We start from the raw sequence: 56,366 nt of genomic DNA on the forward strand, positions 1-56,366 counted from the left end.
AGAAGGGACGCCCTGGCGGAAAGCTTGCCGCCAGGGCGTCCCTCACCTCATCGAACGCGGGTTATCGCACTATCGCGTCAGCCCACACCGATCGGCTGACGGCCGGTGTGCCTGCCGCCGTTGCCCGGCCGGTCGGCACCGGCGTTGCCGTTGCCGTTGTTCGCCTGGATCTTCACCACGTTCGCCCGGTTGCCCGAGGCGTTGTGGTGATCGATCGCCAGCAGGCCCAGGACGGTGTCCTGCGCCGCGGTGTTGCGGTTGACCACCAGCGCCGTGCCCGGCTTCGCGACGTAGCCCAGCGCGGCGTCGCCGCCACCCTGGACCGTGTACGCGGGAGCCAAGGCATCGAACGAGAGCGGCGTGCCGACGTAGTCGATCGTCGACGAGTCCGCGCCCGGCGCCGCGTAGAACCCGGAGGTCCCGACCGTGTAGCTGATCTTGTGCGACGCGGCGTTCGGGTCGATGCCCAGCGCGGCGATGCTCACCGGCAGCACGACGACGTTGGTGTCGTACACGTTCGTGTCGACGTCGCCGAGCTGGCCGTTGACCGGCTGGATGTCCACCTGCGGGAAGCCCGGCTTCAGCGCCACCGTGACCGCGACCAGGACGTCGGTCGCCGTCACCTTGGTGACATAGGTCTCGAAGTCCGGCTGCCCGTCGCCCGTGGTGTCGATGTCCACGAACGGCGAGGTGTTGCTGCCCAGGTTGGCCAGATCGCTCCAGGTGGTGAGACCGAAGGCCAGCAACGCGTTCTCCGGCTCACCCTGCGCCTTGGCCAGCGGGGCCGTCGACGCCGCGCCGACGTAGCGCAGGTCGGCGCCCTTGGCGGTCTGGTTCAGCGTGCAGTCGGTGGTGACGTTGCCGTCGCACTCGGGCAGCTGCGGGGATTCCGCCTGCAGCTCGAGCACGCTGATCAGCGAGCGGTACCGCTGCGAACCGGTGCCCTGGTCCACGCCCTTGCCGGTCAGGTTCAGCACGGCCTGGTTCTGGCCGGCGCCGAAGTTGACGTTGCCCGGGGTGCTGATGGACGAGACGGGCTTCGGCGCGGAGTACACCGAGAGCCGCAGCGGAACGGTCGTGCCGCTCTTCGGGGTGAACGCGATCCGGCCGGAGGCGTCCGCCACGAACTGCCGGGCCAGGCCGACCTGCGTGGTCGCCATGGTCGGGTCGATGACCTTGCGGAGCGCCTTGGGGTCGGCGATCTTCAGGGTCACCTTCACCGTCGCGATACCGCGCGGGCTCAGCTTGACGGTCGGCTTGTCCACTGTGTACTCGACACCGGGAAGCGCGTTCACGGCTTCGTAGCCCACCGAGTACTCGACCGGCTTGATGCCCTTGTTGACCACCTTGACCGTCTTGGTCAGGGTGACCGGGCCGCCCGCTTCGACGACGCCGAAGTTGACCGTGACGGCGCCGGGGTTGTCGACGACGTAGGCCAGGACCTGGTTGTCCAGCGCGGCCTTCGCGTCGATCCGGCCGCTGCCGACGCGCTGCGGCGCGTAGGTGCGGCCCGAGGCGTCGTGGATGTCGTGCCCGGCGGTGTTGATGACCGAGGCCTTGACCTCCTCGACCGACCAGTCCGGGTGCGCCTGACGGATCAGGGCGGTGATACCCGAGGTGTGCGGAGCCGCCATCGAGGTACCGGAGATGACCAGGCGGCCCGTCCCGCTGCCCGCCAGCGCGGACGAGATCGAGTCACCGGGCGCCGAAACGTCCGGTTTGACGGCCGGTCCGCGCCCGCCGCGCGAGGTGAACGAGCTCGGGGTGTCCACAATGGACTGGTCGAAGGTCGGCACGGACACGCGGCCCTTGCCGGTCATGCGGACCTGCAGCGTGCCGGCGGCCAGCGCCGGGCGCAGCGAAGCGGTCGCGCTGCCGGTCAGCTGGAACGTCGGCGTGGCCGCGTTGCCCGCGATACCGGCCGAGAAGTGCTCCAGCGTGGACGAGAACAGCGCGCCCTTGGCACCGGCGGCCTGCGCGTTGTTCGAGCGGGCGCCCGAACCGCAGGCGCGGGTCGCGTCGTTGTCGTCCCATTCGAGCCAGACGATCTTGCCCGCGGCCTTGGCCTTGTCGGCTTCGGAGTACGGGTTGCAGCCCGCCGCGTTGGCCGCGGACAGGGCGACCACCGGCGCGGTGACGTCGAGCGTGTCGTAGGCCGCGTAGTTCTGGCTGAACTGGCCGGTCTTCGCGCCCTTGACCCCGGCGGGGGCCACGGCCTCGACGGCGTCGCGCAGGACGGACGCGTCACGGCTGCTGGCAACGGTCAGCGCCTCGGGCGTGTTGCCCGGCGCGCCGCCGACGTCGTTGAGGTCACCGCCGTTGCCCGCGGAGAACACCGGGACGACGTTGTTCGCGGCGATCTTGCGCACGAACAGCGAGTCCGGGTCGTCCGGGGTGGCGAAGTCGCCGCCCAGCGACAGGTTGACCACGTCGAGGTGGTCGGTGAAGTCGCCGTCGCCGTCCGGGTCGAGCGACCAGTCGAGCGCCTGCGAAGTGACGTTGGTCGAACCGTCGCAGCCGAAGACCTTGATCGCGTACAGCAGGGCCTTGGGCGCGGTGCCCGGGCCGATCTGCATCGCTTCGAGCTTCTTCTTGTTGAGCTTCTTGTAGTCGCCCGTGAACGTCTTGCCCGTTTCGTCCACGCCGAAACCGGCGACCGTGCCCGCGACGTGCGTGCCGTGGTGACCGCACGCGAGCGGGTTGGGGTCCGGCTTCGGGGTCTTGAGGGCCGGGTCGCTGCTGCCCGAGTCGTAGGCGTCGCCGACCAGGTCGATACCGCCGACGACCTTGTCGGTCGGGAAGGCCGGGGTGGCCTGGTCGCGGTTGATCGCCTTGTACGCCTCGACCGTGCCCGGACCGCCGAAGTCGGCGTGGGTGTAGTCGATGCCGTCGTCGATCACGCCGACACGGATGCCGTCGCCGTAGCGGCCGGTCTGCTGCCACGACGCGAGCGTGTTGGTGAGCTGGACCGCGCTGGAGTTCGTGCGGGTCTTCGGCACGACCTTCTTGACCGAGACGACGTCCGGCCGCTTGGCCAGCTCGCGGATCTTCGCCGCGTCGGCCGTGACGACCGCGCCGGCGACCGCGTTGGCGGTCTGGGTGACCAGCTGGGTGCCGGCGTCGGCGGCCTTCAGCTGGCCGACGACGGAGTTCACCGTCGCGGCGGCGTCGGCCTTGGCGTCCTTCGCGGCCTTCTTCGCCTTCTCCTTGCCCGCGCCCTTGTTCTGCTCGGCGTTGAAGGCGTCGACGGCGGGCTGCTTGGCCAGCTCGACGAAGGCGGTGATCTGCCCCTGGGCGGCCTTGAGCTTCGGCTCGACCTTGCCCTGGAACCCGTTACGGTCGATCTTCGCCGGCGTGATGCCGTCCGCGAGGGGGACATCCTGTGCGGCCGCGGTCGCCCCGGTCACGGACGTCGCGAGCAACGCGGCGAAGACCGCGGCCGACGAGCGGATGGCCCATCGGGGTACGCGGGATCTGTTCATGAGTTAATGCCCTCACTCGAGGCCTCGACTCGGAACCTGCCTGCCGCTCGAACACACCCCCGACGGTGAGCCCCGGCGCCGCGCCGTGCCCTTGACGGCGCGATGGTTCGGCCTCGCCGGAAGAACCTATCCGTGTACCAGCCCGACTTCAGTAGGCATTTTTCACCGTTATTGAATCTTGCTCTTCGCAACCCCGTGACTACCGGGGAGAAGTATTCCTGTAACGCCGGTAACGTGTTGCCATATAACGAAAGCCGCGTCCGTGGACGCGGCTTTCGTTATATGGCTTTCAGGTCAGCCGAAGTTGACGGCCCGGATCGTGTGCGCGCCCACGGTCGCGCCGATCGGCTCCAGCAGGTGCGAGTCCACCGAACGGTCCACACGCAACAGCATGACGGCGTCCGCGCCGTCGGTGGTCTGGCTGATCTGCGCGGCCTCGATGTTGATGCCCGCCTCGCCGAGCAGCGTGCCGACGCGGCCCATGATGCCGGGACGGTCCGGGTACTCCAGCAGCAGCACGTTGCCCTCGGCGCGGAGGTCGAAGTGGCGGCCGTTGACCTCGACCAGCTTCTCGACCTCGTCCTTGCCGGTGACCGAGCCGGACACCGAGAGCGTGGTGCCGTCGGCGTGCACCGCGCGGACGGTGACCAGGCTGCGGAACTTGGGGCTTTCGGTCTCGGTGACCAGATCGACCTGGACCCCCAGCTCCTCCGCCACCCGCGGCGCGTTCACGAAGGTGACCTGGTCCTCGACGACGCCGGAGAACACGCCGCGCTCGGCCGCGAGCGGCAGCACGCTGACGTCCTCGGTGGACAGCTCGCCCTTGACCACGACGGTGACCGAGGCCGGCGCCTTCGGGTTCAGCGCGGTCAGCACGGTGCCGAGCTTCTGGGTGAGCGAGAGGTACGGCCGGACGTGCTCGCCGACCGTGCCGCCACCGGCGACGTTCACCGCGTCCGGCACGAAGTCGCCGCGCAGCGCGAGCAGCACGGACTTCGCGACGTCGGTGCCCGCGCGGTCCTGCGCCTCGGCGGTCGACGCGCCCAGGTGCGGGGTGACGACGACGTTCGGCAGGCCGAACAGCGGGCTCTCGGTGGTGGGCTCGGTGACGAAGACGTCGATGCCGGCGCCGCCGACGTGGCCGGAGCTCACCGCGTCCGCCAGCGCCTGCTCGTCGATCAGGCCACCGCGGGCGGCGTTGACGATGATGACGCCCTGCTTGGTCTTCTTGAGCGCCTCGGCGCCGATCAGGCCCTTGGTCTCCGGGGTCTTCGGCAGGTGGATGGAGATCGCGTCGGCGCGCTCCAGCAGCTCGTCCAGCGTGACCAGCTCGATGCCGAGCTGCGCGGCGCGGGCGGCCGAGACGTAGGGGTCGTACGCGACGATCTTGGTGTCGAAGGCGGCGAGCCGCTGCGCGAACAGCTGGCCGATCTTGCCGAGGCCGACCACACCGACGGTCTTGCCCTGGATCTCGACGCCGGAGTAGGCGCTGCGCTTCCACGCGCCGCCCTGGAGGCTCTGGTCGGCGGCCGGGACCCGGCGGGCGACCGCGAGCAGCAGCGCGACGGCGTGCTCGGCGGCGGAGACGATGTTCGACGTCGGCGCGTTGACCACCAGCACACCGCGTTCGGTGGCGGCGGGGACCTCGACGTTGTCCAGCCCGACGCCGGCGCGGGCGACCACCTTGAGCGAGGTGGTGGCGGCGAGGACCTCGGCGTCGACCTTCGTCGCGGACCGCACGAGCAGCGCGTCCGCCGTCTTCACGGCTTCGAGCAGCGCGGGACGGTCGGTGCCGTCCACATGCTGGACCTCGACCTCGTCGGAGAAGACACTCACCACGGAAGGAGCGAGCTTCTCGGCGATGAGGACGACGGGCTTGTTCGGCTTGGTCACGATACGGCTCCCACTATCTGGTCTGTGCCTGCGACTCACTGTTTACGGTCACGCCGTTGTGCCCGGTTGCGCCGCAGTTTAGACCTGGTGACAGGGGATTGTTAACTCGCCCGTAATCCCGCGAAAACGAGATCGACGAGCCGTTCGAGCGCGTTTTCACCCGAAAGGTGTTCACTGGCCCAGGAAAGCGCGTGCAGCAGCACCAGCAGTTCGTCCACTGTGACGTTCGCCCGGAGCGCACCCGCGGCCTTCGCCCGTTCCACCAGATGGGATACACCGTCCCGCATGGCGTGACACGACGCGTACAGCGGCGAGGTCTCGTCGTCGAGGACGTCGACCATCAGCTCAGGCAGACCGCGGTAGCGCGCCGACTCCGTCCCCATCCCGGCGAGCCAGGTCCTCAGCGCGTCGAGCGGCTCCGGCGAGTCCAGGAGTTCGCGAGCCTTCGCGGCCTGGCCGTCGAATCTGTCGCGGAGCACCGTCTCGACCAAGGCCTCCCGCGTCGGGAAGTGCCGGTAGAGCGTACCGATGCCGACCCCGGCCCGGCGGGCGATCTCTTCCAGCGAGGCCTCGACCCCGTGCGCGGCGAAAGCGTGCCTCGCCTCTTCGAGGAGGCGCTCGTAGTTGCGCCGGGCGTCCGCGCGCAGCGGTTTCTTCTCCGTGTCCATCGCGCTCCAGAGCTTAGTCTCGACAAATCGGAGGCACCCTCCGTATAGTCGGGCAGGTAAACGGAGGCTGCCTCATGTTAGCTGGGGAGAACTGATGGACCTGATCGAAGAGACGCGCGACCGGTTGGGGCCGGTCGGCGTCTGGCTGCCGCTCGCGCCGCTGGCCTCACCGCCCGACGCGGAACTGCGCGCGATGCGACGGCTGGAGGAACTGGGGTATCGCACCGTGTGGGGCGGCGAGGGCCCGGGCGGCCGGGAGCTGTTCGCGCACAGTGCCATCGCGCTCGCTTCCACCGATCGTGTGGTGATCGGCACCGGGATCGCCAACATGTGGTCGCGACCGGCCTACACCACCCAGAGCGGCGGGCGGACGCTCGCGCACGCCTTTCCCGGCCGGTTCGTCCTCGGTGTCGGGATCGGCCACCCGAGCCAGGCAGCGAAGGCTGGTTCGGACTACCGGCCGCTTAAACAGACCAGGGAGTACCTCGCGGCGATGTCGGCCGCCGAGGCCGAATTCCCTTCACCCGTCCCGTTTCCGACGATCCTCGCGGCCGTCGGCCCGAAGATGCTCGAACTCGCGCGAGACCTGACGGACGGCGCGCACCCGTTCGCTCAGCCCTTCGAGCACACGCCGTACTCCCGCGAGATCCTCGGCGAGGACAAGCTGCTCGTTCCCACCCATTCGGTCCTGCTCGGCGACCGCGAGGAGGCTCGGGCGGACGTCGCGAAGAACATCGGCCTGATGAAGCGGTACGGCATCCCGCACTACTTCAACGGCTGGAAGCGGCTGGGCTACACCGACGCCGACATCGACGGCGTCAGCGACCGGCTCGTGGACGGGTTGACCGCGTGGGGCGACGAGGAGCGGATCGCCGGGCGGATCAAGGAACTCGTCGACGCCGGGGCGGACACCGTGCTCGTCAGCCCGGTGGGCGACGACCTCGACACGATGGTGACCCACCTGGAGCGGCTCGCGCCGTCACTGACGGAGGTGACCAGGTGAGTGTCGGGATCTGGACGTTCTCGTTCGACGGCAAGGAAATCGGCGAAGTCCGCGAGGCCGCCGCAGAAGTCGAAGAGCTGGGGTTCGACACGCTGTGGTTCGGGGAACACCTCGGGCGCGAGGCCTTCACGCAGGCGGGCCTGCTGCTGGCGGCGACGTCCCGGCTGAGGGTCGCCACCGGGATCGCGCGGTTCGACCAGCGGGAACCGGCCACCGCCGCGGCCGCCGGGCGGACACTCGCGGAGGCCTATCCGGACCGGTTCATCCTCGGGCTGGGCGGACACCGGCGGGGCACGAAACCGCTGGAAGCCATGCGCGGATACCTCGACGGCATGGACGGGGCCGAACTGTCCACACCGGACTCCCCGCATCGGCGGCTGCTGGCCGCGCTCGGGCCGAAGATGCTCTCCCTGGCGGCGGAACGCGCCGACGGGGCGCATCCGTACTTCGTCCCTGTCGAGCACACCGCACAGGCACGGGAGGTCATGGGACCCGAGGCCTTCCTCGCCGTCGAGCAGGCCGTCGTGCTGGGTTCGGACCGGGAGATCGCGCGGCGGCACGTGTCGGCGTATCTGGAACTGGCGGCCCATCATCAGGCGAATCTGCGGCGCTTCGGGTTCACCGAAGAGGATTACGGCTCCGAAAGCCTCGTGGACGCGCTGGTCGCCGTCGGGGAGGACGCGATCCAGGCGCGGGTGCGGGAGCATCTGGACGCGGGCGCGGACCATGTCTGCCTGCAGGTCCTGACCGGGGACGAGCGGATCCCGCTGGCCGAATGGCGGGTTTTGTCGGGGGTGGGCGGTAGCGTGCGGAAGCGTGACGTCACCGGCTGAACTCGCTTTCGAGCAGGCACGGGAATTGATCGACGCGCGGGACCTAGCCGGTCTCGCACGCCTGATCGGCGACCTGCCCACGCTCGTCCACGCCCACGGGAAGAACGGGAACGACCTGCTCGGCATGGCCACCGCCACCCGCGACGAGCGGCTGTGCCGGATCCTGCTCGATCACGGGGCAGATCCGGCGTCGGCCAACGTGCACGGCTGGACGGCGTTGCACCAGGCCGGCTACGTCGGCCTGCCGCTGCTGGTCACGATGCTGCTCGACGCGGGCGCCCCGGTCGACGTGCCCGCTCGCGGCGATGGCGGGACACCGCTGGTGGTCGCGTTGTTCTGGGGTCACCGCGAGGCCGCCGAGGTACTGGCCGCGCGGGACCTCGCCCCCGGCAACCTCCGGGTGGCGGCGGGACTCGGCCGGGCCGGCCTGCTCGACGAGTTGCTCGCACCGGACGGCACGCTCTCCCCCGCGGCGGGCGCGCACCGCGAATTCCACCGGCCGCACAGCGGTTTCCCGGAATGGCGGCCGAGCGACGATCCGGCCGAGATCGTCGACGAGGCGCTGTCTTGGGCCGCGCGGAACGACCGGTCTTCAGCCATACGGACCCTGGTGGCACGGGGCGCCCGGGTGGATGCCGACGTCTACCGGGGCACGGCCCTGACCTGGGCCGCCGCACAGGGGAAGGCTTCGGCGATCAGGACCTTGGCCGAACTGGGCGCTTCGGTGAACCGCCAGGGGAAGTTCGGTGGGCTTTCGCACGGTGAGGGCGTCACTGCGCTACACCTCGCCGTGCAGGGCGGGCACGTCGACGCGGTGCGCGCGTTGCTGGCGGCGGGGGCGGACCCCTCGCTGGAGGATTCTCTGTACTCGTCTTCGGCTTTGGGGTGGGCCGAGCACTTCGAGCAGGCGGAGATCTTAACAATGCTGCGGAGTGCCTGAGCTTTAACAGAAGCCTGCCCCATCTTCACTAAAGACAGACTCTCAAATTAACCAAATTACATTACGACTTCAATTACGCGAAATCCGGTCCATTAAAACACAAATTCACTCTTAAGTAAGCGATCTAATTCTCTTACGAAATCTCGGCAACAAATAGCACATTCCCTTACGCATCCATCTTTTACCGCCAATCGGTCACCGAAGACCTTAACTCCAACTAAATTCATCTTTTTTATTACCGCAGCTAAGTTGCCTCTCTGTCTCCTCGTAATCTTTCCAGCAGCATGCAAAGTCGCGTTTCGCACCTCTACATACCCTTCAATTTTTTGATAGACCCCTATCTTCAGAAAATCGATCTCAAGCCAGTTTACTGCAGCTTTTCTGATTGAATCCCAAGATCCGTCGATTGATTTCTTCTTATCCTTGTAAAGCGAATCAAGGATCGGATTGGCGACGTGCAAAACCCGAGAATCTATGCATTCCATAACCCTGTCGAAAGTAAATACCTCGACCGCACTCACGCATCGACTAATTTGCGTTAGCGACGCTAGCGTCAGATTCAAGGTTGCCCCGCCGACTGAGGCGCCTTGTAAACCTACACCTGCAAGTTGACCGCCAAAGCTTCTCTCCCACTCCGCAGCAACGAGCATGATCTCCCGAGTAGCCCGGTCCGCACTCTCACTCAAAAAGGGCATATCAGAGAATTCTCCTCCACCCATTCCACGATTTTCCGATCAAGAGCACTGGTCGGCCGAAGCGACCTGGGAGCCGCCGGTAAAATTCCGTTAAAAGCGGCCGCAAGATACGGGTGACCCAGCCGGGTCGCTCGCAAGCTCACATTGTTCCACAAGTCAACGCCCAAGTCACTATTCCGAGCCAACGCCCAAACTGCCTCTGATCGGTTTATCTCAAGAGAGTTTCTAGTCTCGCCTATTAGCCACTCATGAAAACTTTCAGGATAATTCCTCGGAATATTACCGCCCTCCGCCACCACATGTAGCAGCCAAAGATTTTGCCACTTTGTCAAAGGCAAACTCGCAGTCGCTTTCAGTATCACATCTTGCACTTTTCCAGGATACAATCCGGCCTGCGACAGCATGTAGCTCGCAACAGCGGGAGTTACCTGAGGCTCCCACCGAAGAACATCGTGACAAAAAGTCAATCCAGAGGAGTCATTCTCGCCCTGCAAAACATCGAAGGCAAGCTTCACTAATCTGATTATTTCAATCTCTTTACCTACGTCAACCTTATCAGCTTCCTTTCGCTCAAACTTCCAATATTCGAGTATTTTTATTGCCACATCCGAAGAAACGTCGGATGCGTCAGCAGTCAGGGCGCCGTCCTCGTAGCCAAGTAAAGTAAGGTCTTCTTCCACTTCGCCAGATATCTCCTGAAGGCGTTCAGCTGGCGCATTGACAATGCCCTCATATCGATCACGACCTACATAGAACGTCTTACGTTCATTTACAAATAAGCCGAGCGACCTTGCCTCTTCATCAAATATATCAAGCGCCACCACGCAATCGATCGCACTGGCGGCACCGATCCGAAAGTCGTCCGCATATCGCCAAACACTTAATCCACGAAGCAGTAGCCTTCGATGAAGCTCGCTTGCATAAACCTCCGCGACTCGAGTACTTGGCGGACTACCGTGGGGAATACCATTACGACCACCCGAAATACCTAGATAGAATCGCCTTAACCACTCAACTGCTTCCCAGCGTCCGGTGACTTGAACAAGTTCTTGCGCGATTCGATCGGTTGGTATCGAACTGTGGAAGTTAGCCAAGTCGGTCGAGACTATGAACCGCGATGCCGAATCCACGAGTGGCGCCTTGAGAAACTGGTCGTAATGATCGGCCGTTCTATTAACTGGTGTCAAATCAGCATCAAGATAACTAACTACCGCACGATATAGCACTCGTTCAACCAAGGGAAGTAGCGCAACTGGCCTTCTTCCATACCGCCACTTACTCGCCGATATCTCACTCATCTGAGACAAGTCGATTCCAGCCTGACCAATCTCCGAAACAAAGTCAGAAACAAAGTCAGGCTCATCGCTTGCAAAATCGTTCACCAACGGAGTTGGAACCAGGTCCGACTTCCAGATCGACTCGCTTAACACTGCCTCTTTGATATTTAAGTCTCGAAGAAGGCGGGAACCCAGCATAAGCATGAGAACATGCTACGGCCCAAGGCCGACAATATCTAGCGAATATCGGCAGATTTTGGACCGACACCGGTCGCGACAGGTTCAGCATCATGGCAGAACCAGGCGAGCAGCTGGCCGAACGCGCTTAGTAATAGATCGCGCACTCTTCGCAGCATCTCTAGTGCTCCTAGTTTCTAATGCAGGGCACGCCTTGAACGCCCTTATGCACCCTAACTCGACTCTTTCTCTAGCGAGATTCTGATCCACGCGGCGTTTGGCGTCTCGCAGCCCAGATCGCGAAGACCCACGGCGCGCAGGTGATCGACACGACAAGAGTGATCAAGCGCGAATTTCTCCCACAATCTCGACACTGATGAACTCACCGACTACCGACTGCGGACATCACAGCCGGGGTTCACCCGCCAAACTGGGCCCGCCTGCCACTCGTCCTGACCGCTCTCCTCGAGAACAGGCGACCCAGGCCTGTCAGCAACACTCTCCATCGCCTACCGGTGGACAAGTGGAGTCTGTAGTCCGTATCTTCAAAGACGGACTACAGACTCCGTTTCTTGTCTGACTGGGAGACCTTCATGACCACACCCCACGACGTCTTCGCCACGCTTTCCGAGCGCGTAACCGCCCGGAACTGGGAAGCACTCTTCGACCTCTACGCGGAAGACGCCGTCGTCGAAAACCCGCAGCGCCCGCCCGTCCCGGCCCGCTTCGAGGGCCGCGAGACGCTCCGCAAGAACTTCGGCGGAGGCTTCAACGTGCGCATGAGCAGGGCGGACGTCCTGATTCACGGGACGACCGACCCGGAGGTGATCATCGCCGAGTACCGCAACGTCGGCGAGGCGCTGGACTCCGGGAAGTCCTTCGACATCGCCAACATCCAGCTCCTCCGGGTGCGCGACGGGCTCATCGCCCACTCACGCGACTACCACGACTACCTGCGCCTCACCGCGGCGCGCGATGGCTTGGAGGACCTGAAGAAGAGTTACGACACCGCGGAGCGCGAGCTCACGCCGGTTCCGCCGCGCCCCGCGTTGACGGCCGATCCGAAGAGCCCGCGCGGCGTCTTCGAGCGGCTCGTCCATGGCGTCGCGGACGGCGATTGGGCCGGGCTGCCGGAGCTCTACGCCGAGGAAACCCATGTCACGCACCCGTTCCTGCCCGGAGCAGACACCTTGAAGACCCGGGAGGACCTGCGTGAGCACTTCAAGTTCGGCGAGCGGGGCAAGGTCCGGTTCCAGGTCCGGGACCTGGTGATCCACGAGACCCTCGACCCCGAGGTCGTGATCGGCGAGTTCAACTACCAGGGCACGGCCGGGGACAGCCCGGAGTTCCGGCTCTCCAACATCTTCGTGCTGCGCGTACGCGACGGGCTGATCGTCGAATCCCGCGACTACGCCGACCATCTCGCCATCGCGGCCGCCACCGGACGACTCGACGAACTGGTCGCCCGGGTCCAGGACGGCGTCTAACCGGGCAGGTCGAATTCGCCGTCCTGCACGCCTTTCACGAAGGCGTCCCATTCCGACGGCGTGAACACGAGGACGTCGCCGTCCGGGAGCGACGCCTGGCGCATCGCGGTGTAGGTGACGCCGTCGGTGTGCGGCACCATCGCGTACTCGACGCAGTCTTCGAGGTTCGCGCCGTCCGGTTCCGCCCGGATCCACTTCGCGTCGCTCAGGTCCAGTTCATGCCGGATGTGGGCCTTGTCGTCCACCGGCTGCTCACTCATGGTGCCCACGCTATCGCTTTCCGGCGCGCAAGCTGAAGGGGACTTTGCCCTCATCAGACGCAGCGAAGGGGCCCTTCACCGCATCGGATGCGGTGAAGGGCCCCTTCAGCCCAAAATCAGGCGGTCTCGGTGATCGGCCGGTCCACCCACGACATCAGGTCGCGCAGCTTCTTGCCGGTCGCCTCGATCGGGTGCTCGTCACCCTTCTTCTCGAGCTCGTTGAACTTCGGCCGCCCGGCCTCGTCCTCGGCGACCCATTCGCGGGCGAAGGTGCCGTCCTGGATCTCGCCGAGGATCTTCTTCATCTCTTCCTTGACCGCCGGCGAGATGACGCGCGGGCCGCGGGTCAGGTCGCCGTACTCGGCGGTGTCGGAGATCGAGTAGCGCTGACGCGCGATGCCGCCCTCGTACATGAGGTCGACGATCAGCTTCAGCTCGTGCAGCACCTCGAAGTAGGCGATCTCCGGGGCGTAACCGGCCTCGGTGAGCACCTCGAAACCGGTCTGCACCAGCGCGGAGGCGCCACCGCAGAGGACGGCCTGCTCGCCGAAGAGGTCGGTCTCGGTCTCCTCGGTGAAGGTCGTCTTGATGACACCGGCGCGGGCGCCACCGATGGCGGCCGCGTAGGAGAGCGCAAGCGCCTGCGCGTTGCCGGAGGCGTCCTGCTCGACCGCGATGAGCGCCGGGACGCCCTTGCCGTCGACGAACTGGCGGCGGACCAGGTGGCCAGGGCCCTTCGGGGCGACCATGGCGACGTCGACGTTCGACGGCGGCTTGATCAGGTCGTAGCGGATGTTGAAGCCGTGACCGAAGAACAGGGCGTCGCCGTCCTTGAGGTTCGGCGCGATGTCCTGCTCGTAGATGAAGCGCTGCTTCGTGTCCGGCGCGAGGATCATGATCAGGTCGGCTTCGGCGCTGGCCTCGGCAGGCGTGAGCACGCGGAGACCCTGTTCCTCGGCCTTGGCCCGCGACTTCGAGCCCTCGGGCAGCCCGATGCGGACATCGACGCCGGAGTCGCGCAGGCTCAGCGAGTGCGCGTGACCCTGGCTGCCGTAGCCGATCACGGCGACCTTGCGACCCTGGATGATCGAAAGGTCCGCGTCGTCGTCGTAAAAGATTTCCACTGCCATGAGGGGTACTACTTCCTTTCCTGACTTACGAACAAAGATTCTTAGCGGGCGGAGGTGGCGGTGATGGACCGCGATCCCCGGCCGACCGCGACCATTCCGGACTGGACCAGTTCGCGGATGCCATAGGGCTCCAGCATCCGGAGCAGGGCACCGATCTTGTCCGAGGTGCCGGTGGCTTCGACGGTGAGCGCCTCCGGCGACACGTCCACCACTTTCGCGCGGAAGAGCTGCACCGTCTCCAGGACCTGGCTGCGCACGGTGTTGTCGGCCCGGACCTTGACGAGCAGCAGTTCGCGCTGCACGGCTGTGGACTTTTCCAGTTCCACGATCTTGATGACGTTGACCAGCTTGTTGAGCTGTTTGGTCACCTGTTCGAGCGGTAGCTCTTCGACGGCGACCACGATCGTCATCCGGGACACCTCGGGATTCTCCGTGGGCCCGACGGCGAGGGATTCGATGTTGAAACCACGCCGGGAGAACAGTCCGGAAACCCGCGCGAGGACACCGGGCTTGTTCTCGACCAGAACGCTCAGGGTGTGCACGCTCATCGGGCGTCTCCTTCTGCCGCGGCGTTGATCTCGGCCTCGGCGGCGACCTCGTCGTCGTCGAAGAGCGGACGGATCCCGCGCACGGCCATGATTTCGTCGTTACCGGTGCCCGCGGCCACCATGGGCCACACCTGGGCATCCTTCCCCACCACGAAATCGATCACGACGGGGCGGTCGTTGATCTCCATGGCGCGCCGGATGGTGGCGTCGACGTCTTCCTTGGTCTCACAGCGGAGCCCGGCGCAGCCGAGCGCCTCCGCGAGGAGGGTGAAGTCGGGGATGCGGTGCTTGTGGGTACCGAGATCGGTGTTGGAGTACCGCTCCGAGTAGAAGAGGTTCTGCCATTGGCGGACCATGCCCAGGTTGCCGTTGTTGATGACGGCGACCTTGATCGGCGCGCCTTCGATGGCGCAGGTGGCCAGTTCCTGGTTCGTCATCTGGAAACAGCCGTCGCCGTCGATGGCCCAGACCTGCTTGTCCGGCACGCCGAACTTGGCGCCCATCGCGGCGGGGACGGCGAAGCCCATCGTGCCGAGGCCGCCGGAGTTGATCCAGGTGCGCGGGTTCTCGTACTTCACGAACTGCGCGGCCCACATCTGGTGCTGGCCGACGCCCGCGGTGTAGACCGCGTCCGGGCCGACGAGCGAACCGATGCGCTCGATCACGTACTGCGGGGACAGCGTCCCGTCCTCGGGCCACTCGTACCCGGCCGGGTAGTCGTCGCGCCAGGCGCTCGCCTGCGTCCACCAGTCCTTCAGGTCCGGCTTCGCGGACTTGTCGGTCTCGGCGCGGACGGCCTCGATGAGCTCGGTGATGATCTCCGCGCAGTCGCCGACGATCGGCACGTCCGCCTTGCGGTTCTTGGAGATCTCGGCCGGGTCGATGTCGGCGTGGACGATCGCGGCGTCCGGCGCGAACGAGGACAGCTGCCCGGTGACGCGGTCGTCGAAACGGGCGCCGAGGGCGATCAGCAGATCCGACCGCTGCATCGCGGCGACCGCGGCGACCGAACCGTGCATCCCCGGCATGCCGAGGTGCTGCGGGTGCGAGTCGGGGAACGCGCCGCGGGCCATCAGCGTGGTGACGACCGGGATCCCGGTCAGCTCGGCCAGTTCCATCAGCTGGCGCGAGGCGTCGGCCTTGACCACGCCACCGCCGACGTAGAGGACCGGGCGCCGCGACTTGCTGATCAGCCGCGCGGCTTCGCGGACCTGTTTGCCGTGCGGTCGCAGCGTGGGCCGGTACCCCGGCAGCCGCAGTTCCGTCGGCCAGGAGAAGGAGGTCATCTCCTGCAGGACGTCTTTGGGGATGTCCACCAGGACCGGGCCGGGACGGCCGGTCGAGGCGAGGTGGAAGGCCTCCGCGATGGTGCGCGGGATGTCCGCCGGGTCGGTGACGAGGAAGTTGTGCTTGGTGATCGGCATCGTGATGCCGCAGATGTCGGCTTCCTGGAAGGCGTCCGTGCCGATCAGCGCGCGGGACTGCTGACCGGTGATGGCGACCACCGGGACCGAGTCCATGTTCGCGTCGGCCAGCGGGGTGACCAGGTTGGTCGCGCCGGGGCCCGACGTGGCCATGCACACACCGACCTTGCCGGTCGCCTGCGCGTACCCGGTGGCGGCGTGGCCGGCGCCCTGCTCGTGACGGACCAGGACGTGGCGGACCTTCGTCGAGTCGAGCAACGGGTCGTAGGCCGGGAGAATGGTGCCGCCGGGAATACCGAACACGACTTCCGCGCCCACCGCCTCGAGCGAGCGGACGAGCGACTGCGCGCCCGTGACCCGCACCGGGGTCCCGGCCGGCGGCGCCGGCTTGGGACGAGCTCCAGGGGTGTTCGCTTCTGCTCGCGAGGTGGCACTAGTCATCGCTTGTCTGCCTCGTCTTGTCTAGTCACTCGTTCGGGTATTCATTGGCTGGCTGGGTAGTGAAATTGTTCCAGGCAACAAAAAACCCCCGCCGACCGGAGTGGTCGCACGAGGGTCGCGCGTCGACGCAGCGGAGAGTTCCCTAAGCGTCGACGCGCTTGGGAAGTACGAGGCCGGTCTGCGTTGTCACGAGAGTGAAGCTAGTCGGTCGCCGTCAAGAGTGTCAACTCTGCGGGACGGCGATTCCGCATGCTGGACACCTTCGGCACGTGACGCGACCCGCGTTCGAGGCCCGGAAGGCGGCGGTGCACCATCTTTGACGTGGCAGAAGAAAAGCAGTCGGAACAGGCGAACGAGGACCGCAAGGCCGTCTTCAAGATCCCGAACACGGCGTTGCTGGCGATCGCTTTCCTCGTCGTTTGTGTGACGCCTGTCGCGTTCGGCGACGTGCCGTATCTCCAGTGGCTCTACCTCTTCCCGATCGCGCTGGCCGTGTTCGTCATCCGGACCCGCACGACGGCGACGTCCCAGGGCCTGGAAGTCCGCACGATGTTCGGGCGGCGGGACCTGCCGTGGACCTCCCTCAAGGGCCTCGCCATCACCGACAAGGCGAAGGTGCAGGCGGTGCTGAAGGACGAGTCCAAGATCGCCCTCCCCGCCGTGCGCACCCGCCACCTTCCGGTGATCTCGCTGGTCAGCGCGGGCCACATGGCCGATCCCTCCGGGCTGACGGACGACATCGACAAGGTCGAGGAGAAGGCGCCGGAGAAGACCGAGGAATCCGGGCCGACCTCCGGGGAGTAGGATTGGTAGGACCAGTTTGGCGCCGGTTTGCCCGGCAAGGCCCTGGTCCCCATCCCGAACCTTGGAGTCAGCCGTGCCTCAACTCCGTTCCCGGACCACCACCCACGGCCGCAACGCGGCGGGCGCCCGCTCGCTCTGGCGCGCCACGGGAATGACCGACAGCGACTTCGGCAAGCCGATCGTCGCCATCGCGAACTCCTACACCCAGTTCGTGCCGGGGCACGTGCACCTCAAGGATCTCGGCGAGATCGTCGCGGACGCGGTGAAGGAGGCGGGCGGGGTCGCCCGCGAGTTCCACACGATCGCCGTCGACGACGGGATCGCCATGGGGCACAGCGGAATGCTGTACTCGCTGCCCTCGCGGGAGATCATCGCCGACTCGGTCGAGTACATGGTGAACGCGCACCAGGCCGACGCGCTGGTCTGCATCTCCAACTGCGACAAGATCACCCCGGGCATGCTGAACGCCGCCATGCGGCTGAACATCCCGGTGGTGTTCGTCTCCGGCGGGCCGATGGAGGCCGGGAAGGCCGTGGTCGTCGGCGGGGTCGCGCAGGCGCCGACCGACCTGATCACCGCGATCGCCGCGTCGGCCAGCAGCGAGGTCGACGAAGACGGCCTGTCCATTGTGGAGCGCTCGGCCTGTCCGACCTGCGGGTCGTGCTCGGGCATGTTCACCGCGAACTCGATGAACTGCCTCACCGAGGCGCTCGGGCTGTCCCTGCCGGGCAACGGCTCCACCCTGGCCACGCACGCCGCCCGCAGGGCGCTGTTCGAGGACGCCGGGCGCACGGTCGTCGAACTGTGCGAGCGCTGGTACGAACAGGACGACGAGTCCGTGCTCCCGCGCTCGATCGCGTCGAAGAAGGCTTTCGAGAACGCGATGGCCCTCGACATGGCGATGGGCGGTTCGACCAACACCGTGCTGCACATCCTCGCCGCCGCGCAGGAGGGCGAGGTCGACTTCACCATCGACGACATCGACGCCATCGGCCGCCGCGTGCCGTGCCTGTCGAAGGTCGCGCCGAACTCGGACTACCACATGGAGGACGTCCACCGCGCCGGCGGGATCCCGGCCATCCTCGGCGAGCTGTACCGCGGCGGGCTGCTGAACACCGACGTCCACTCCGTGCACTCGCCGGATCTGGAGTCGTGGCTGTCCACTTGGGACATACGCGCGAAGGAGCCGTCGGAGCGGGCGATCGAACTGTTCCACGCCGCGCCGGGCGGGGTCCGGACCACGAAGGCGTTCTCCACCGAGAACCGCTGGTCCTCTTTGGACACCGATGCCTCCGGCGGCTGCATCCACGACGTCGAGCACGCCTACACCAAGGACGGCGGGCTCGCGATCCTGCGCGGCAACCTCGCCGAGAACGGCGCCGTCATCAAGTCGGCGGGCATCGACGAGGAACTCTGGCACTTCGAGGGCCCGGCTCGGGTGCTGGAAAGCCAGGAGGAGGCGGTTTCGGCCATCCTCAAGAAGGAGATCCAGCCCGGTGAGGTGCTGGTGATCCGCTACGAAGGCCCGGCGGGCGGCCCGGGGATGCAGGAGATGCTGCACCCGACGGCGTTCCTCAAGGGCTCGGGTCTCGGCAAGAAGTGCGCGCTGATCACCGACGGCCGGTTCTCCGGCGGCTCGTCGGGCATCTCGGTCGGGCACATCTCGCCCGAGGCCGCCGCGGGCGGGACGATCGGCCTGGTCCAGAACGGCGACCGGATCCTGCTCGACGTCCACGAGCGCCGTCTCGAACTGCTCGTCGACGCGGACGTGCTGGCCGAGCGGCGCGCGAAGATGGAGGCGAGCGAGCGGCCCTGGCAGCCGGTCTCGCGGGAACGGCCCATCACGGCGGCTTTGCGGGCTTACGCGCGGATGGCGACTTCGGCCGACACCGGCGCGGTGCGGGACCCGAACAAGTAAACCCCCGCCACAAGCATGCATTTAGTCGACTGAATGCGCCCTTCGCTCACTCCAGGTGGGCGGAACGAGCGCATTCAGTCGACTAAACGCGGTCGTTGCGGGGGGCTAGCGGCACAGGACGATCACGACGACCGAAGCCGCCGCGGCCAGCAGCAGCCCGATCAGCCCGAACGAAAGCGGCCGCTTCCGCCACGGGGTGTTGACGTCCAGCGCGAGCCGCCCGGAGCCCGCGAGCAGCACGGTCAGCGAGGCCGCGCCCAGCAGGAGTTCGAACTCGAAACCCTGCCCGTCCTTCTGGAAGAACCCGCCGCCGAACTTCACGTACACGATGTTCGCGCAGACCCCGAGCAGCGCCGCGGCACCGACCGGGGTGAACAGGCCCACCAGGACGAGCGCGCCGCCGAGCACCTCGCTGATCCCGGTGATCCACGAAAGCAGCGTGGTCTGGCTGGTGTAGCCGAGGCTGCCGAGCACCCTGGCGAAGCCGCCGACCCCGGGCCCGCCGAAGGCACCGAAGAGGTGCTGGAGCCCGTGCGCGCCCATCGTCACGCCGAGCACCACTCGCAGGACGAGCAGACCGAGATCGATCCCGCCCCGGGTCTCCGCCGGGCCGGGGCCGCTGTCGGCGTCGGCCACGTCCGAGATCATGCTGGTCTGGTAGTCATCGCTCACGCGCGAAGGGTAGGCGAAACGCGCCCGTCAGGCGACTGAACCGCCGAAGCGGCTCAGAACAGTGTCGCGGGTTCGACCGGTTCGGGCTCGGGCAGCGGGTCGAGGCCGGGCACCAGGGCACGCACGTCGTCGTGGAACCGGCGGGCGAGCTCCGGCGCGTCGTCGTTGTCGGGGGTGTGCACGAAGACCGTCGGCGACCGGCCCTCACGCAGCCATCCGGCGACCACCTCGGTCCACGGCCGCCACCCTTCGACGGTCTCCTCGACCGAGTCCCGGCCCAGGTACCGGACGATCGGCCGGTCGGTCAGCGCCCGCGTCCGCCGCGGCAACCGGGGTTTCTTGGCCCAGGCGTCCTGCTCGGCCTCGCTGACCGGCGGGCTCCCGAAGAAGACCGTGGTGTCGAATGGCACCCACTCGGCTTCCGCGCCGGTGAGGGCGCTCTCCAGCAGCGACGTCGAACGGGTGCCGGTGTAGAACTCGGGGTGGCGCACCTCCACCGCGCGCCGGAGGCCGGCGGGGAGCCGCCGCAGGAAGCGGCCGAGGGCCTCGACGTCCGGCGGGCCGAACGAGCCGGGCAGCTGGGTCCAGAGCACCGCCCGGTCGCCGAGGGGTTCGATCGCGTCCAGGAACGCCCGCATCTCGGTCTCGACACCGGCGAGCCGCCGCTCGTGCGTGACGACCTTGGGCAGTTTGACCACGAACCGGAAGCCGGGCCCGGTCTGCTTCGCCCACGTCGCGACGGTGTCCCGCGCGGGTGTCGCGTAGAAGGTGGTGTTGCCCTCGACCGCGTTGCACCACCCGGCGTACGCCTTCAAGCGCTCACCGGCGGGCGCCGACCGCGGCAGGAACCGCCCGGCCCACGCCTTGTGCGTCCACATCGCGCAGCCGACGTGAAGAGTCGCCATGCCGCTCAGTATTCGCCGTGGACGAGGTTCTGCGGCAGTTCCCCGCTCAGGTAGTGGCTCAGCTCCCGGACCGCCACCGCGTAGGCGCGCTGCCGCCGTCCGCTCACCGCGCCCGCGACGTGCGGTGTCAGCAGCAGTCCCGGCACGTCCCACAGCGGATGCCCGCTGGGCAGCGGTTCGGGATCGGTGACGTCGAGCGCGGCGCGCAGCCGTCCCGACGCGAGTTCCGCGACGAGCGCGTCGGTGACCACGACCGGACCGCGGGAGACGTTGACCAGGATCGCGTCGTCCGGCATCGCGGCCAGGAACTCCGCGTCGACCATTCCCCGGGTGTGCTGGGTCAGCGGCACCATCAGCACCGCGATGTCGTGTTCGGGCAGCAGGACGGGAAGTTCGTCGCCGCCGTGGACGCCCTCGCGGGCGGTCACGCCCACCATCGTGCAGCGCACGTCGAACGTCTCCAGCCGGCGGCGCAGATGCCTGCCGAGGTCGCCCGCGCCGATGATGAGGGCCTTCTTGCCCTGGAGGGTGTCGGTGATCCGGCGTTCCCAGTGCTTCCGCCGGTGGTGGTCGGCGAAACCGCCGAGACCGCGGTAGATCGTCAGCAGGACCGCGACCACCCATTCGGCCGAGCTGCCGCCGTGCGCGCCGCGGCAGGTGGAGAGCAGGACACCGTCCGGCACCTTGCCGACCCAGTCCTCGGCCCCCGCCACCAGCAGCTGCACGAGTTTGACGTTCGGCAGTTCGCGCCAGAGTTCTTCGCTGGGCTGGTCACCGGTCACGAGGACCTCGGCCTGAGCGGCCTCGGCGGGCACTGGCTCCCCGCGGCGGTACACCACCGGACGCACGCCCTCGATCTCCGAAAGCGCGGTCACTCCCTCTTCGTCGGGTACGAGCACGGTCACCGTCATGATCGCCACGGTATCGATAGGCTCTTACCCGCGGCTCACGTATGCCCACCTAGGCTTGATCCCGTGCGTACCCGGTACCGGCGGAAATGGACCGCGCCGCTGGCCATGCTGGCCTGCGGTGCGCTGATGCTCTCCGGCTGCGCCGACTTCGACAACACGGCCGCCGGGCAGAAGTTCACCCCGGTCAATCCGCCGTCCCCCGAGGTCCCGCCGCAGGTCGGGCCCGGCGGTGACGCGGGTGATTCCGGCCCCGGTGGCCCGGGCCGAGGGAACGGACCGAACCAGTCGCAGACGCCGGTCCCGCCGCCGCAGGGCTGCAAGGACTTCGACAAGGCCGTCATCGCGACCTGTCTGGACACCGTCGCCGCCGTGGCCGCGATCCCCGGCGACGGCAGCTCGCCCAGCGCGCTCGCGGGCGAACGCAAGAGCGGCCGGATCATGCTCGCCGCCGCGGGGAAGGATCCCGCCGACTGGGCCACCATCCCGGTGGACGGCTCCCGAGACGGCGGTCTCACCTCGCTCGCTCTTTCCCCCGGCTTCGCCGAGGACCAGCTGGTCTTCGCCTACATCACCACGCCGACCGACAACCGGGTCGTCCGGCTGGCGAAGGGGCAGGCGCCGAAACCGGTGCTGACCGGCATCCCCAAGGGCGCCACCGGCAACCGCGGCGCGATCGGCACCGACGCGAAGGGCGCGCTCCTGGTCGCCACCGGCGACGCGGGCAACCCCGGACTGGCGGCCGACCCCGCGTCGCTCGCCGGGAAGGTGCTGCGCATCGACACCTCCGGCAAACCGGCGCCGGGCAACCCCACGGCGAGTTCGGCGGTCTTTGCGAGCGGCGTGCACTCCCCCGGCGGGATGTGCCGTGACCAGGCCGGTTCGCGCCTGTGGCTGACGGACCGGGTGGGCGACAAGGACGTCCTGTACCGGCTTCGCGCGGGCCAGCCGCTGAGCACCCCGGCGTGGAGCTGGACCGACAAGCCCGGCGTTGCGGGCTGCGCGGACTTCGTCGACGCCGTCGGCTACGTGTACGTGACGACGTCGACAGCGGGGAATCTGCAGAACCTGCCGGTCACCCCGGACGGCGCGGTGACCGGCAAGCCCAACGTCAGCCTGGACGGGAAGACCGGGAAGCCGCCGAAGACCTTCGGGCGCCTGGCCTCGATGAGCATGATCAACCCTCAGCTGGCCTTGGCGGGCACCGTCAACAAGGACGGCGGCACGCCGGTGTCGAGCGACGACCGCGTGGTCATCATCTCGCCGTCGATCGGTGGCGGCGGGGGCGGCAAGGACTAGCGGGGAGAGGGCTGGGCCGGTCACCCGTCGAGGTCGTACTCCGTCCGCCTCCCGCACATCCCGTAGCCGTCCTCTTTGGACGGACGAAGGACACGGACACCGGACTGTCCGAGATGACTCGCGTCGCCGTTCGCCAGTGCCTTCAGGTGTTCCCCGGTCAGCTCGGCGGCGGCCAGCGCACCGGATCGCCAGCGCGGGAACCAGGCGTCGATCTTCGGCGCGACCAGCGCGGCGGCGGCGCGGTGGAAGTCCCGCAGCGGACCGGGGTCCCCCGAGACGAGCGCGTCCCGGATCGGCAGGTAGCCCTCGATCGCGAGATCGCGGCGGCGGCGGGCCGCGTCGTCGCCGTCGGGCATCGCGGCGGCCTCGGCGTACGCGTCCGGGTCGGCGAGGACCGGCGGCGGGAAGGTGAAGACCGCGTCACCGGCCTCGGGCAGGCCGCTGTTCTGCATGAGCACGGTGATCCGCAGGTCGTCGCGCTGCACCATCCGGTGGACCGTGCCGGGGGCGAACCACGCGACGACCCCGGCTTCGAGGCCGGTCTCCCGGTAGCCGCCGGCGTCGAGCGTCTGCACCGCGCCGCGGCCGCCGGTGACCACGTAGGCCTCGGTGCAGGCGAGGTGCAGATGCGGGCTGCCGCCGCACACCCCGTCCGCCGCCTCCCATTCGTAGGCGCACAGATGGGAAAGACCGATGCCACCCGGCAACGGGAACACGGGGACCTCCTCAGAATCCATGGGTCTTCAGGTAATGCTCGACGCGGTCGCGGTCCCAGGCGCCGTCCGCGACCACCACGCGGTAGCGGTAGTGGAAACTCTCGCCGGGCGGCAGCGTGAACTCGTCGAAGAACGCCCACGAGAACGCCACCGTCGGGATGTCGTGCGACCGGACGAACCAATGCGACTCGTGGATCGCGTGCTCGTTCTCCGGCGCGTGCACGAAGACCAGCTTCGACTTCGCGTCGACCTCGTCGTGTTCGCCGACGAACGCCAGCCACGGCGCCTGGCTCCCCATCATCTCCTCGCCGCCCATCCCGCCGGGGCCGAGGATTTCGCCGCCTCTGAACTCGCGGGGCCCGCGCCAGTGCAGCCCGGTGTAGCCCGCCATCTCGCGTCCCGCCGTCGTCGGGCTACCGAATTCCAGTGGCTCGTCGCGGATGTTGGTCAGGGTGATCGCCCAGTCGAGGGCCCAGCTGCCGTCGTCCGGTGCCACGGAATGGACGACGAGGTCACGCCGTTCGCGCGCCCATTCCCCGCCGCCGTTCTCGACCCAGGTCAGTTTCTCGCCCAAGGCAAGGCTTTCGTCCTCGACGGCGAACTCCTCGAAGCCGTCGTGCCGCATCGAACCGACGAGATCGGGCAGGTCCTGGTACCACTCGCCGGGCACGTAGGTCCAGCCGCCCCAGAAGTTCTGGCCGGACAGATGACTCGACGTCATCTGGAGTCCCTTGTGCCAGCGGTGATCCGACGGCCGGTAGGCGCTGACCTGACGTCCGGCCAGTGTCCGCAGCGGATGCGTGTACGGCTTGCGCGACTCGAAAGCGGCGGGATCGGGTTTGTACACATAGGACAGAAGTTCGACGCCGCCGGCCTCGACGGTCACGCGTTCGCCGTACCGGTGGGTGACGGTGATGGGTGCGCTCACGATGCCCCGTTCATGGCTGCGTAAAAGGGATCCCCGGCGGTGATCTCACCCGCGTGGACCGGGCGTCCGGTGAACGCGGATTTGTACAGCGCGGCGATGAATTCGAGTGCTCGCCGTCCCTCGGCGCCGCTGCACGGCGGACGCTCCCCGGCCCTGATCGCGGCGAGGACCCGGGTCAGCTGAGCGGTGTGCGAACTGGCGATGTTCGTCGACGGCGCACGCCATTTCCCGGTCACGTGCGGCGCGGGCGTGTAGGTCCAGTCGTCGTTCTCATAGCCGTAGAGATGGGTCAGTTCGACCGTCGCGGCCGAACAGTCGATGCGGATCCGGCTGACCTCGTCAGGCGAGAGCACACTGTTGACCACCGTCACCAGCGCGCCGGATTCGAAGCGGGCCAACGCCATCGAGACGTCGTCGGTGCGGACGTCGTGCACGAGCCCGCCGGTCATCGCGCGGATCTCGGCCCAGTCGCCGAGCAGGTGCAGCAGGAGATCGATCTGGTGGATTCCCTGGCCCATCGCGGGTCCGCCGCCCTCGGTCGCCCAGTCACCCCGCCACGGGACGGCGTAGTACTCCGCGTCGCGGAACCACGTCGTCTGGCAGTGCGCGCCCAGCGGCCGCCCGAGTTCCCCCGCGGCCAGCAGCTCGCGGAAATGCCCTGCCGCGGAGCCGAACCGGTGCTGGAAGACGAACCCCGCGTACGGCCCGCCCTCGGACTCGGCCGCGGTGATCTCGTCGTATTCGGCGACCCTGGCTTCGTCGACGTCCGCCGCGGCGACCACGGTCACTTCCGACGGATGGGCTTCGTAGGCGGCTAGATGGCTTTTGGCGATTCCTCCGGTGCCGATGATGGCCGCCCGGAGGGGGTTCCCGGTCGTCACCCGTGACCTCCACCGTCCGTATGAGGCACTCATACGGTAGGCAGAAAGCGCTTTCTTACGCAACCCCCATGCATCCAGAGGACTAAACGCGAGGAGGGCTCAGCGGCGCGTACGGGTTTCCGCGCGCAGGAGCCGGACGTCGAGGAACGCGACGACGGCGGAGACGACAGCGGCGGCCAGGCCGAGATAGCGGCCGAGACCCACGCCGATCTCGACGCCGGCGGCGGAGAAGATCCCGCGCTGGTCGGCGTCGAACTGCCAGTCGAGGGTGGTCCAGCCGAGCACCATCAGCAGCAGCGCGCCGATGACCGCCATCAGCCACAGATGCGGCAGGCCCGCGCGGCGGACGGCGTCGACGCGGCCGAACAGCACGACGGCGAGGCCGGGCAGGAACACCAGGAAGAGCGGCGCCCAGGCGAGGAACCCGGCGTGCCACGCGTCCCGGGTGACGTCGTTAGCGGGCAACGACGTCAGCACGTCCTCGATCTCCGGACGTGACGCGGTCAGCTTCGTCCACGGCAGGAACAAGGCCACCAGCGCGAGCAGCCCGGCCGCGAAGCCGAGCCACTCACGCCAGGTGACCTTCTTCAAAGCGAGATCAGGCACCGACTCGCTCGATGATCAGTTCGCGCACGCGCTTGGCGTCGGCCTGGCCCTTGGTGGCCTTCATGACCGCGCCGACGATCGCCCCGGCCGCGGCCACCTTGCCGCCGCGGATCTTCTCGGCGACGTCCGGCTGCGCGGCCAGCGCCTCGTCGACCGCCGCGATGAGCGCGGAGTCGTCGGAGACGACCTTCAGGCCGCGCTTCTCGACGACCTCGGCGGGCGAACCCTCGCCGGCGAGCACGCCCTGCACGACCTCCTTGGCCAGCTTGTTGGTCAGCTCACCGGCGTTGACCAGCGCGATGACCTCGGCCAGCTGCGCCGGGGTGATCGCCAGCTCCGCCAGTTCGATCTCGCGGGAGTTGGCCTCCTGCGCCAGCGTGTTGACCCACCAGCTGCGGGCCTCGTCCGGCGTCGCGCCCGCCTCGACGGTCGCGGCGACCAGGTCGACCGCGCCGACGTTGAGCAGGTCGCGCAGCGCCTCGTCGGTCAGGCTCCACTCGCGCTGGATGCGCTTGCGGCGCTCCGACGGCATCTCCGGCAGCGTCTTGCGCAGCTCCTCGACCCACTCGCGCGACGGCGCGATCGGGACCAGGTCGGGCTCCGGGAAGTACCGGTAGTCCTCGGCGGTCTCCTTGGTGCGGCCGGACGACGTGGTGCCGTCGGCCTCCTGGAAGTGCCGCGTCTCCTGCTTGATCGAGCCGCCCTCGGCGAGGATCGCCGCCTGCCGGGTCATCTCGTAGCGCACGGCGCGCTCGACGCTGCGCAGCGAGTTGACGTTCTTGGTCTCGGTGCGCGTGCCGAACTCGGTCGCGTCCTTGGCCATCAGCGAAACGTTCGCGTCGCAGCGCAGGGAACCCTGGTCCATGCGGACATCGGAGACGTCCAGCGCGCTGAGCAGATCCCGCAGGGCGCTCACGTACGCGCGGGCGACCTCGGGGGCGCGGCCGCCGGTGTGCTCGATCGTCTTGGTGACGATCTCGATCAGCGGCACGCCCGCGCGGTTGTAGTCGAGCAGGGAGTGCTCGGCGCCGTGGATCCGGCCGGTGGCGCCGCCGACGTGCAGCGACTTGCCGGTGTCCTCCTCCATGTGCGCGCGCTCGATCTCGACGCGCACGACCTCGCCGTCGTCCAGCGTCACGTCGAGGTAGCCGTTGAAGGCGATCGGCTCGTCGTACTGCGAGGTCTGGAAGTTCTTCGGCATGTCCGGGTAGAAGTAGTTCTTCCGGGCGAACCGGCACCATTCGGCGATCTCGCAGTTGAGCGCCAGCCCGATGCGGATCGCGCCTTCGATCGCCTTGGCGTTCACGACGGGCAGCGCCCCGGGCAGACCGAGACAGGTCGGGCACACCTTGGTGTTCGGCTCGCCGCCGAACTCGTTGGCGCAGCCGCAGAACATCTTGGTGTTCGTGTTCAGCTCGACGTGCACCTCGAGGCCCAGCACCGGGTCGAACCGCTCGATGACGTCGGCGTAGTCCATCAACTCAACCACGGCGGTCACTTCTTTCCTCCCAGCTCCGGAACCTCGTGCACCAGCGAGCCGCCGTTGGCGGCGTCGCGCGCGACCTCGTAGGCGGCGCCGACGCGGTACAGCCGGTCGTCGGCCATCGCGGGGGCCATGATCTGGAGGCCGACCGGCAGGCCGTCCTCGTGCGACAGTCCACTCGGGACGCTCATCGCGGCGTTGCCGGCGAGGTTCGACGGAATGGTGCAGAGGTCCGCCAGGTACATCGCCATCGGATCGTCGACGCGCTCGCCGATCTTGAACGCGGTGGTCGGCGTGGTCGGCGAGACCAGCACGTCCACCTTCTCGTACGCGGCCTCGAAGTCCCGCGTGATGAGCGTGCGGACCTTCTGCGCCGAGCCGTAGTACGCGTCGTAGTAGCCCGAGGACAGCGCGTACGTGCCGAGCATGATGCGGCGCTTGACCTCGGGACCGAAGCCCTTCTCGCGGGTCAGCGACATGACCTCTTCGGCGCTGTGCGCGCCGTCGTCGGACACGCGCAGGCCGTAGCGCATGGCGTCGAACCGGGCGAGGTTCGACGAGCACTCGCTCGGCGCGATCAGGTAGTACGCGGGCAGCGCGTAGGTGAAGTTCGGGCACGAGACCTCGACGACCTCGGCGCCGAGCGCGCGCAGCTGCTCGACGGCGGCCTCGAATGACCGCAACACGCCCGGCTGGTAGCCGTCGCCGGCGAATTCCTTCACGACGCCGACACGGACGCCCTTGAGGTCCCCGGTCAGGCCCTGGCGGGCCGCGGCGACCACGGGCGGAACCGGCGCGTCGATCGAGGTCGAGTCCATCGGGTCGTACCCGGCGATGACCTCGTGCAGCAGGGCGGCGTCGAGCACCGTCCGCGCGCAGGGACCGGCCTGGTCGAGCGACGACGAGAAGGCGACGAGACCGTAGCGGGAGACACCGCCGTACGTCGGCTTCACGCCGACGGTGCCGGTGACCGCGCCGGGCTGGCGGATCGAGCCGCCGGTGTCGGTGCCGATCGCGATCGCGGCCTCGAACGCCGCGATGGACGCCGAGGAGCCACCGCCGGAACCGCCCGGGATGCGGGCGTGGTCCCACGGGTTGTGCGTCGGGCCGAACGCGGAGTTCTCCGTGGAGGAGCCCATCGCGAACTCGTCCATGTTGGTCTTGCCGAGCACCACGACACCGGCCTCGCGCAGCTTGCGCGTCACGGTGGCGTCGTACGGCGGGATCCAGTTCTCCAGGGTCTTCGAACCGACCGTGGTCGGGATGCCCTTGGTGGTCAGCACGTCCTTGAGCGCCAGCGGCACCCCGGCGAGCGCCGACTTCGGCGCCTTGCCCTCGGCGACGTCGGCGTCCACCGCGCGGGCGGCGTCGAGCGCGCCCTCGGTGTCCACGTGCAGGAACGCGTGGATGTGCTCGTCGACCTCGGCGATCCGGTCCAGGTGGGCCTGGGTGACCTCGACGGCCGAGACCTCACGGGACTGGATCTTCTCCGCCAGCTCGGCGGCGGTCAGCTTGACGATTTCGCTCACTGCTCTTCTCCCAGAATCCGCGGCACCCGGAAACGACCCTCTTCGCTGGCCGGCGCACCGGCCAGCGCCTGCTGCTGGGTCAGCCCCGGTCGGACCGTGTCCTCACGGAACACGTTGGTCAGCGGCACGGCGTGCGACGTGGGCGGGACGTCCTCGCCTGCGACCTCGCTCACCTTGGCCACCGAGTCCAGGATCTGGTCGAGCTGGCCTGCGAAGACGTCCAGCTCCTCTTCGGTGACGGCAAGCCTGGCCAGCTTGGCGAGGTGCGCGACCTCGTCGCGGGAAATGTTGGGCACGCGGGTGACTCCCGGGGTGTGCTGTGCGGGTTCTGTCGGAAGCTGCAAGTCTATGGTGGCGGTGTCGGCGGACTCGACTGGGTTACGCCAGGGCACTCCGGCCGCGGAGTGCCTGGTTCGTTATCCCGAAGGCCGGATGGCGGGCCCCATTACACCGTCCGGTCTGTCACAATCGGCGCCCGGCGTAGCGCGTTCCACGGCGAGGCTGGAACGCCTGAGGCGAGAGGGGCGCGTGTGTCGTTCCTGATCCGGGTCCAATTACCGGACACCCCGGGGACCCTCGGCGCGGTCGCCACCGCGCTCGGCACCGTCGGCGCCGACATCCTGAGTGTGGACGTGGTCGAACGAAGCGGCGGTCTCGCCATCGACGACCTCGTCGTGGAAATCCCCTCCGGCAGGCTGCCGGACGCGCTGATCACCGCGGCCGAAAGCGTCGACGGCGTCGAGGTCGACGCCGTCCGCCCGTACGCCGGGGTGCTGGACACCCATCGTGAGCTCGAACTGGTCGAGGAGATCGCCGCGAAGCCCGCTTCGGGGCTGGAGATCCTCGCCGAAGGGGTGCCGCGGATCATCCGGGCGGGCTGGGCCGTCGTCGTCGAGTACTCGGAGGCCGGCGCGCTGCGGCTGGCTTCGTCCAGCGCCGCGCCCGAGACGCCGATCACCGACCTGCCGTGGCTGCCGCTGGAACGCGCCACCATCCTGGACGCCGAGGAGGCCTGGGTCCCGGAGACGTGGAAGGAACTGGGGACCGAACTCGCGGCCACACCACTGGGGAAGCCGGGGAAGGCGCTGCTGGTCGCCAGGCCGGGCGGGCCGAACTTCCGGGCGGCGGAGGTGGCGCGTTTGGCGCACTTCGCGGGGATCGTCGCCGTCGTGCTGGACAGCTGACCTCGCTCCTTCGCGAGCCCCTGGGCGTGCAATGAAGGGGCCTTTCATAGCAAAATTTGCTATGAAAGGCCCCTTCATTGCACGGGCGGGAGAGGGTTCAGGTGAGCTCCAAGCGGTAGGCGATCAGCGTCACATCCGGATGAGGCTCCCAGTCCCGCTCGGGCAGCCGTACGAAGCCGAGCCGCTCGTACAGCCGGTGCGCCCGCGTCATGGTGACCAGGCTGCACAGCACCACCCGGTCCGCGCCGAGTTCCCGCGCCCGCGCGATGACCGCCCTGGTCAGCGCCTCGCCGATGCCGCGGCCGGTCGCCGCAGGAACGACGCCGAGCATCCGGAACTCCAGTTCGCCTTCGCGTGACAGCTCGGCGAACGGCGTCCCCGGCCGCGCGATGGTGACCGTGCCGACCAGGGTGCCGTCGCCGTCCACCGCGACGAGGAGTTCGGCCTCTTCCGCCCGCTTGGCGGCGTCGAGGAGTTCGGTGGCGTAACCCACGCCGTCGACGAGGGTCCGGTCCGCGGAGTACGCGGCCAGGGTCAGCTCCCCGACCGCCTTCAGTTCCTCGGTCCGGACGGGCCGGATCTCCAGGTCACTCACCGCTCTCCTCCTCTGTCGGCAGCGCCAGTTCCGCGGCGGCCTCGGGGCCGCTTTCCAGCAGCACCCGGAAGCCGTTCTCGTCGAGCACCGGCACGTTCAGCTGGACGGCCTTGTCGTACTTCGTGCCCGGCGCGTCGCCGACGACGACGAACGCCGTCTTCTTCGACACCGAACCGGCCGCCTTCCCGCCGCGGGCCATGATGAATTCCTTGGCCTCGTCGCGGGAGTAGTCGTTCAGCGAGCCGGTGACGACGATCGACAGGCCTTCGAGGTTGCGCGGGACGGACTCGTCGCGTTCCTCTTCCATCCGGACACCCGCCGCGCGCCACTTCTCGACGATCTCGCGGTGCCAGTCGACCTCGAACCATTCCTTCGCGGCCCGCACGATGGTCGGGCCGACCCCGTCGACGGCGGCGAGTTCCTCTTCGGAGGCGTTCTCGATCCGTTCCAGCGAACCGAATTCCCGCGCGAGCGCCTGCGCCGCCGTCGGGCCGACGTGCCGGATCGACAGGCCGACGAGCACCCTCCACAGTGGACGATCCTTGACGGTTTCGAGGTTCTCCAGCAGTTTCCGCCCGTTGGCCGACAGCTCCCCGGCCTTGGTGCGGAACAGCTCGACTTCGAGCAGCTTCTCCTCGTCCAGGTCGAAGATGTCGCCTTCGTCGTGCACGACACCGGCGTCCAGCAGCGCCACCGCGGCCTCGTACCCGACGACCTCGATGTCGAACACGTTCCGGCTCGCCAGGTGGAACAGCCGCTCCCGGCGCTGCGCCGGGCAGAACTGCGCGTTCGGGCAACGGATGTCGATGTCGCCCTCCTTCTGGTACGCCAGTTCGGTGTCGCAGTTGGGGCAGCGCAACGGCATGACGAACTCGCGCTCTTCACCGGTGCGCGCGTCGGCGACCGGGCCGAGCACCTCGGGGATGACATCGCCCGCCTTGCGGATGACGACCTTGTCCCCGATCAGCACACCCTTGCGTTTGACCTCTTCCTGGTTGTGCAGGGTCGCCATCGCGACCGTGGACCCGGCCACCTTCACCGGCTCCATCACCGCGAACGGCGTGACCCGCCCGGTGCGGCCGACGTTGACCTGGATGTCCAGCAGCGTGGTGATGGCCTCTTCCGGCGGGTACTTGTAGGCGATCGCCCAGCGCGGCGCGCGTGAGGTCGTGCCGAGACGGCGCTGCAGGGCGACCTCGTCGACCTTGATGACGACGCCGTCGATCTCGTGCTCGGCGTCGTGCCGGTGCTCGCCCCAGTACCGGATGTGCTCCAGCAGTTCCCCGCCCGAACCCAGCACCTTGCTGTGCGGCGAGACCGGCAGGCCCCACGCGGCGAGCGCGTCGTACGCCTCGGACTGGCGCTTCGGCTCGAAGCCCTCGCGTTTGCCGAGCCCGTGGCAGATCAGCCGCAGGTTGCGAGACTTCGTGATCTTGGGATCCTTCTGCCGCAACGATCCGGCGGCGGTGTTGCGCGGGTTCGCGTACGGGTCCTTGCCCGCCTCGACCATCTTCGCGTTGAGCGCCAGGAAGTCCTCGACGCGGAAGAACACCTCGCCGCGGACCTCGACCAGCGCGGGCACCGGGAACTCGTCCGTCCCGGTCAGCCTGTCCGGCACCTGCTCCAGCGTGCGGACGTTGAGCGTGACGTCCTCGCCGGTGCGGCCGTCGCCCCTGGTCAGCGCGCGGGTCAGGCGGCCGTTCTCGTACAGCAGGTTGATCGCGAGCCCGTCGATCTTCAGCTCGGCGAGGTACTTCGTCGCGCCGATCTCCTTCTGGACCCGCTCGACCCAGGTCTCGAACTCTCCCGAGTCGAAGACGTTGTCCAGGCTGAGCATGCGCTCCAGGTGGTCGTGCGCGACGAACTCGGTCGAGAACGTGCCGCCGACGTTCTGCGTCGGCGACTCCGGGGTCACCAGCCCGGGGTGCTCGTCCTCGATGGCCTGGAGTTCGTTGAGCAGCTCGTCGAACTGGCCGTCGGACACGATCGGTGAATCCAGCACGTAGTACCGGAACTGGTGCCCGCGGATCTCCTCCGCCAGCTCGGCATGCCTTTCACGGACGGCGGCGGGCACGTCGGTGACGTCCTGCGCGGACTCGAGGTTTTCGGGAAGTTCGCTGCTCACGGGGGTAACCCTAGTCGGGGGTACCGACATTTCCGGACGTCGGCGAGCCGAGTCGGCCGACCACTTCGCGCAGTTCCAGAAGCGTCAATCGCCCGTCCTGCGGCTCGGTCACCAGCTCGACCTTGCCCAGCCTTTCGGCCGCGACCCGCTCACCCAGCGTGGCGTCCAGCGGCAGGAAGGTCATGGTCGTCCGGGTCTCCGGGCGGAGTTCCCCGATCAGCGGATGGAACACGGTGACGTCCACCCGTCCGGCCGCTTCGTCCACCTTCGCGGTCACCCGGACGTCCGCGAGCGCGATGCTGGTCTCGCCGAGGTTGACGGTGACCTCACTCGGATCGGGGACCGGCGGCACCGAGTCGTGGTACTCCCAGATGGCGTCCTCCTCGGGCGCCGCGGCCTTCCAGGCGTCGGTGTACGGGCGGATCTCCGGATCCTCCTGACCGGTCAGCACCAGCGAGTAGATCGCGCGGTGCCCACGATCGAGGGAAAAGTGCAGCCGGGGGTGCAGCGCCTCGACGAGGGTGCAGAGGTCGTGTTCCACACGGTGCGGTTCGCGGTCGCCGAGCGCGGCGCTGACCTCCGGCAGGAGCGCGAACCACGCCTCCCAGAACTTCACCGCCGCGGCGGCCGCGTCCTCGGGGACGGGCTGCTCCGGCCAGGCGGTGCGGGGGTCGGGAACGTCCTCGGACTTGCGGGAACGGCGGAACAGACGCATGAGGGGCACGCTACCTCGCCGGTCACCAGCCTTCAGGCGGTTCGGTGAAAGCCTTGCCGGACTCCCGGCTGAGCGTGAGCGCGCGGCGCATCCACTCGGGGGTGGCGCCCGCGAGACCGCACGCCGGCGTCGGCACGACACGTTCGGCGAGGATCTCGCGGCGGAAGCCGAGCCGGTCGACGAGTTTGAACGCGGGCGTGACCACGTCACGCAGTTCCACCGGCACGCCGGGATCGGTCGTGGGGACGAGTCCGAGCATCAGCGTCGTGCCGGAGTCCAGCGTCTCGCCGATTTCATCGAGCAGCGCGGGCGAAGCGCCCTTCAACAGGGTGAAGTCGAAGGCGATCGCTTTCGCCCCGGCCGCGCGCAGCAACGAGATCGGCGGCTTCGCGGCGCAGCAGTGCACCGCGACCGGTTGTCCGGTGATGCGTTCCGCCCCTTCGATCACCCGCGACAGCAGTTCGCGGGCCTCGGGCGCGGGCACGGCGGGGATCGTGCCGTAGCCCGACGCCGTCGGGAGATCGCCGTCGAGGACCGCGGGCAGCCCCGGCTCGTCGAACTGGAGCATCACGGGCGCGCCGATCCTCGACTTCAGCTCCGCGACGTGCGCGGCCAGACCGTCCAGCAGCGACTCGGAGAAATCGCGCAGCGCGCCCCGGTCGGTGAGGATCCGGTGCCCGCGCGGGAGTTCGACGTTCGCGGCGAGCGTCCACGGTCCCGCGACCTGCGCCTTGAACACCGGCGGCGCGGCGCCCGCCTTCTCGCGCGCCTCCTGGACGGCGTCGAGGTCCCAGCTCATCAGGTCGAGGGCGCGGCGGTGGTCGTGCCCGGGCCGGGCGGTGACCCGGTAGCCGCTCGGCACCACTTCGACGGCGAGGTCGACCAGCAGCGCCGCCGTCCGGCCGATCATGTCGGCGCCGACACCGCGCGCGGGAAGTTCGGGCAGACAGGGGAATTCGGGCAATTCACCGAACACGATCGAAGCGGCCTCGACCGGGTCGGTGCCGGGCAGGGAACCGATCGCGGTCGCCGCGCCTAGAGGCCAAGGTCGTTCGTTCACACCCGGATTCTCCCCTTGGTCCGAGTGCGCGGGGCGGCGGGGCACGCGACGACACGGACATTCGCCGCAATTGCCGTCGGCAAGCCCGTGACGGCACCGAGCGCATTACGCTGACCTGCCATGACGAGCTCTCCACAGCCCGCCGGCTGGTATCCCGACCAGCAGAACTCCCGGATGTACCGGTGGTGGGACGGACAGGCCTGGACGGCCGACACGCGGCCCTCCCACGACGCCGAGATGATCGAGCTGGACATCGAAGGCGCGCACGACCCGGACAAGATCCGGGCGCAGGTGGCGAAGGGGACCCAAGGCCGGGGCGGCGGGGCCACCGGCGGCGGGACCCTGTTCTCCGAACCCGTGCTGGTGGTCAACCAGCGCGCGAAGCTCATCGAGATGTCGAACGAGTTCGGGGTGTTCGACCAGAACGGCAACCGGCTCGGCGGTGTCGTCCAGGTCGGGCAGAGCACGTTCAAGAAGGCCATCCGGCTGCTCACGAACTACGACCAGTTCCTGACCCACCGCTTCGAAATCCGCGACGCGAACCACAGCACGGTGCTGAAGGTGACGCGGCCGGCGAAGGTGTTCAAATCCCGCTTCCTGGTGACGAAGGCCGACGATTCCCCGATCGGGGAGATCGTGCAGGAGAACGTCTTCGGCAAGATCCGGCTGGGTTTCCTGGTCGACGGGCAGAAGGTCGGCGGGATCTTCGCGGAGAACTGGCGCGCGTGGAACTTCGTGATCAAGGACCACGCCGACGTCGAGATCGCGCGGATCACCAAGACCTGGGGCGGTTTCGTGAAGGCCGCGTTCACCACCGCGGACAACTACGTCGTCGAGATCCACCGGCCGCTGCGGGATCCGCTGGCGTCGATGGTGGTCGCCTCGGCGCTGACCATCGACACCGCACTGAAGCAGGACGACAAGGGCTGAGCGCCACGCGTTTCGTCCTCTGAACGCGGTCCTTGCGCGCGCAACTACCGCATCCAGAGGACGAAACGCGGGCGGGTCGAGTGACCGGGGTCTCACCCCGCTCAAGTGGACACTCGGCTTCCGGCGGCACAAAGTGGAAGACCTTGGGGCGGCACAGTGGAGTGCGTCCGGGACGGAGGTCACCATGGAGCCGTTGCCCGAAGACGGCGAACGGGACTGGGCCGAGCCAGGCGTCTACACGGTTTCGCCGGGGGTCCACCGGATCCCGCTGCCCTTGCCGCACGACGCGTTGCGCGCGGTCAACGTCTACGTCGTCACCGACGGCACCCGGCTGGTCCTCGTCGACTCGGGCTGGGCGCTGGAATCCGCACGCGAACGGCTTTCGCGCGGGCTGAAGGCGCTCGGCGCCGACCTCGGCGACATCGACGAGTTCCTGATCACCCACGTCCATCGCGATCACTACACGATGGCCGTGGAACTGCGCCGCGAGTTCGGCGGCAAGGTCGGGCTCGGGAAGCTGGAAGAGCCGTCGCTGACGCGATCCGGCGATCCGGACCGCTTCCCGATGGAGGCGCAGGTCGACCTGCTGAAGCGCTGCGGCGCGGGCCCCGTCGTCGACGTGCTGGCCAAGGCTTTCGGCGGGGTCCGGCACACCGAGGCGCATCTGTGGGAACAGCCCGACGAGTGGCTCGCCCCCGGCAAGCGCGCGATCGTGCCCGGACGCGAATTCGACGTCGTGCACACGCCGGGCCACACGGCCGGGCACGTCGTCTTCGTCGACGACGAAGCGGGACTGGTGTTCTCCGGCGACCACGTGCTGCCGCACATCACGCCGTCCATCGGATTCCAGCCGGTGCCCGCGGACCTCCCGCTGAGCGACTATCTCGACTCCCTGCGCCTCGTGCGCGAGATGCCGGACCGGCGCATGCTGCCCGCGCACGGCCGCGTCACCGACAGCGTCCACGCCCGCGTGGACGAACTGCTGGAGCACCACCGTGATCGCCTGGAGGTCATGGGCGCCAAGATCACCCCGGACGTCACGACGGCGTACGAGGTCGCGCTCCGGCTGGGCTGGACGCGCCGTAAGCGCGAGCTCGGCGAGATGGACCCGTTCAACCAGATGCTCGCCGTCCTCGAGACCGGTTCGCATCTGGATCTGCTGGTGGCCCAGGGGAAACTGACTGCGACCGAGACCGACGGGGTGCGCTGCTACCGATGATCACCATCCGCCGTGCCCGGTGTGAGGACGTCGCGGCGATCGTCGGCATGCTCGCCGACGACCAGATCGGCAGCACCCGTGATTCCACCGGCGACCTCACGCCGTATCTCAAGGCCTTCGAGGAGATCGACGCCGATCCGGCGCAGTTGCTGATCGTCGCCGACGACGCCGGGGAGGCCGTCGGCACGCTCCAGCTGTCGATCATTCCCGGTCTGGCCAGGAAAGGCGCGCTGCGCGGGCAGATCGAGGCCGTCCGGGTGCGCGCGAGCCACCGCGGTTCCGGCCTCGGCGGCGAGCTGATGACGTGGGCCATCGAGGAGTCCCGGCGGCGGGGCTGCGCGCTGGTTCAGCTGACATCGGACGTGAAACGCGAGGACGCGCACCGGTTCTACGAACGCCTCGGTTTCGAGGCCACGCACACCGGCTTCAAGCTGAAGTTCTAGCGGGTCCCCGCATTTCGTCCTCTGGATGCGGTAGTTGCACGCGCAAGGACCGCATTCAGAGGACGAAATGCGAGAGGTCAGCGGGTCCCGGAGATCTTCGCGCTGCCGAGCACCAGATCGCCTTCGGCCGCGTCGGTGCGGTACAGCACGACGACCTGCCCCGGAGCGACGCCGCGCAGCGGCTCCCGCAGCTGAATGGTGACCGAGTCGCCGGAGACTTCTGCGACGGCCTCGACGATCCCGCCGTGCGCGCGTACCTGGACGACGCATTCGGTCGGACCGTCCAGCGGCCGTTCGCTCGGCCAGATCGGGCGGTTCGCCTCGATCACGTTCACGCCGAGGTCCCGCGCGGAGCCGACCTTCACGGTGCCCGAAACCGGCTCCAGCGAAAGCACGTAGCGCGGCCGCCCGTCCGGCGCCGGCGCCTCGATGCCGAGTCCCTTGCGCTGCCCGACGGTGAAGCCGTGCACGCCGGTGTGCTCGCCGAGCACGGCGCCGGTCTCGGCGTCGACGAGCTGCCCGGGACGCTGACCGAGCCGCTTCTCCAGGAAGCTCTTCGTGTCCCCGTCCGGGATGAAGCAGATATCGTGGCTGTCCGGCTTCTTCGCCACCGACAGGCCTCGGCTCTCGGCCTCGGCGCGCACGTCGGTCTTCCACGAATCACCCAGCGGGAACAGCGAATGCCGCAGCTGCTCCGGGGTCAGCGAAGCCAGCACGTAGGACTGGTCCTTGCCCGAGTCGACGCTGCGCCGCAGCTCCGGCACACCGTCCACAAGGGATAGACGGGCGTAGTGCCCGGTGGCGACGGCGTCGAAGCCGAGCGCCATCGCCTTGTCCAGCAACGCCTCGAACTTGATCTTCTCGTTGCAGGTGACGCACGGGTTCGGCGTCCGGCCGGCGGCGTACTCGCCGACGAAGGTCTCGATGACCTCTTCGGTGAAGCGCTCGGCGAAGTCCCAGATGTAGAAAGGGATGCCGAGGATGTCGGCGGCGCGGCGCGCGTCGCCCGAATCCTCGATCGTGCAGCAGCCGCGGGATCCCGTGCGCAGCGTGCCGGGCTTCGCCGACAGCGCCAGGTGCACGCCGACGACCTCGTGCCCGGCGTCCACGGCGCGCGCGGCGGCCACCGCCGAGTCCACTCCCCCGCTCATCGCGGCCAGTACGCGCATCTTCCTCACACCTCTTGCTTCTGCGTCTGCTTGCGCATTCCGGCGAGTCCCGCCTGCCTCGCCCTGTCGACGACGCCCGCGATCTCCCTCGAAACCGCTTCAACGTCCTCCGGCGCCGAGGTATGCCCGAACGAGAACCGCAGCGACCCGCGCGCGGCCGCCGGATCGGCACCCATGGCCAGCAGCACGTGGCTCGGCTGCGCGACACCCGCCGTGCACGCCGATCCAGTGGAACATTCGATGCCCTTGGCGTCCAAGAGCATCAACAGGCTGTCACCCGCGCAACCGGGGAAGGTGAAATGGGCGTGCGACGGCAGGCGCTCGCCCTCGCCGCCGTTGAGCACCACGTCCGGCACCTCGCGCCGGACCGCTTCGATCAGGTCGTCCCGCAGTTCGGCGACGCGTTTGGCGTACTCCTCGCGGCCTTCGACCGTGGCCTTCACCGCGGTCGCGAACGCGATCACCGCGGGAACGTCGAGGGTGCCCGAGCGCACGCTGCGCTCTTGGCCGCCGCCGTGCAGCACCGGCACGCACGCGGTGTCGCGCCCGAGCAGCAGCGCGCCGACGCCGTACGGGCCGCCCAGTTTGTGCGCGGTCAGGGTCAGCGCGGCTGCGCCGCTCTCGGCGAAGTCGACCGGAACAGCGCCGACGGCCTGGACCGCGTCGGTGTGCAGCGGGATCTCGTGTCCGGCGCAGACGGCGGCCAGTTCGGCGATCGGGTTGACCGTGCCGACCTCGTTGTTCGCCCACATCACGGTGGCCAGCGCGACCGTCTCGGGCTCCTCGCCGATGGCCTCGCGCAGCGACTCCGGGGACACCCGGCCCGCCTGGTCGGCCTCGACCCAGACGATCTCGGCGCCCGCGTGCTGCTCCAGCCACTCGACCGATTCGAGGACGGCGTGGTGCTCGACGGTGCTGCACAGCACCCGGCGGCGTTTCGGGTCCTCGCCGTGGCGGGCCCAGAAGATGCCCTTGACCGCGAGGTTGTCGCTCTCCGTGCCACCGGCGGTGAAGATCACCTCGGACGGCCGGGCGCCCAGCGCCTCCGCGATCACCTCACGGGCCTCTTCGACCCGGCGGCGGGCCCGGCGGCCCGAGGAATGCAGCGCGGAGGCGTTGCCCACTGTGGACAGCGCCTCGGACATCGCCGCTACGGCTTCGGGCAACATCGGGGTGGTCGCCGCGTGGTCGAGATAGGTCATCGCCTTACCAGGGTAGACCGCTCCGGGGCGTGACCAAGCCCACCCTGGTCAGCGGGTGGCCCCGCTCATAGCCGAAGGCCACCGGCCGGTGAGCCGCACCCCGAGCAGCGCGATGCCGGTCAGCAGCACCGAAAGCACCAAGATCGCCACCGTCGGCTCCTTCGCCGACGCCAGCGAAGCGAGCAGAACCCCGCCCAAACCGATGGTCAGGGCCGATCCGACCCAGTCGCCGAGCTGGAGCGCCGAGGTGTTGAACCCGCGTTCGGCCTCCGGCGAGTAGCGGAGCAGCAGCACCGAGATCGCGGGCATCGCGATGCCCATCCCGGAGCCGCCGATCGCCGACGCCACGAACGCCATCCAGGCGGGGAACGAGGGCAGCGGGACGAAGACGAAGATCGCCAGACCGGCCGCGACCAGCGCGAATCCGGTCCGCAGGGAAGCCTCGCGCGACCAGTCGAGCATGCGGCCCTGCAGCATCGACCCCGCCGACCAGCCCAGCGCGGTCACCGTCAGCGGCAGTCCGGCCAGCGCGGGGCTGTACCCGTGGACCTCGGTCATCGTGAGCGGCAGGTACGCCTCCATCCCGGCGTACGCGCCCGCGATCAGCCCGCGCGAAGCGATCACTGTCGGCAACCCCGGCCGCGACGTCAGTGTCCCGGCGGGCAGGAGTTTGCGGAGCGCGTACGCCAGGGCCGCCAGTCCGGCACCGCCGTAGGCCAGCGCGGCGAGCGACGGGTGCTGCGCCGCCCAGGTGAGCGCGGCGACACCGAGGGCGGCGACCACCGCGGGCACGACCCCGGCGCGGCGCGCGGACTCGCCGGGCACGTGCCGGGGCAGTTTCCGGGTGACGACGACCAGCAGTCCGACGCCGATGGCGGTCAGCGGGATCAGCCCGAGGAACACCCAGCGCCAGCCGACGCTCACGGTCACCACGCCCGCGATCGACGGCCCGATCACCGCAGGCAGCACCCACGCGGCGGCGTTGGCGGCGTAGATCACCGGGCGTTCGCGGTCACTGAAGGTGAGCGCGATCAGCAGCGACACCGAGACCAGCAGGAGCCCGGAACCGAAACCCTGCAGCGCCCTGCCGAGCAGGAGCACCGGCATGTCGTGCGCGAGCCCCGCCACCAGCAGCCCGACCGCGAACAACGCGGTCCCGGCGAGCAGCGCGGGCGCCGGGCCCTTGCGATCACCCAGCCGCCCGGACAGGACGGTCGCGACGACGCTCGCGACCAGGAAGGTGGTGAAGGGCCAGGCGTACAGGGCGAGGCCGTCGAGATCGGCGACCATCGTCGGCATCGCGGTCGCGACACCCATGCTCTCGAACGCGATGAGCGTGACCATGAGCAGCAGCCCGACGGTGGTCACACGGTGTTCCGGCGTCCAAAGGACACCCTTCGGCTTCGCCTTGTCCCCAGTGATCGTCATACGACGAGCCTGCAACCTCCAGTTCGGTGGAGGTCAAGCACTGACGGGCGCCAGCCGCAGCTCCCGCGCCAGCACCGCGGCCTCGCCGCGTGAGGTGACTTCCAGCTTTCCCAGGATCTTCCGCACGTGGAATTTCACCGTGTGCTCGGTCAGCTGGAGCTCTTCGGCGATCTGCCGGTTCCGCTTGCCGAGCGCGATCCCGGCGAGGACTTCGAGTTCACGCGAGTTCAGCCTGTCCAGCGGGCGCAGCTCCGGGGTCTCCGCGACCCCCAGCGGCAGGATCGCGGTGATCGTGGCGCCCCAGCCGGGGACGGCGTCGACCTCCCAGCGGCCGTCGAGCGGGGTGATCCGCTCGGTGAGACCGGGGGAAGGCACGGCGCGGGCGACGTCCGGGCCGTCGTCGCGCACGGTGATCCGGAGACCTCCGCCGTCGATCAGCCAGGAAGCGCGGACGCGGGAGCTGCCACGTTCCAGCGCGGCGAGCACGAGGCCCCGGGTGACCGTGCGCGCGGTGTGCGCGATGTCCTGCGGGAGTGGCCGGTCGTCGTCGGGCCCGGCGAGGTCGACGGTCATGTCGTTGTGGCGCACCAAGGGATCCAGCTGCGCGGCGAGGGTGTCGAACGCCGCCGACGCCGGTTCCGCCGAGAGCTCCTGATCACGATCGGCGACCGAGCGCAGTTCGACGAGCGCGGCCGCGGCGAGGTCGGTCGCCGTCTGGCGGGCGGCGGCGTCGCCGAGCTGACGGGACCGCAACACGGCGAGCAGGGACGCCAGCGTGGTCGCGTGGGTCTGCCCCAGATCGGTGATCGTCTGCGCCCGCGCGGTCGCGGCCGCCAGGTTGCTCGCGATGATCTCGGGTTCGGGATCCGTGGCACGCTGGGCGGCGCTGACGCTGACGATGCCCCACAACTTGGCGGCGATCTCGAGCGCGTTGTCCGCGGGCGCGTCCTCGGTGGGGACGAGCGCGATCATGGCGCCCTTGCCGATCACCGGCGCCGACGTCAGGACGACGAGTTTCCGCCGCTTCCCGCCGAGCGTCTCCTCGGTCACCACCGCCTGCCCCGGGACGCCGAGCGCGGCGAGCCGCTGCAGCTCCGCGCTCGTGACCGCGGCGGTGATCACGGGATCGCCGTGGACCTTGATCGGGATCCGGGAACAGTCACCGGTCTCCATGGCGGCGGCCCGGTGCGGCAGGACGGCCGCGGCCGCGGCGGAGAAACGCGGCAGGAGTTCGGCGCGCGTGGCGGCGAGCATGTGCTCGACCTGGCTCAGCACGTACAGCGGATCCGTCCACTCGTCCATGACTCCACAGTAGGCGCGTCCATCGTGGGCGACGCTGCTCGCCCGGCTAGTGAACACTGCTCGTCCGAGTGGTTCGGGCGGGGTGCGGGCGGCGCTTGACTGATCGCAGCGAAGACAACCGAAACAGGAGTGAACATGCGAGCGATCACCATCACCCAGTACGGCGACACCGACGTCCTGCGGTCCGCCGAGGCGCCGGTGCCGGAGCCCGGCCCGGGTCAGGTGCGGGTCGCGGTCAAGGCCGCCGGCGTCAACCCGATCGACTGGAAGATCCGGTCCGGTGCCATGGTGGAGGTCTACCCGGTCGAGTTCCCACACATCCTCGGCCACGAATTCGCGGGCGTGGTGGACGCCGTGGGCGAGGGCGCCGGATTCGCCGTCGGGGACGAGGTCTTCGGCTGGGCCGACACCGGGTCCTACGCGGAGTACGCGCTGGCGAGCAAGCTCACCCGCAAACCCGCCGGGCTTTCGTGGGCAGAAGCCGCCGCGCTGCCCGTCGCCGGTGAGACGGCGTTGCGCGTGCTGGGCGAACTGGAGATCAAGCCGGGCGAAACGCTCGTGCTCCACGGGGCGAGCGGCCAGGTCGGCCGGGTCGCGACGCAGGCCGCGGTCGCACTGGGCGCCACGGTCATCGGGCTGGCGGGCGCTTCGTCGCTGGACGAGGTGAAGGAACTCGGCGCGGTTCCGGTGCAGTACGGCGACGGCTGGGTTTCGCGGGTCCGCTCGGCCGCGCCGGACGGCGTCGACGCGGTGTTCGACGCGGCGGGCTTCGGCGTCCTGGCCGACTCCGTCGACCTGCTCGGGTCACCCGACCGGCTGATCACCATCGCCGACCCGGCCGCGTACGCGCAGGGACTGAAGTTCTCGGCGGGCGGGGAGCAGACCGCCGCGGTGCTGGAGGATCTCGTCTCGCGTGGGCTGAAGCTCAAGCTGGGGACCGCTTACGCGCTGGCTGATGCCGCGGAGGCGCACCGGGAAAGCGCGACGGGGCACGCGGGCGGGAAGATCACGCTGACGCTGTCTTGATGCCGAGGTGTGTCAACCCCCAGCTGCAATGAAGGGGCCTTTCATAGCAAATTTTGCTATGAAAGGCCCCTTCATTGCACGCGTGGGTTACTGAGTGGGCACTTTCACGACGGGGGCAGGAGCGAAGGCGCGCCGCCGCCGCTGTGCCGGGATCTGCACCCGTCCCAGCGCCGCCTGCACCGCGGATTCCGCCAGCGCGGCCAGTTCCCGCCGGTCCGAAGCGCGGCCCGGCGCGATCTCCGGGCACACGTGCACCTCCAGCACCAGACCGCGCAGAGCCGCCACCCGCCGCAGCGAGGCGATGAGCGACTCCGGCCCGATGAACGCCGGCTGTGTCGTCTCCCGCCCGTCGGCGAGCCGGAAGCGCAGCGCGAGCGGCCGCACCGGGACACCGCCGTCGATCGCGGCCTGGAAGGTCGCCGGGCGGAACCGGCCCGAGCCCAGGCCGCACCACGTGGTGCCTTCCGGGGTGACGCTGACGAGTGATCCGCCGCGCATCGCGTCGGCGAGTTCGTCCATGGTCGCGGGCAGGCTCCGCAGGTTCTCCCGGTCGAGGAAGATGCTGCCGCCGCGGCGGACCAGCAGGCCGAGCACCGGCCAGGTGCCGACCTCCTTCTTGGCGAGCGCCCGCATCGGCTGGACGGCGTTGACCGCGATGATGTCCAGCCACGAGATGTGGTTGTTCACCACGAGCGCGCCGCGGCCCGGCACGGCGCGGAACCGTTCGTCACCGAGGACGCGCAGCCGTACCCCGAACGAGCGAAGGATCCCGGCGAACAGCAGGCGCACCAACCGTTCCCGGGGCATGCCGCGCAGCACGAGCACCAGCGGCGCGGCGAGGAAGGCGCCGAAGATGACGCCGATCGCCGCGGTGAACCGCAGGACACGCCGCGGGAACGCCACGGTCGGCGCCCCTTCGGTCAGGCAGCCGTCGCCACACGGCGACTTCGGCATCCAGGAGTGGGTCATCCCTGCTCCCCCAGGAAGAACTTGAGATACCGCTCGTCGACGTTGTGCAGATCCAGCAGGACGAAGAAATCCGCGACGCCGAAATCCTCGTCCAGCGCGGGCGGGCCGTAGGTTTTCGCGCCCAGGCGCGTGTAGCCCTTGATGAGCGGCGGGAGGATCGCGCGGCCGGGCCGCTCGACGCCTTCGGTCCGCCACGGGCGCAACGGCTTCACCCGAAGGGATTCGTCCGCGTAATGCTTGGCGCGCAGGACATCCCAGACGCCTGCCGCGTAGACCCCGCCGTCGTTCAGCGGTACGGACGCGCAGCCCGCGAGGTACCGGTGACCGGCCAGCAGCATGTAGCGCCCGATCCCCGCCCAGACGAGGCTCACCACGGCGCCGCTGCGGTGGTCGGGATGCACGCACGAACGGCCCGTCTCGACCAGCGAAGGACGCAGTGAATCGAGCGCCGTGAGGTCGAATTCGCTGTCGGAGTACAGCTTTCCCGCTCGCGCGGCCCGATCGGGCGGCAGCATCCGGTACGTGCCCACGATCTCGCCGGTGTTGTCGTCGCGCACCACGAGGTGGTCGCAGAACTCGTCGAAGTAGTCGACGTCGAGGCCGGGTTCGAGCGAATTGAGCGTCGCTCCCATTTCCTCGGCGAAAACCTGATGACGGAGACGCTGCGCGGCTACGACTTCTTCATTCCCGTTGGCCACGAGGAGGGAGTAGCGCGGCGCGTCGGCCGGGAGTTCGACACCTGCCTGGTCAGTACTGACGAGGAGCTGTGACGTCGTCATAACCAAGGTCTACCCCTGGAGGGGTACCAACGACAATGCGCCCGATGGCCGATTAGTGCACGTTCAGTTAATTGCGGGTTCTCAGGCTTCTCTCAGGGTGGAAGATCACTTCCGGGTCACAGAAAAGGGGCCGCCAGGGAAATTGATCCCGGCGGCCCCTTCGCTGAATGCGAGACTCAGCCCTTGCGCTTCTGGACCTCTTCGGTCAGCTGCGGCGCGACGTTGAACAGGTCGCCCACCACACCGAAGTCGGCGATCTCGAAGATCGGCGCCTCGGCGTCCTTGTTGACCGCGATGATGGTCTTCGAGGTCTGCATGCCGGCCCGGTGCTGGATCGCGCCGGAGATGCCCAGCGCGATGTACAGCTGGGGCGAGACCGTCTTACCGGTCTGGCCGACCTGGAACTGCGCCGGGTAGTAGCCCGAGTCGACGGCGGCGCGGGAAGCACCGACGGCCGCGCCGAGCGAGTCGGCCAGCGTCTCGACGACGTCGAACTTCTCGGCCGAGCCGACACCGCGGCCACCGGAGACGACGACCGAGGCCTCGGTCAGCTCCGGACGGTCGCCACCGACGATCGGCTCGACACCGGTGACCTTGGCGGACTTCGCCGGGTCGCCGGCGGGGACCTCGACGGTCTCCTCGGCGGCGGCACCGTCGGCCTGGGTCGCCTCGACCGCGCCCGGGCGGACCGAGATGACCGGGACACCCTTGGTGGACTTGGACTTCACGGAGAACGCGCCACCGAAGATGGACTGGTCGACGCTGCCGTCGCCGTTCACGCCGACGGCGTCGTACAGCAGACCGGAGCCGAGGCGGACCGCGACCCGGGCGGACACCTCCTTGCCCTCGGCGCTGGCCGCGACGAGCACGGCGGCCGGGGAGGTCCGCTCCGCCAGCGCGGCGAGGACGTCCACCTTCGGGGTGACCAGGAAGCCGGTGGCGTTGTCGCCCTCGGCGACGTACACCTTGGCGGCGCCGTGCGCGGCGAGGGCTTCCTTCGCCTTGGCGGCGGTGCCGGTCGGGCCGACGACGACCGCGGACGGCTCACCCAGTTCCCGAGCGGCGGTCAGCAGCTCGAGCGTGACCTTCTTGACTTCACCGTCGACGTGGTCGACGAGGACGAGTACTTCAGCCATTTCCCTATTCCTCCTCGTAACCTGTCTCAGATGAGCTTCTGCGCGACCAGGTAGGCGGCCACCTTGCTGCCGCCGTCGCCCTCGTCCTCGACGCGCTCACCGGCGGTGCGCGGCGGCTTCGGGGAGGCTTCGAGCACGGACGACCAGGCGTTGCCGAGGCCGACCTCGCCGGCGTCGAGGCCCAGGTCCGCGACGGTCAGCGTCTCGACCGGCTTCTTCTTGGCGGCCATGATCCCCTTGAAGGAGGGGTAGCGCGGCTCGTTGATCTTCTCGCCGACGCTGACGACCGCGGGCAGGTTCGCCTCGAGGTGCGTGACGCCGTCCTCGGTGTAGCGGTCGGCCTTGATCGAGGTGCCCTCGACGGTCAGCTCGTTCACGTGGGTCAGCTGCGGCAGGCCGAGCAGCTCGGCGATGATCGCCGGCACGGCGCCACCGCGGCCGTCGGAGGCCTCGTTGCCGGTGATGACCAGGTCGAAGCCTTCGACCTTCGAGATCGCGGCGGCCAGCACCTTGGCGGTGGCGATCGCGTCGGAACCGTGCAGGGCCTCGTCGGAGACGTGGATGGCCTTGTCGGCGCCCATGGACAGCGCCTTGCGGATCGCGTCGGTCGCGCGGTCGGGACCCACCGAGACGACGGTGACCTCGCCCTCGCCGGCTTCCTTGATCTTCAGGGCTTCTTCGACGGCCTTCTCGTTGATCTCGTCGAGCACGGCGTCGGCGGATTCGCGGTCAAGAGTGTTGTCGGCACCGGAGAGCTTCCGCTCCGAGTAGGTGTCCGGTACCTGCTTGACCAGGACAACGATGTTCGTCATGGGTCTACTTCGACCTCCCGTTAGTGGCCGGCGTCGGCCACGGGGCAACAGCTCTACTGGCCGGTAGATTAGGGCCATTTCAGTCCCGCGGCCCGCCGAGGTGACCTCATTCACCTGGATGCACGTTTTAGTGGGACCATCGTCCAGGTATTTCACCCGGAAGTGAGTGTAACCGCGCGACTAACCCGAACGGCCGTACTCGGGGGTACTCCCGGCAGAGGGGAAGGGTTAACCTGCCGCACCATGCGTTCCATGCCCGGCCCTGTCGCCGTGATCACGGACTCGACCGCCTGCCTTCCCGCCCCGGTCGCCGAACGCTGGGGAATCGGCGTCGTTCAGGTCCAACTGCAGGTCGGAGAGCAGTTCGACGAGGAGAACCGCTACGACCGCGAAGAGATCATCGACCATCTGCGCGCCGGGACGCCGGTGAGGACGGCGCCGCCCGAGGTCGCCGCGTTCTTCTGGGCTTTCCAGGACGCCGCGAGCAAGGGCGCCTCGGCGATCGTCAGCGTCCACATCTCGGGACGGATGTCGGAGACGGTGAACGCCGCCCGCGAGGCCGCCCAGCAGGTGAACATCCCCGTCCACGTCCTCGACAGCGGGACCACCGGGATGAGCCTCGGTTTCGCGGCGACGTCGGCGGCCAAGGTCGCCGCCGCCGGAGGGCAGGCCACGCGCGTCATCGACGCGGCCGAACGCCGCTTCCGCGGCAGCCGGGAGATCCTCTACGTCGACACGCTGGAGTTCCTGCGCCGCGGCGGCCGGATCGGCGCCGCGCAGGCGTTCCTCGGCTCCGCGTTCTCGATCAAACCCCTGCTGACCTTGAAGAACGGCGAGGTCGCCCCGCTGACCCGGGTGCCGGGCCAGCGGCGGGCCCTCACCAAACTCGTCGACCTCGCGGTGGACTGCGCGGGCGATCAGGACGTCGAGATCGCCATCACCCGGTTCGGCCCGGACGAACGCGATCTGGAGATCGGCGGGCGGCTGCGGGCGCGGCTGCCCAAAATGGTCGACAGCACCCTGGTCGACGCCAGCATGATCCTCGGTGCCCACCTCGGTCCCGGCGCCATCGGCATCACGGTGTCGCCGGTGTAGCCCGCTTCGACGGGATCAGCGCCACCACCAGCGGGAGCACCGCGCCCAGCGCCGTCGTCGCGACGATCAGCACCTGGTCCACCGGCTCGAAATGCGAGACGTGGCCCAGGTGGTAGAGGAAGTGCGGCAGCCCGAAGAGGAAGGTCGCGAGCGCCGCGAGCCTGGCCACGGCCGTCGTCCCGATCACGGCGGCGCCGATCAGGATCGCGGCGAGCGCCAGGTTGAGGCCGCCGAAGTCGCGGAGCAGGTGTTCGTTGAAGGGGCCGTCCATGGCGACCCAGCCGGTACGGAAGCCGGGGAAGTCCCGGTAGAAGCCGTCCGGGCTGAGCAGCGGCCACAGCCCGACGGGCAGTTCGACGAGGCCGAAGACGACGAGCAGTACGCGCGTGATTGTCCGTTGCATGTCTTCTGGACTGGACAGCGCCGCGAAACGTGACACGCGTTTCGTCCTCTGGATGCGGTAGTTGCGCGCGCAAGGACCGCATCCAGAGGACGAACTGCGACGGAGCGGGAAGTGACCGGCCGGTAGGGTCGCGGCGTGACCACCCCAGCCACCAGGGCCGAAGCGCTGCACCTCACCGGTGAGCGCACCGTGCCGGGCATCGCCGAGGAGAACTATTGGTTCCGCCGCCACGAAGCGGCGTACGCCCATCTCCTGCCGCTGTGCGAAGGCAAGACCGTCCTGGAGGCCGGCTGCGGCGAGGGTTACGGCGCCGGGCTCATCGCCACCGTCGCCGGGCGGGTGCTCGCGCTCGACTACGACGTCCCCACCACCGAGCACGTCGCCCGCCGCTACGCGAGCGTCGGCGTCGCCAGGGCGAACCTCGTGTTCCTGCCGCTGCGCGACGCCTCGGTCGACGTCGTCGCCAACTTCCAGGTGATCGAACACCTCTGGGACCAGGGCGCCTTCCTCGCCGAATGCCACCGCGTGCTCTCCCCCGGCGGCCGGCTGATCGTCACCACGCCCAACCGGCTGACCTTCACCCCGGACAGCGACACCCCGCTCAACCCGTTCCACACCAGGGAGCTCGCACCGTCCGAATTGGACGGACTGCTGCGTGACGCCGGGTTCGAGGTCGAGACCTTGCACGGCCTCCACCACGGCGAAGGGGTCGCGAAGCTCGACGCCAAGTACGGCGGTTCGATCATCGACGCCCAGCTCGACGTCGTCATGGGGCAGCTGCCCGGTCAGGCGACCTGGCCCGCGGAGCTGCTCGCCGACGTCGAAGGCATCCAGGCCGCGGATTTCGCCGTCCACGGTGAAGACCTCGACGCCAGTCTCGACCTGGTCGCCGTGGCGGTGCGCCCATGAGCGAGTACGAGGGCACGTTCTGCCTCGTCGTGCACAGCCACCTGCCGTGGCTGCCGCACCACGGGTCCTGGCCGGTCGGCGAGGAATGGCTTTACCAGGCCTGGGCGCACTCCTACCTGCCGATGGTCGACCTCCTGCGCCGCTTCGCCGATGAAGGTCGCGAGGACGTCCTCACCCTCGGCATGACACCGATCCTCGCCGCCCAGCTCGACGACCCGTACTGCATCGACGCCTTCCACGACTGGCTCGGACACTGGCAGCTGCGCTCATGGCACGCGTCCACGCTCTGGCGTGGCGACCCGCTGCTGCGCGACCTCGCCGCGAGCGAGTACCGGACGGCGGTCAAGGCGTCCGAAGAACTCGAAACCCGCTGGCGGCACGGTTTCTCGCCGATCCTTCGGTCCTTTGTGGACAACGGGACGATCGAGCTGCTCGGCGGCCCGCTGGCGCATCCGTTCCAGCCGCTGCTCGACCCGGCGGTCCGCGACTTCATGCTGCGCGGCGGCCTCGCCGACACCGCGTTGCGGATCGGGCGGCGCCCCGAAGGCATTTGGGCACCTGAATGCGGTTACGCGCCCGGAATGGAAACCGGGTACGCGGCAGCGGGGGTCCAGCGGTTCATGGTCGACGGGCCGTCGCTGCACGGCGACACCTCGGCGGCGCGGACCGTCGGCGATTCCGACGTCGTCTGCTTCGGCCGCGATCTCGAAGTCACGTACCGCGTCTGGTCGCCGAAGGCCGGATATCCCGGCCACGCCGCCTATCGCGATTTCCACACCTGGGCGCACGAGGTCGGCCTCAAGCCGTCGCGGGTGACCGGCAAGACCATCGAGCCACCGGACAAGGCGCCGTACGACCCGGCGATGGCGGCGGCCACGCTCGGGGGCCACGTCCAGGACTTCGTCGACACCGTCGTCTCCCGCCTGCGCTCGCTCAAGGCCGAGCACGGCCGCGAATCGCTCGTCGTCGCCGCGTACGACACGGAACTGTTCGGGCACTGGTGGCACGAGGGCCCGGCCTGGCTCGAAGGTGTCCTGCGCGCGCTGCCCGAGGCGGGTGTCCGCGTCACCACGCTCAAGGGCGCGCTCGAAGCGGGGCACCTCGGCGGGCGGGTCGATCTCCCGGCGTCGTCGTGGGGTTCGGGCAAGGACTGGCGGGTCTGGGACGGCGAACAGGTCGCCGACATGGTGCGGGACAACTCCGCGCTGCAGCACCGGATGCTCGACCTCGTCACCGGAATGGACACCACGACCCGTGACGCCGTCCGCGATCAGGCCGTCGCCGAGGCGATGCTGGCGCTTTCGAGCGACTGGGCGTTCATGGTCACCAAGGACTCCGCCGCCGACTACGCGCGGCGGCGGGCGAAGGCGCACACCGACCGGTTCGACACGCTCGCCGGACTGCTGCGCGACGGCGCGCACGAGCGGGCCCGGGAGACGGCGGCCGCGTTCCGGCGCGACGACGGGCCGTTCGGTCACGTCGACGCGCGTGATCTGCTGAAGAAATGACGAAAGGGGAACCATGGGGATCCACGACATCCCGCTGAAGACGCTGTCGGGCGAAGACACCACGCTCGGCGCGCTCGAAGGCAAGACGTTGCTGGTGGTGAACGTGGCGTCGAAGTGCGGCCTGACGCCGCAGTACACCGGACTGGAAAAGCTGCAGGAACGCTACGCGGGCAAGGGTTTCTCCGTCGTCGGGTTCCCGTGCAACCAGTTCGCGGGCCAGGAACCGGGCACCGCCGAGGAGATCCAGACCTTCTGCTCGACGACGTACGGGGTTTCGTTCCCGCTCTTCGAAAAGCTGGACGTCAACGGGGAGACGCGGCACCCGCTCTACGCCGAGCTCACCAAGGCCGCCGACGCGGAGGGCGCCGCGGGCGACGTGCAGTGGAACTTCGAGAAGTTCCTCGTCGCCCCGTCCGGTGAAGTGGTGGGCCGATTCCGGCCGCGCACCGAGCCCGAAGACGAGACGATCACCGAGGCGATCGACGCCGCGATCGGCGGCTGACACACGATTCGCCACGACACGGGCGGGTTGCCGGAGTGATCTCCGGTAACCCGCCCGTTTCCTTTTCCGGAAAACCGGTGACCAAAGTCCCTGGATGCCCCGGCCGCTCGCGCGATGGCCGGTGGATCAATCACAAAGCCTTGCCGCACAAGGGAATTCCTGCCATACACGGGTGAATCGGTGTACCCGATTGCACTATGGCGCGACCCCGCCACCCAGGGGAAGACTTTCGTCGGGGCTCTCCACAAACCACTGGGAAGACATTCGTCCGAGCCCGCACTTGTCAAAGCCGACAACCAGAAAAGTGTGGCCGACATGATCGAAAAGAACATGCTACCCAAGGAATTCCTCTCACTCGCCACCGTGCAGGCGGCCGAAGAGGACGCTCTTCTCGACAAGCAGAACGTCGTGGGTGTCGCGCTCGGCACGAAATGGTCGGGTGGAACGGACACCGGGGAAAAGGCGATCACGGTACTGGTCGACACGAAGCTGCCGAGCGAACTGCTCCGTGACGACGACCTGGTCCCGGCGGAACTGTCCGGTGTGCCCACCGACGTCCAGCAGGTCGGGGTGCTGCAAGCGGGCCGGACCATCTCGGCGCCGAAGACCAACGGTGCCTCCCCGTCGCTCGACGAGGCACCCGCGCCGTCACCGGCGGGCCGGGCCGAAACCTCCCGCGAGGCCGTCGATCCGTTGACCCTGGCCAGGCGTTTCCGCCCGGCGTTCGGCGGGCTGAGCGTCGGTCACTTCCAGATCACCGCCGGCACGTACGGCACGGCCGTCTACGACGCCACGTCGCTGCCCGGCATACCGCCGAGGTTCTACATCCTGAGCAACAACCACGTGCTGGCCAACACCAACGCCGCGGCGATCGGCGACCCGATCCTGCAGCCGGGCCCGTTCGACGGCGGCGTCATCCCCAGCGACATCATCGCCAGACTGAGCCGGTACGTGCCGATCAAGTTCATCACCCCCGGACAGCCGGTCCCGCTGAACTTCGTCGACGCGGCGGTCGCCGAAGGCCAGTTCCACGACCTCGACCGGCGGATCTTCTGGGTCGGCGACCTCCGGGGCGTCAACCCGGCGCCGACCGTCGGCCTGGCGGTGCAGAAGACCGGGCGGACGACCAACTGGACGACCGGGCGGATCACGAACATCAACGCCACCGTCGACGTCAACTACGGCGGCGGCCGGGTGGCCCGGTTCGCGAACCAGTTGCTCACCACCAACATGTCGGCCGGTGGCGACTCGGGCAGCGTCGTGGCGGAGCTGAACACCGACCAGGCCGTCGGCCTGCTTTTCGCCGGTTCTCCCGCGGTCACCGTGGTCAACCGGATCACGCTGGTCGAGGCCGCGCTCGGGATCAGGGTGTCCCCGTAGTGGCCGAAAACGGGTCCGATTCCGGCGCGGTCGACGCCGCGCTCGTCACGGCGTCGCGGTGGCTCGACGACGTCCCCGGAGTGGTCGGGGTCGGACAAGGCGAGGCCGAGGGGGCGCCCACCATCGACGTCTGGATGATCCCCGGTCACGACCCCGGGCAGCTGCCTTCTCAGCTGCTCGGGGTGCCCGTCCGGGTCCGTGATTCCGGCGGACCGGTGGAGGCTCAGCCGGACTGACCCGCCTCGATGACCGCGCGGTTGCGGGCGGCGACGGCGGGAAGATCCGCCTTCGTCACCCGACGGTCGTAGGTGAGCAGCCCGTTGACCTCGTTCTCGACGTCGGTGGTCTGGGTGAGGATCGCGCCGGAAAGCCCGGTTCCGGCGACGATCCGTTCGAGGTGCTCACTGACCTCGGCATAGCGCTTGGTCAGCTGTGCCGGGGTCGGTGTCATCTCGTAAGCCTGCGGTTCGCCCGGCCAGCGGTGTCCGTCGAGGACCAGGCCGAGGCCGCCGTACTCGCCGTCGACGATCACCCGATGGTCCGTCACCGCGGGCTTCCCCGGCCCGACATAGGTGTGGTCGTCGTAGACGTCGCCCGCGCCGGTGTCCGGCCGCGAGAAGCAGCAGTTCACCCCGCTGTTCGCGACGACGAGCCTGGTCGGGTCGAGGTCCTTCACCAGCTTCGCGATCCGCGCGGTGTCGAATTCGCCCCAGCCCTCGTTGAACGGCACCCAGCCGACGATCGAGGTCACCCCGCGCAGCTGCTCGATCATCTCGGTCAGTTCGGCTTCGAACCGCCCCTTCGCCTCGGGAACCGGGTCGGGCGCGGGCCCGGGCGGGCCGTCGAAGGAGACGGTCAGCGAGGGCATGTCCTGCCAGACGAGCAGGCCCAGCTTGTCCGCCCAGTGGTACCAGCGCTCCGGCTCGACCTTGACGTGTTTGCGGACGAAGTTGAAGCCGAACTCCTTGGTCTTCTCCAGATCGGACCGCAGCGCCTCGTCGGTGGGGGCGGTGTGGATCCCGTCCGGCCAGTACCCCTGGTCGAGCGGGCCGTGCAGGAAGGTGATCCGGTCGTTGAGCGCGATCCGCGGCCTGCCCGCGGTGTCGGTGACCGTCCCGATCGTACGGAGCCCGGTGTAGGACTCGACGACGTCGAGCACGGTGCCGCTCTCGTCCAGCAGGCGGACTTCGAGGTCGTAGAGGTAGGGATCGTCCGGCGTCCACAAGCGCGGCGAAGGCACCTCCGCGCGCAACGGCCGTCCCGCGTCCCCCGCGACGCGCGACACCTCCGGGCCGCCGGGCTCGCTGACGATCGCTTCCGCGTGAGCGCCACCTGTGACCTTCGGCACAACCGTCACCCCGGTGAGGTCCGGGGTCAGCAGGAGATCCGAGACGTGCGCGGGCGGCACCGGCTCCAGCCAGACGGTCTGCCAGATGCCCGACGCGGCGGTGTAGAAGATCCCCTTCGGAGCGTTCCGCTGCTTGCCGATGGGATGGATCGAAGCGTCGGTCCGGTCGATCGCCCGGACGGTCAGTTCCTGCGATCCCGACGGCCGCAGCACGTCGGTGATGTCCGCGCTGAAGGCCGTGTACCCGCCTTCGTGGACGGCGACCTCCTGGTTGTTGACCCAGACCGTCGCGGACTGGTCGACGGCGCCGAAATGGAGCAGCACCCGCTGTCCGTCCCAGTCGGACGGGACCTGGAAAACCTTGCGGTACCACAGGGTTTCGTCGCGCCTGCCGATACCGGAAAGCGCCGATTCCGGCGGGAACGGCACCAGGATCCGCTCGCCGTACCCGTTCCGGCCGGGCGATCCGTCCCCCGCGTACTCCCAGACGCCGTTGAGGTTCAGCCAGCGTTTCCGGACCAGCCGCGGACGCGGGTACTCCGGCAGCGCGTTGCCGGGCCCGACCTGCGCCGACCACGGGGTCGACAGGACCGGTTCGACGGGCTTGAAGGCCGGTTCGGCCGCGTTCACCGAGGACGTCATCGACCCGATGGTGGCAAAGATCGCCGCCCCTGTCGCCCTCGCCCGGCTTTCACCGATGGGTGATCGCCCCGTCCCGGTGACCACCGACTCACGAGTAACCTCCACCCATGCGCGTGCTGATGTTGTCGTGGGAGTACCCACCCGTGGTCGTCGGCGGACTCGCACGGCACGTCCACGCCCTGGCCAGGCACCTCGCCCGGCAAGGGCACGACGTGGTCGTCCTGTGCCGTCACACGGCGGGCACCGACGCCGAGACCCATCCGAGGACCGATCGCGTGGTCGAGGGCGTGCGGATCATCCGGGTCGCCGAGGATCCGCTGCACGTGACCTTCGAACGGGACCTCGTCGCGTGGACGCTGGCCATGGGGCACGCGATGGTCCGCGCCGCGACCGATCTGCTGCGCGGATGGCAGCCGGACGTCGTGCACGCGCACGACTGGCTGGTCACCCACCCCGCGATCGCGATCGCCGAGGCCGCGCGGGTCCCGCTGGTCGGCACGATCCACGCCACCGAGGCCGGACGGCACTCCGGCTGGCTCTCGCATCCGCTGAACCAGCAGGTTCACTCGGTCGAATGGTGGCTCGCGAACCGCTCGGACGCGCTGATCACCTGTTCGCAGGCCATGCGCCGCGAGGTGGCGCATCTGTTCGAGGTCGACGGCGACGCGGTCACCGTGATCCACAACGGCATCGAGGAACGCACCTGGCAGGTGCCCGCGGAAGAGGTCGCGCACGCGCGCGAGGTCTACAGCCCCTCCGGCGCGCCGCTGCTGCTCTACTTCGGACGGCTGGAATGGGAGAAGGGCGTGCAGGACCTGCTCGCCGCGCTCCCCCGGATCCGCCGCGCCAAACCGGGGACCCGGCTGGTCGTCGCCGGCAAGGGCAGGCATCTGGAGGAACTGGTCGACCAGGCGCGCAAGCTGCGCGTCCGCCGCGCCGTGGACTTCGTCGGGCACCTGTCCGACCGGGAACTGCGCGCCATCCTGGCCGCCGCCGACGCCGTCGTGCTGCCCAGCCGCTACGAACCGTTCGGGATCGTCGCCCTGGAAGCGGCCGCGGCGAAGGCGCCGCTCGTGGCGTCCACCGCGGGCGGGCTCGGGGAGGTCGTCGTCGACGGCGAGACCGGCCTGGCCTTCAGCCCCGGCGACGTCGACGCGCTCGGGGACGCCGTCGAGGCGGTGCTGGACGACGAGGTCGCCGCGGCGCGGCGGGCGCTGACCGCGCAATCGCGCCTGGCCGCGGACTTCGACTGGGGCCGGATCGCGGAAGCGACGGTCGCGGTCTACCGGCGGGCCCGGATCGGGGAACCGGTGGAACTGGGGCGGCCGAAGATCGCGACGGGCAACGCCTTCGAGCCGTAAACCGCGTTCAGAGGACTAAACGCGCTGGGGCGGAGGGGGAACCCGGTACGTCGGGGGAACCGGATCCCCCCTCCACGCATGTCGCGGGTCGCGAGGGGCGCGACCCCCGGGGCTGCTCTAGGTGACGAAGATCAGAAGTGGCAGGGCCGGACGCAGTCCGGCTGGGCCGCGACCGTCGCCGAGGCGGACACGGCCGGTGCGGAGAGGACGACGGCGA

General features: G+C 68.8%; 53 protein-coding genes (1 of these 53 only partly in view). 19 read left to right on the forward strand and 34 right to left on the reverse strand.

All coding sequences use genetic code 11. From position 1 onward, the window contains the following. Positions 1-77 precede the first annotated feature (77 nt). The 3 genes from IE302_RS13305 to IE302_RS13315 form a co-directional block, all read right to left on the reverse strand. Positions 78-3,482 carry a S8 family serine peptidase gene (locus IE302_RS13305; RefSeq protein ID WP_191254839.1) on the reverse strand — a complete coding sequence of 1,135 codons (3,405 nt, stop codon included), beginning with the start codon at positions 3,480-3,482 and terminating at the stop codon, positions 78-80. 294 nt (positions 3,483-3,776) lie between these two features. After that, positions 3,777-5,375 carry a phosphoglycerate dehydrogenase gene (gene serA, locus IE302_RS13310; protein WP_191254840.1) on the reverse strand — a complete coding sequence of 533 codons (1,599 nt, stop codon included), beginning with the start codon at positions 5,373-5,375 and terminating at the stop codon, positions 3,777-3,779. Between the two features lie 101 nt (positions 5,376-5,476). Beyond that, positions 5,477-6,043, reverse strand: coding sequence for a TetR/AcrR family transcriptional regulator (locus IE302_RS13315; protein ID WP_191254841.1), 567 nt, complete (start codon positions 6,041-6,043; stop codon positions 5,477-5,479). Between the two features lie 94 nt (positions 6,044-6,137). Here IE302_RS13315 and IE302_RS13320 point away from each other — a divergent pair, with 94 nt between their 5' ends. The 3 genes from IE302_RS13320 to IE302_RS13330 are packed head-to-tail and all read left to right on the forward strand — an operon-like array spanning position 6,138 to position 8,819. Beyond that, the gene (locus IE302_RS13320; protein ID WP_191254842.1) at positions 6,138-7,046 is read left to right on the forward strand and encodes a TIGR03620 family F420-dependent LLM class oxidoreductase; all 909 of its coding nucleotides are present in this window, start codon (positions 6,138-6,140) and stop codon (positions 7,044-7,046) included. Continuing rightward, positions 7,043-7,879, forward strand: a complete 837-nt coding sequence (locus tag IE302_RS13325) for a TIGR03620 family F420-dependent LLM class oxidoreductase (protein WP_191254843.1) — start codon at positions 7,043-7,045, stop codon at positions 7,877-7,879. Before IE302_RS13320 ends, IE302_RS13325 begins: the two co-directional genes overlap by 4 nt. Then, positions 7,863-8,819, forward strand: coding sequence for an ankyrin repeat domain-containing protein (locus IE302_RS13330; RefSeq protein ID WP_191254844.1), 957 nt, complete (start codon positions 7,863-7,865; stop codon positions 8,817-8,819). Before IE302_RS13325 ends, IE302_RS13330 begins: the two co-directional genes overlap by 17 nt. Positions 8,820-8,911: 92 nt before the next feature. Here IE302_RS13330 and IE302_RS13335 read toward each other — a convergent pair whose 3' ends face one another. Then, positions 8,912-9,538: a hypothetical protein gene (locus IE302_RS13335; protein WP_191254845.1), complete on the reverse strand. Its 627-nt coding sequence runs from the start codon at positions 9,536-9,538 to the stop codon at positions 8,912-8,914. Then, complete coding sequence (locus tag IE302_RS13340) at positions 9,502-10,995, reverse strand: reverse transcriptase domain-containing protein (protein ID WP_191254846.1); 1,494 nt, start codon at positions 10,993-10,995, stop codon at positions 9,502-9,504. The genes IE302_RS13335 and IE302_RS13340 overlap by 37 nt, the downstream gene beginning before the upstream one ends. A 566-nt stretch (positions 10,996-11,561) precedes the next feature. Here IE302_RS13340 and IE302_RS13345 point away from each other — a divergent pair. Then, on the forward strand, positions 11,562-12,455 hold the full coding sequence (locus tag IE302_RS13345) for a nuclear transport factor 2 family protein (protein WP_191254847.1): 894 nt from the start codon (positions 11,562-11,564) through the stop codon (positions 12,453-12,455). Here the strand turns inward: IE302_RS13345 and IE302_RS13350 are convergent. The 4 genes from IE302_RS13350 to IE302_RS13365 form a co-directional block, all read right to left on the reverse strand. Then, positions 12,452-12,715 carry a DUF397 domain-containing protein gene (locus tag IE302_RS13350; RefSeq protein WP_191254848.1) on the reverse strand — a complete coding sequence of 88 codons (264 nt, stop codon included), beginning with the start codon at positions 12,713-12,715 and terminating at the stop codon, positions 12,452-12,454. The two genes, IE302_RS13345 and IE302_RS13350, sit on opposite strands and share 4 nt — an antisense overlap. 116 nt (positions 12,716-12,831) lie before the next feature. Continuing rightward, complete coding sequence (gene ilvC / locus IE302_RS13355) at positions 12,832-13,845, reverse strand: ketol-acid reductoisomerase (RefSeq protein ID WP_005162052.1); 1,014 nt, start codon at positions 13,843-13,845, stop codon at positions 12,832-12,834. 41 nt (positions 13,846-13,886) lie between these two features. Further along, complete coding sequence (gene ilvN / locus IE302_RS13360) at positions 13,887-14,393, reverse strand: acetolactate synthase small subunit (protein ID WP_005162051.1); 507 nt, start codon at positions 14,391-14,393, stop codon at positions 13,887-13,889. Continuing rightward, positions 14,390-16,258 (reverse strand): acetolactate synthase large subunit, encoded by a 1,869-nt coding sequence (locus IE302_RS13365; RefSeq protein ID WP_039919045.1) that lies wholly within the window; start codon positions 16,256-16,258, stop codon positions 14,390-14,392. The genes ilvN and IE302_RS13365 overlap by 4 nt, the downstream gene beginning before the upstream one ends. A gap of 321 nt (positions 16,259-16,579) precedes the next feature. On the opposite strand from IE302_RS13365, the gene IE302_RS13370 reads away from it, so the two are divergent. Further along, positions 16,580-17,062 (forward strand): PH domain-containing protein, encoded by a 483-nt coding sequence (locus IE302_RS13370; RefSeq protein ID WP_191254849.1) that lies wholly within the window; start codon positions 16,580-16,582, stop codon positions 17,060-17,062. 73 nt (positions 17,063-17,135) lie between these two features. Next, a complete protein-coding gene (ilvD, locus tag IE302_RS13375; RefSeq protein WP_191254850.1) occupies positions 17,136-18,980 on the forward strand; it encodes a dihydroxy-acid dehydratase in 1,845 nt (614 codons plus the stop codon). A 105-nt stretch (positions 18,981-19,085) separates the two neighbouring features. Here ilvD and IE302_RS13380 read toward each other — a convergent pair whose 3' ends face one another. The 3 genes from IE302_RS13380 to IE302_RS13390 all read right to left on the reverse strand — a co-directional run bounded on the left by IE302_RS13380 (position 19,086) and on the right by IE302_RS13390 (position 21,468). Beyond that, positions 19,086-19,628 (reverse strand): DoxX family protein, encoded by a 543-nt coding sequence (locus tag IE302_RS13380; RefSeq protein ID WP_191255586.1) that lies wholly within the window; start codon positions 19,626-19,628, stop codon positions 19,086-19,088. Positions 19,629-19,705: 77 nt separating this feature from the next. Beyond that, positions 19,706-20,557 (reverse strand): DUF72 domain-containing protein, encoded by an 852-nt coding sequence (locus IE302_RS13385; protein WP_494492183.1) that lies wholly within the window; start codon positions 20,555-20,557, stop codon positions 19,706-19,708. 5 nt (positions 20,558-20,562) lie between these two features. After that, a complete protein-coding gene (locus IE302_RS13390; RefSeq protein WP_191254851.1) occupies positions 20,563-21,468 on the reverse strand; it encodes a 2-hydroxyacid dehydrogenase in 906 nt (301 codons plus the stop codon). A 63-nt stretch (positions 21,469-21,531) separates the two neighbouring features. Here IE302_RS13390 and IE302_RS13395 point away from each other — a divergent pair, with 63 nt between their 5' ends. Next, entirely contained in the window at positions 21,532-22,764 is a 1,233-nt protein-coding gene (locus tag IE302_RS13395) for a PQQ-dependent sugar dehydrogenase (RefSeq protein WP_191254852.1), read from the forward strand. 20 nt (positions 22,765-22,784) lie between these two features. Here IE302_RS13395 and IE302_RS13400 read toward each other — a convergent pair whose 3' ends face one another. From IE302_RS13400 to gatC, 7 genes are all read right to left on the reverse strand, one after another. Beyond that, positions 22,785-23,501, reverse strand: a complete 717-nt coding sequence (locus IE302_RS13400) for a cupin domain-containing protein (protein ID WP_191254853.1) — start codon at positions 23,499-23,501, stop codon at positions 22,785-22,787. Continuing rightward, positions 23,491-24,408, reverse strand: a complete 918-nt coding sequence (locus IE302_RS13405; protein ID WP_191254854.1) for a DUF6807 domain-containing protein — start codon at positions 24,406-24,408, stop codon at positions 23,491-23,493. Before IE302_RS13405 ends, IE302_RS13400 begins: the two co-directional genes overlap by 11 nt. Further along, positions 24,405-25,289: a Gfo/Idh/MocA family protein gene (locus IE302_RS13410; protein ID WP_229907754.1), complete on the reverse strand. Its 885-nt coding sequence runs from the start codon at positions 25,287-25,289 to the stop codon at positions 24,405-24,407. Before IE302_RS13410 ends, IE302_RS13405 begins: the two co-directional genes overlap by 4 nt. A 99-nt stretch (positions 25,290-25,388) precedes the next feature. After that, positions 25,389-25,895 carry a hypothetical protein gene (locus IE302_RS13415; RefSeq protein WP_191254856.1) on the reverse strand — a complete coding sequence of 169 codons (507 nt, stop codon included), beginning with the start codon at positions 25,893-25,895 and terminating at the stop codon, positions 25,389-25,391. Beyond that, on the reverse strand, positions 25,888-27,393 hold the full coding sequence (gene gatB, locus IE302_RS13420) for an Asp-tRNA(Asn)/Glu-tRNA(Gln) amidotransferase subunit GatB (protein WP_191254857.1): 1,506 nt from the start codon (positions 27,391-27,393) through the stop codon (positions 25,888-25,890). Before gatB ends, IE302_RS13415 begins: the two co-directional genes overlap by 8 nt. Then, positions 27,390-28,907 carry an Asp-tRNA(Asn)/Glu-tRNA(Gln) amidotransferase subunit GatA gene (gatA, locus tag IE302_RS13425; protein ID WP_191254858.1) on the reverse strand — a complete coding sequence of 506 codons (1,518 nt, stop codon included), beginning with the start codon at positions 28,905-28,907 and terminating at the stop codon, positions 27,390-27,392. Before gatA ends, gatB begins: the two co-directional genes overlap by 4 nt. Next, entirely contained in the window at positions 28,904-29,203 is a 300-nt protein-coding gene (gene gatC / locus IE302_RS13430; RefSeq protein WP_005162012.1) for an Asp-tRNA(Asn)/Glu-tRNA(Gln) amidotransferase subunit GatC, read from the reverse strand. Before gatC ends, gatA begins: the two co-directional genes overlap by 4 nt. Before the next feature lie 234 nt (positions 29,204-29,437). On the opposite strand from gatC, the gene IE302_RS13435 reads away from it, so the two are divergent. Continuing rightward, positions 29,438-30,091 (forward strand): ACT domain-containing protein, encoded by a 654-nt coding sequence (locus IE302_RS13435; protein ID WP_191254859.1) that lies wholly within the window; start codon positions 29,438-29,440, stop codon positions 30,089-30,091. Positions 30,092-30,188: 97 nt separating this feature from the next. Here the strand turns inward: IE302_RS13435 and IE302_RS13440 are convergent, their stop codons facing one another. The 4 genes from IE302_RS13440 to IE302_RS13455 are packed head-to-tail and all read right to left on the reverse strand — an operon-like array spanning position 30,189 to position 34,586. Continuing rightward, positions 30,189-30,686 carry a GNAT family N-acetyltransferase gene (locus IE302_RS13440; protein ID WP_191254860.1) on the reverse strand — a complete coding sequence of 166 codons (498 nt, stop codon included), beginning with the start codon at positions 30,684-30,686 and terminating at the stop codon, positions 30,189-30,191. Beyond that, positions 30,679-32,811 carry an NAD-dependent DNA ligase LigA gene (gene ligA, locus IE302_RS13445; RefSeq protein WP_191254861.1) on the reverse strand — a complete coding sequence of 711 codons (2,133 nt, stop codon included), beginning with the start codon at positions 32,809-32,811 and terminating at the stop codon, positions 30,679-30,681. Before ligA ends, IE302_RS13440 begins: the two co-directional genes overlap by 8 nt. Positions 32,812-32,821: 10 nt before the next feature. Then, positions 32,822-33,526, reverse strand: a complete 705-nt coding sequence (locus IE302_RS13450; RefSeq protein WP_191254862.1) for a hypothetical protein — start codon at positions 33,524-33,526, stop codon at positions 32,822-32,824. A gap of 22 nt (positions 33,527-33,548) precedes the next feature. Continuing rightward, the gene (locus IE302_RS13455; RefSeq protein WP_191254863.1) at positions 33,549-34,586 is read right to left on the reverse strand and encodes a methionine synthase; all 1,038 of its coding nucleotides are present in this window, start codon (positions 34,584-34,586) and stop codon (positions 33,549-33,551) included. Between the two features lie 120 nt (positions 34,587-34,706). On the opposite strand from IE302_RS13455, the gene IE302_RS13460 reads away from it, so the two are divergent. The 3 genes from IE302_RS13460 (at position 34,707) to IE302_RS13470 (ending at position 37,178) form a co-directional block, all read left to right on the forward strand. Beyond that, the gene (locus tag IE302_RS13460) at positions 34,707-35,516 is read left to right on the forward strand and encodes an LURP-one-related family protein (RefSeq protein ID WP_191254864.1); all 810 of its coding nucleotides are present in this window, start codon (positions 34,707-34,709) and stop codon (positions 35,514-35,516) included. A gap of 184 nt (positions 35,517-35,700) precedes the next feature. After that, positions 35,701-36,735 carry an MBL fold metallo-hydrolase gene (locus IE302_RS13465; RefSeq protein ID WP_191254865.1) on the forward strand — a complete coding sequence of 345 codons (1,035 nt, stop codon included), beginning with the start codon at positions 35,701-35,703 and terminating at the stop codon, positions 36,733-36,735. Then, entirely contained in the window at positions 36,732-37,178 is a 447-nt protein-coding gene (locus IE302_RS13470) for a GNAT family N-acetyltransferase (RefSeq protein WP_191254866.1), read from the forward strand. Before IE302_RS13465 ends, IE302_RS13470 begins: the two co-directional genes overlap by 4 nt. Positions 37,179-37,255: 77 nt before the next feature. Here IE302_RS13470 and mnmA read toward each other — a convergent pair whose 3' ends face one another. Genes mnmA through IE302_RS13490 form a run of 4 tightly spaced genes read right to left on the reverse strand, consistent with a single transcriptional unit; the run spans position 37,256 to position 42,279 of the window. Then, positions 37,256-38,347 (reverse strand): tRNA 2-thiouridine(34) synthase MnmA, encoded by a 1,092-nt coding sequence (gene mnmA, locus IE302_RS13475; RefSeq protein WP_191254867.1) that lies wholly within the window; start codon positions 38,345-38,347, stop codon positions 37,256-37,258. A 5-nt stretch (positions 38,348-38,352) separates the two neighbouring features. Next, positions 38,353-39,549 (reverse strand): cysteine desulfurase family protein, encoded by a 1,197-nt coding sequence (locus IE302_RS13480; protein WP_191254868.1) that lies wholly within the window; start codon positions 39,547-39,549, stop codon positions 38,353-38,355. Positions 39,550-39,597: 48 nt separating this feature from the next. After that, positions 39,598-40,992 carry an MFS transporter gene (locus tag IE302_RS13485; RefSeq protein ID WP_268246751.1) on the reverse strand — a complete coding sequence of 465 codons (1,395 nt, stop codon included), beginning with the start codon at positions 40,990-40,992 and terminating at the stop codon, positions 39,598-39,600. 18 nt (positions 40,993-41,010) lie between these two features. Continuing rightward, entirely contained in the window at positions 41,011-42,279 is a 1,269-nt protein-coding gene (locus IE302_RS13490; protein ID WP_191254870.1) for a helix-turn-helix transcriptional regulator, read from the reverse strand. Between the two features lie 135 nt (positions 42,280-42,414). On the opposite strand from IE302_RS13490, the gene IE302_RS13495 reads away from it, so the two are divergent. Beyond that, positions 42,415-43,305, forward strand: coding sequence for an NADP-dependent oxidoreductase (locus IE302_RS13495; RefSeq protein ID WP_191254871.1), 891 nt, complete (start codon positions 42,415-42,417; stop codon positions 43,303-43,305). 87 nt (positions 43,306-43,392) lie between these two features. Here the strand turns inward: IE302_RS13495 and IE302_RS13500 are convergent, their stop codons facing one another. The 4 genes from IE302_RS13500 to IE302_RS13515 all read right to left on the reverse strand — a co-directional run bounded on the left by IE302_RS13500 (position 43,393) and on the right by IE302_RS13515 (position 47,001). Next, on the reverse strand, positions 43,393-44,274 hold the full coding sequence (locus IE302_RS13500) for a lysophospholipid acyltransferase family protein (RefSeq protein ID WP_191254872.1): 882 nt from the start codon (positions 44,272-44,274) through the stop codon (positions 43,393-43,395). Further along, positions 44,271-45,053 (reverse strand): GNAT family N-acetyltransferase, encoded by a 783-nt coding sequence (locus tag IE302_RS13505; protein WP_191254873.1) that lies wholly within the window; start codon positions 45,051-45,053, stop codon positions 44,271-44,273. The genes IE302_RS13500 and IE302_RS13505 overlap by 4 nt, the downstream gene beginning before the upstream one ends. 176 nt (positions 45,054-45,229) lie before the next feature. Beyond that, positions 45,230-46,189, reverse strand: a complete 960-nt coding sequence (locus IE302_RS13510) for an electron transfer flavoprotein subunit alpha/FixB family protein (RefSeq protein ID WP_191254874.1) — start codon at positions 46,187-46,189, stop codon at positions 45,230-45,232. A 26-nt stretch (positions 46,190-46,215) separates the two neighbouring features. Next, positions 46,216-47,001 carry an electron transfer flavoprotein subunit beta/FixA family protein gene (locus IE302_RS13515; protein WP_005161964.1) on the reverse strand — a complete coding sequence of 262 codons (786 nt, stop codon included), beginning with the start codon at positions 46,999-47,001 and terminating at the stop codon, positions 46,216-46,218. 243 nt (positions 47,002-47,244) lie between these two features. On the opposite strand from IE302_RS13515, the gene IE302_RS13520 reads away from it, so the two are divergent. Then, positions 47,245-48,096 (forward strand): DegV family protein, encoded by an 852-nt coding sequence (locus IE302_RS13520; RefSeq protein ID WP_191254875.1) that lies wholly within the window; start codon positions 47,245-47,247, stop codon positions 48,094-48,096. On the opposite strand, the gene IE302_RS13525 is transcribed toward IE302_RS13520, so the two are convergent. After that, positions 48,077-48,499, reverse strand: a complete 423-nt coding sequence (locus IE302_RS13525) for a hypothetical protein (RefSeq protein WP_191254876.1) — start codon at positions 48,497-48,499, stop codon at positions 48,077-48,079. The genes IE302_RS13520 and IE302_RS13525 overlap by 20 nt on opposite strands. 135 nt (positions 48,500-48,634) lie before the next feature. On the opposite strand from IE302_RS13525, the gene IE302_RS13530 reads away from it, so the two are divergent. The 5 genes from IE302_RS13530 (at position 48,635) to IE302_RS13550 (ending at position 53,034) form a co-directional block, all read left to right on the forward strand. Next, positions 48,635-49,408: a class I SAM-dependent methyltransferase gene (locus tag IE302_RS13530; protein ID WP_191254877.1), complete on the forward strand. Its 774-nt coding sequence runs from the start codon at positions 48,635-48,637 to the stop codon at positions 49,406-49,408. Next, positions 49,405-50,916 carry a 1,4-alpha-glucan branching protein domain-containing protein gene (locus IE302_RS13535; protein ID WP_191254878.1) on the forward strand — a complete coding sequence of 504 codons (1,512 nt, stop codon included), beginning with the start codon at positions 49,405-49,407 and terminating at the stop codon, positions 50,914-50,916. The genes IE302_RS13530 and IE302_RS13535 overlap by 4 nt, the downstream gene beginning before the upstream one ends. A 13-nt stretch (positions 50,917-50,929) precedes the next feature. Continuing rightward, complete coding sequence (locus IE302_RS13540; RefSeq protein WP_191254879.1) at positions 50,930-51,418, forward strand: glutathione peroxidase; 489 nt, start codon at positions 50,930-50,932, stop codon at positions 51,416-51,418. 315 nt (positions 51,419-51,733) lie between these two features. Next, positions 51,734-52,798, forward strand: coding sequence for a chymotrypsin family serine protease (locus IE302_RS13545; RefSeq protein WP_191254880.1), 1,065 nt, complete (start codon positions 51,734-51,736; stop codon positions 52,796-52,798). After that, complete coding sequence (locus IE302_RS13550; protein ID WP_191254881.1) at positions 52,798-53,034, forward strand: hypothetical protein; 237 nt, start codon at positions 52,798-52,800, stop codon at positions 53,032-53,034. Before IE302_RS13545 ends, IE302_RS13550 begins: the two co-directional genes overlap by 1 nt. Here IE302_RS13550 and IE302_RS13555 read toward each other — a convergent pair. After that, complete coding sequence (locus IE302_RS13555; protein ID WP_191254882.1) at positions 53,022-54,788, reverse strand: glycoside hydrolase family 2 protein; 1,767 nt, start codon at positions 54,786-54,788, stop codon at positions 53,022-53,024. The two genes, IE302_RS13550 and IE302_RS13555, sit on opposite strands and share 13 nt — an antisense overlap. Before the next feature lie 107 nt (positions 54,789-54,895). Between IE302_RS13555 and IE302_RS13560 the strand changes: the two genes are divergently transcribed. Further along, a complete protein-coding gene (locus tag IE302_RS13560) occupies positions 54,896-56,149 on the forward strand; it encodes a glycosyltransferase family 4 protein (RefSeq protein ID WP_191254883.1) in 1,254 nt (417 codons plus the stop codon). Positions 56,150-56,280: 131 nt separating this feature from the next. Here IE302_RS13560 and IE302_RS43080 read toward each other — a convergent pair whose 3' ends face one another. After that, positions 56,281-56,366 carry the 3' portion of a hypothetical protein gene (locus tag IE302_RS43080; protein ID WP_268246752.1) on the reverse strand. 46 nt of this gene lie beyond the right edge of the window, so only the last 86 of its 132 coding nucleotides appear in the window; its start codon lies beyond the right edge, outside the window; it ends in the stop codon at positions 56,281-56,283.

Origin of the sequence: Amycolatopsis oliviviridis, assembly GCF_014654365.1 — a bacterium.
In the GTDB taxonomy this organism is placed as follows: Bacteria; Actinomycetota; Actinomycetes; order Mycobacteriales; family Pseudonocardiaceae; genus Amycolatopsis; species Amycolatopsis oliviviridis.

Excerpts from the sequence above, each read along its gene's own strand:
- mnmA (WP_191254867.1), bottom strand. The coding sequence starts at position 38,347 with ATGCGCGTACTGGCCGCGATGAGCGGGGGAGTGGACTCGGCGGTGGCC.
- IE302_RS13385 (WP_494492183.1), bottom strand. The coding sequence starts at position 20,557 with ATGGCGACTCTTCACGTCGGCTGCGCGATGTGGACGCACAAGGCGTGG.
- IE302_RS13480 (WP_191254868.1), bottom strand. The coding sequence starts at position 39,549 with ATGACCTATCTCGACCACGCGGCGACCACCCCGATGTTGCCCGAAGCC.
- IE302_RS13535 (WP_191254878.1), top strand. The coding sequence starts at position 49,405 with ATGAGCGAGTACGAGGGCACGTTCTGCCTCGTCGTGCACAGCCACCTG.
- IE302_RS13450 (WP_191254862.1), bottom strand. The coding sequence starts at position 33,526 with ATGCGTCTGTTCCGCCGTTCCCGCAAGTCCGAGGACGTTCCCGACCCC.
- IE302_RS13510 (WP_191254874.1), bottom strand. The coding sequence starts at position 46,189 with ATGGCTGAAGTACTCGTCCTCGTCGACCACGTCGACGGTGAAGTCAAG.
- IE302_RS13500 (WP_191254872.1), bottom strand. The coding sequence starts at position 44,274 with ATGACCCACTCCTGGATGCCGAAGTCGCCGTGTGGCGACGGCTGCCTG.
- ilvN (WP_005162051.1), bottom strand. The coding sequence starts at position 14,393 with ATGAGCGTGCACACCCTGAGCGTTCTGGTCGAGAACAAGCCCGGTGTC.
- IE302_RS13305 (WP_191254839.1), bottom strand. The coding sequence starts at position 3,482 with ATGAACAGATCCCGCGTACCCCGATGGGCCATCCGCTCGTCGGCCGCG.
- IE302_RS13380 (WP_191255586.1), bottom strand. The coding sequence starts at position 19,628 with ATGATCTCGGACGTGGCCGACGCCGACAGCGGCCCCGGCCCGGCGGAG.
- IE302_RS13520 (WP_191254875.1), top strand. The coding sequence starts at position 47,245 with ATGCGTTCCATGCCCGGCCCTGTCGCCGTGATCACGGACTCGACCGCC.
- IE302_RS13320 (WP_191254842.1), top strand. The coding sequence starts at position 6,138 with ATGGACCTGATCGAAGAGACGCGCGACCGGTTGGGGCCGGTCGGCGTC.
- IE302_RS13315 (WP_191254841.1), bottom strand. The coding sequence starts at position 6,043 with ATGGACACGGAGAAGAAACCGCTGCGCGCGGACGCCCGGCGCAACTAC.
- IE302_RS13470 (WP_191254866.1), top strand. The coding sequence starts at position 36,732 with ATGATCACCATCCGCCGTGCCCGGTGTGAGGACGTCGCGGCGATCGTC.
- IE302_RS13365 (WP_039919045.1), bottom strand. The coding sequence starts at position 16,258 with ATGACTAGTGCCACCTCGCGAGCAGAAGCGAACACCCCTGGAGCTCGT.
- IE302_RS13345 (WP_191254847.1), top strand. The coding sequence starts at position 11,562 with ATGACCACACCCCACGACGTCTTCGCCACGCTTTCCGAGCGCGTAACC.
- IE302_RS13460 (WP_191254864.1), top strand. The coding sequence starts at position 34,707 with ATGACGAGCTCTCCACAGCCCGCCGGCTGGTATCCCGACCAGCAGAAC.
- IE302_RS13545 (WP_191254880.1), top strand. The coding sequence starts at position 51,734 with ATGATCGAAAAGAACATGCTACCCAAGGAATTCCTCTCACTCGCCACC.
- IE302_RS13490 (WP_191254870.1), bottom strand. The coding sequence starts at position 42,279 with ATGGACGAGTGGACGGATCCGCTGTACGTGCTGAGCCAGGTCGAGCAC.
- IE302_RS13560 (WP_191254883.1), top strand. The coding sequence starts at position 54,896 with ATGCGCGTGCTGATGTTGTCGTGGGAGTACCCACCCGTGGTCGTCGGC.
- IE302_RS13555 (WP_191254882.1), bottom strand. The coding sequence starts at position 54,788 with ATGACGTCCTCGGTGAACGCGGCCGAACCGGCCTTCAAGCCCGTCGAA.
- IE302_RS13465 (WP_191254865.1), top strand. The coding sequence starts at position 35,701 with ATGGAGCCGTTGCCCGAAGACGGCGAACGGGACTGGGCCGAGCCAGGC.
- IE302_RS13340 (WP_191254846.1), bottom strand. The coding sequence starts at position 10,995 with ATGCTTATGCTGGGTTCCCGCCTTCTTCGAGACTTAAATATCAAAGAG.
- IE302_RS13390 (WP_191254851.1), bottom strand. The coding sequence starts at position 21,468 with ATGACGGTGACCGTGCTCGTACCCGACGAAGAGGGAGTGACCGCGCTT.
- IE302_RS13505 (WP_191254873.1), bottom strand. The coding sequence starts at position 45,053 with ATGACGACGTCACAGCTCCTCGTCAGTACTGACCAGGCAGGTGTCGAA.
- IE302_RS13525 (WP_191254876.1), bottom strand. The coding sequence starts at position 48,499 with ATGCAACGGACAATCACGCGCGTACTGCTCGTCGTCTTCGGCCTCGTC.
- IE302_RS13400 (WP_191254853.1), bottom strand. The coding sequence starts at position 23,501 with ATGGATTCTGAGGAGGTCCCCGTGTTCCCGTTGCCGGGTGGCATCGGT.
- IE302_RS13335 (WP_191254845.1), bottom strand. The coding sequence starts at position 9,538 with ATGGGTGGAGGAGAATTCTCTGATATGCCCTTTTTGAGTGAGAGTGCG.
- ilvC (WP_005162052.1), bottom strand. The coding sequence starts at position 13,845 with ATGGCAGTGGAAATCTTTTACGACGACGACGCGGACCTTTCGATCATC.
- IE302_RS13495 (WP_191254871.1), top strand. The coding sequence starts at position 42,415 with ATGCGAGCGATCACCATCACCCAGTACGGCGACACCGACGTCCTGCGG.
- IE302_RS13515 (WP_005161964.1), bottom strand. The coding sequence starts at position 47,001 with ATGACGAACATCGTTGTCCTGGTCAAGCAGGTACCGGACACCTACTCG.
- IE302_RS13540 (WP_191254879.1), top strand. The coding sequence starts at position 50,930 with ATGGGGATCCACGACATCCCGCTGAAGACGCTGTCGGGCGAAGACACC.
- IE302_RS13350 (WP_191254848.1), bottom strand. The coding sequence starts at position 12,715 with ATGAGTGAGCAGCCGGTGGACGACAAGGCCCACATCCGGCATGAACTG.